This window comes from Microbulbifer variabilis (assembly GCF_052468405.1).
In genome coordinates, this window is sequence record NZ_CP174343.1 from 579216 (window position 1) to 636175 (window position 56960).

General features: G+C 47.3%; 58 protein-coding genes (2 of these 58 cut by a window edge). 14 read left to right on the forward strand and 44 right to left on the reverse strand.

All coding sequences use genetic code 11. The features are described 5' to 3' along the window. Positions 1-25: the final stretch of a chaperonin GroEL gene (gene groL / locus ACJJJB_RS02890; RefSeq protein WP_020412316.1), read on the forward strand. It extends 1616 nt beyond the left edge of the window; 25 of the gene's 1641 nt are visible here — the last part of the coding sequence; its start codon lies beyond the left edge, outside the window; its stop codon occupies positions 23-25. A gap of 146 nt (positions 26-171) precedes the next feature. Here groL and ACJJJB_RS02895 read toward each other — a convergent pair whose 3' ends face one another. Next, a complete protein-coding gene (locus tag ACJJJB_RS02895) occupies positions 172-951 on the reverse strand; it encodes a DUF4886 domain-containing protein (RefSeq protein ID WP_445365707.1) in 780 nt (259 codons plus the stop codon). A gap of 331 nt (positions 952-1282) precedes the next feature. On the opposite strand from ACJJJB_RS02895, the gene ACJJJB_RS02900 reads away from it, so the two are divergent. Next, positions 1283-4009 (forward strand): LamG domain-containing protein, encoded by a 2727-nt coding sequence (locus tag ACJJJB_RS02900; RefSeq protein ID WP_445365708.1) that lies wholly within the window; start codon positions 1283-1285, stop codon positions 4007-4009. 122 nt (positions 4010-4131) lie between these two features. Here ACJJJB_RS02900 and ACJJJB_RS02905 read toward each other — a convergent pair whose 3' ends face one another. Continuing rightward, a complete protein-coding gene (locus ACJJJB_RS02905) occupies positions 4132-5922 on the reverse strand; it encodes a sensor histidine kinase (protein WP_445365709.1) in 1791 nt (596 codons plus the stop codon). Continuing rightward, complete coding sequence (locus tag ACJJJB_RS02910; protein WP_444945500.1) at positions 5900-6577, reverse strand: winged helix-turn-helix domain-containing protein; 678 nt, start codon at positions 6575-6577, stop codon at positions 5900-5902. Before ACJJJB_RS02910 ends, ACJJJB_RS02905 begins: the two co-directional genes overlap by 23 nt. Before the next feature lie 876 nt (positions 6578-7453). Between ACJJJB_RS02910 and ACJJJB_RS02915 the strand changes: the two genes are divergently transcribed. Next, positions 7454-8227 carry an SDR family NAD(P)-dependent oxidoreductase gene (locus ACJJJB_RS02915; protein ID WP_444945499.1) on the forward strand — a complete coding sequence of 258 codons (774 nt, stop codon included), beginning with the start codon at positions 7454-7456 and terminating at the stop codon, positions 8225-8227. Positions 8228-8245: 18 nt separating this feature from the next. Beyond that, positions 8246-9244, forward strand: a complete 999-nt coding sequence (locus ACJJJB_RS02920; protein WP_020412322.1) for an AraC family transcriptional regulator — start codon at positions 8246-8248, stop codon at positions 9242-9244. Positions 9245-9834: 590 nt separating this feature from the next. Here ACJJJB_RS02920 and ACJJJB_RS02925 read toward each other — a convergent pair. From ACJJJB_RS02925 to ACJJJB_RS02935, 3 genes are all read right to left on the reverse strand, one after another. Further along, on the reverse strand, positions 9835-11280 hold the full coding sequence (locus ACJJJB_RS02925; protein WP_020412324.1) for a coniferyl aldehyde dehydrogenase: 1446 nt from the start codon (positions 11278-11280) through the stop codon (positions 9835-9837). Between the two features lie 222 nt (positions 11281-11502). Beyond that, on the reverse strand, positions 11503-11769 hold the full coding sequence (locus ACJJJB_RS02930; RefSeq protein ID WP_444902039.1) for a PepSY domain-containing protein: 267 nt from the start codon (positions 11767-11769) through the stop codon (positions 11503-11505). 103 nt (positions 11770-11872) lie between these two features. After that, positions 11873-12304: a hypothetical protein gene (locus ACJJJB_RS02935; RefSeq protein WP_444945498.1), complete on the reverse strand. Its 432-nt coding sequence runs from the start codon at positions 12302-12304 to the stop codon at positions 11873-11875. A 142-nt stretch (positions 12305-12446) separates the two neighbouring features. Here ACJJJB_RS02935 and ACJJJB_RS02940 point away from each other — a divergent pair, with 142 nt between their 5' ends. Both ACJJJB_RS02940 and ACJJJB_RS02945 read left to right on the forward strand, forming a co-directional pair. Then, positions 12447-13478, forward strand: coding sequence for a Fe(3+) ABC transporter substrate-binding protein (locus tag ACJJJB_RS02940; protein WP_353376781.1), 1032 nt, complete (start codon positions 12447-12449; stop codon positions 13476-13478). Between the two features lie 121 nt (positions 13479-13599). Continuing rightward, on the forward strand, positions 13600-15285 hold the full coding sequence (locus ACJJJB_RS02945) for an ABC transporter permease (protein WP_444945497.1): 1686 nt from the start codon (positions 13600-13602) through the stop codon (positions 15283-15285). Positions 15286-15291: 6 nt separating this feature from the next. Here the strand turns inward: ACJJJB_RS02945 and ACJJJB_RS02950 are convergent, their stop codons facing one another. Then, on the reverse strand, positions 15292-16398 hold the full coding sequence (locus ACJJJB_RS02950) for an ABC transporter ATP-binding protein (RefSeq protein WP_444945496.1): 1107 nt from the start codon (positions 16396-16398) through the stop codon (positions 15292-15294). Between the two features lie 583 nt (positions 16399-16981). Continuing rightward, a complete protein-coding gene (locus ACJJJB_RS02955; RefSeq protein WP_445365710.1) occupies positions 16982-17662 on the reverse strand; it encodes a DUF6629 family protein in 681 nt (226 codons plus the stop codon). A gap of 406 nt (positions 17663-18068) precedes the next feature. Between ACJJJB_RS02955 and ACJJJB_RS02960 the strand changes: the two genes are divergently transcribed. Continuing rightward, positions 18069-18230, forward strand: a complete 162-nt coding sequence (locus tag ACJJJB_RS02960; protein ID WP_444945494.1) for a hypothetical protein — start codon at positions 18069-18071, stop codon at positions 18228-18230. A 440-nt stretch (positions 18231-18670) separates the two neighbouring features. On the opposite strand, the gene ACJJJB_RS02965 is transcribed toward ACJJJB_RS02960, so the two are convergent. The 11 genes from ACJJJB_RS02965 to ACJJJB_RS03015 form a co-directional block, all read right to left on the reverse strand. Continuing rightward, the gene (locus ACJJJB_RS02965; RefSeq protein ID WP_353376776.1) at positions 18671-19174 is read right to left on the reverse strand and encodes a GNAT family N-acetyltransferase; all 504 of its coding nucleotides are present in this window, start codon (positions 19172-19174) and stop codon (positions 18671-18673) included. A gap of 95 nt (positions 19175-19269) precedes the next feature. Then, the gene (locus ACJJJB_RS02970; protein WP_020412332.1) at positions 19270-19869 is read right to left on the reverse strand and encodes a hypothetical protein; all 600 of its coding nucleotides are present in this window, start codon (positions 19867-19869) and stop codon (positions 19270-19272) included. 715 nt (positions 19870-20584) lie between these two features. After that, complete coding sequence (locus ACJJJB_RS02975) at positions 20585-20983, reverse strand: hypothetical protein (protein ID WP_444945493.1); 399 nt, start codon at positions 20981-20983, stop codon at positions 20585-20587. 361 nt (positions 20984-21344) lie between these two features. Further along, positions 21345-21755 carry a hypothetical protein gene (locus ACJJJB_RS02980; RefSeq protein ID WP_444945492.1) on the reverse strand — a complete coding sequence of 137 codons (411 nt, stop codon included), beginning with the start codon at positions 21753-21755 and terminating at the stop codon, positions 21345-21347. Positions 21756-21803: 48 nt separating this feature from the next. Next, a complete protein-coding gene (locus ACJJJB_RS02985; protein WP_157533385.1) occupies positions 21804-22136 on the reverse strand; it encodes a hypothetical protein in 333 nt (110 codons plus the stop codon). Positions 22137-22203: 67 nt separating this feature from the next. Further along, the gene (locus ACJJJB_RS02990) at positions 22204-22746 is read right to left on the reverse strand and encodes a hypothetical protein (protein WP_353376771.1); all 543 of its coding nucleotides are present in this window, start codon (positions 22744-22746) and stop codon (positions 22204-22206) included. Between the two features lie 74 nt (positions 22747-22820). Then, a complete protein-coding gene (locus ACJJJB_RS02995; RefSeq protein ID WP_444945491.1) occupies positions 22821-23333 on the reverse strand; it encodes an HAD family hydrolase in 513 nt (170 codons plus the stop codon). Between the two features lie 112 nt (positions 23334-23445). Beyond that, on the reverse strand, positions 23446-23841 hold the full coding sequence (locus tag ACJJJB_RS03000; protein WP_444945490.1) for a hypothetical protein: 396 nt from the start codon (positions 23839-23841) through the stop codon (positions 23446-23448). Between the two features lie 38 nt (positions 23842-23879). After that, positions 23880-24218 carry a hypothetical protein gene (locus tag ACJJJB_RS03005; RefSeq protein WP_444945489.1) on the reverse strand — a complete coding sequence of 113 codons (339 nt, stop codon included), beginning with the start codon at positions 24216-24218 and terminating at the stop codon, positions 23880-23882. 98 nt (positions 24219-24316) lie between these two features. Next, complete coding sequence (locus ACJJJB_RS03010) at positions 24317-24586, reverse strand: hypothetical protein (RefSeq protein WP_445365711.1); 270 nt, start codon at positions 24584-24586, stop codon at positions 24317-24319. Positions 24587-24628: 42 nt separating this feature from the next. Then, positions 24629-24955, reverse strand: coding sequence for a hypothetical protein (locus tag ACJJJB_RS03015; RefSeq protein ID WP_445365712.1), 327 nt, complete (start codon positions 24953-24955; stop codon positions 24629-24631). A gap of 41 nt (positions 24956-24996) precedes the next feature. On the opposite strand from ACJJJB_RS03015, the gene ACJJJB_RS03020 reads away from it, so the two are divergent. Next, complete coding sequence (locus ACJJJB_RS03020) at positions 24997-25122, forward strand: hypothetical protein (RefSeq protein ID WP_445365713.1); 126 nt, start codon at positions 24997-24999, stop codon at positions 25120-25122. A gap of 287 nt (positions 25123-25409) precedes the next feature. Here ACJJJB_RS03020 and ACJJJB_RS03025 read toward each other — a convergent pair whose 3' ends face one another. The 5 genes from ACJJJB_RS03025 to ACJJJB_RS03045 form a co-directional block, all read right to left on the reverse strand. Then, positions 25410-25751, reverse strand: coding sequence for a hypothetical protein (locus ACJJJB_RS03025; RefSeq protein ID WP_445365714.1), 342 nt, complete (start codon positions 25749-25751; stop codon positions 25410-25412). A 598-nt stretch (positions 25752-26349) separates the two neighbouring features. Continuing rightward, positions 26350-26757 (reverse strand): DUF4279 domain-containing protein, encoded by a 408-nt coding sequence (locus ACJJJB_RS03030; protein WP_282951340.1) that lies wholly within the window; start codon positions 26755-26757, stop codon positions 26350-26352. A 50-nt stretch (positions 26758-26807) separates the two neighbouring features. Then, positions 26808-27707 carry an IS3 family transposase gene (locus ACJJJB_RS03035; protein WP_445366262.1) on the reverse strand — a complete coding sequence of 300 codons (900 nt, stop codon included), beginning with the start codon at positions 27705-27707 and terminating at the stop codon, positions 26808-26810. Beyond that, a complete protein-coding gene (locus ACJJJB_RS03040; RefSeq protein ID WP_282951339.1) occupies positions 27662-27970 on the reverse strand; it encodes a transposase in 309 nt (102 codons plus the stop codon). Before ACJJJB_RS03040 ends, ACJJJB_RS03035 begins: the two co-directional genes overlap by 46 nt. Positions 27971-28515: 545 nt before the next feature. Beyond that, positions 28516-29082, reverse strand: coding sequence for a hypothetical protein (locus ACJJJB_RS03045; RefSeq protein WP_282951338.1), 567 nt, complete (start codon positions 29080-29082; stop codon positions 28516-28518). A gap of 1164 nt (positions 29083-30246) precedes the next feature. Here ACJJJB_RS03045 and nagK point away from each other — a divergent pair. From nagK to ACJJJB_RS03065, 4 genes are read left to right on the forward strand one after another with little or no spacing between them, the layout of a single operon-like run. Then, positions 30247-31191: an N-acetylglucosamine kinase gene (gene nagK / locus ACJJJB_RS03050; protein WP_445365715.1), complete on the forward strand. Its 945-nt coding sequence runs from the start codon at positions 30247-30249 to the stop codon at positions 31189-31191. Positions 31192-31249: 58 nt separating this feature from the next. Further along, entirely contained in the window at positions 31250-32248 is a 999-nt protein-coding gene (gene nagB-II / locus ACJJJB_RS03055) for a glucosamine-6-phosphate deaminase NagB-II (RefSeq protein ID WP_445365716.1), read from the forward strand. Between the two features lie 2 nt (positions 32249-32250). Further along, positions 32251-33408: an N-acetylglucosamine-6-phosphate deacetylase gene (nagA, locus tag ACJJJB_RS03060; protein WP_445365717.1), complete on the forward strand. Its 1158-nt coding sequence runs from the start codon at positions 32251-32253 to the stop codon at positions 33406-33408. Positions 33409-33459: 51 nt separating this feature from the next. Beyond that, positions 33460-34785: a sugar MFS transporter gene (locus ACJJJB_RS03065; RefSeq protein WP_282951334.1), complete on the forward strand. Its 1326-nt coding sequence runs from the start codon at positions 33460-33462 to the stop codon at positions 34783-34785. Positions 34786-34901: 116 nt separating this feature from the next. Here the strand turns inward: ACJJJB_RS03065 and ACJJJB_RS03070 are convergent, their stop codons facing one another. Next, positions 34902-35951 carry a LacI family DNA-binding transcriptional regulator gene (locus ACJJJB_RS03070; protein ID WP_445365718.1) on the reverse strand — a complete coding sequence of 350 codons (1050 nt, stop codon included), beginning with the start codon at positions 35949-35951 and terminating at the stop codon, positions 34902-34904. A 420-nt stretch (positions 35952-36371) separates the two neighbouring features. On the opposite strand from ACJJJB_RS03070, the gene ACJJJB_RS03075 reads away from it, so the two are divergent. After that, a complete protein-coding gene (locus ACJJJB_RS03075) occupies positions 36372-38993 on the forward strand; it encodes a TonB-dependent receptor (protein WP_445365719.1) in 2622 nt (873 codons plus the stop codon). A 167-nt stretch (positions 38994-39160) separates the two neighbouring features. Here ACJJJB_RS03075 and nagX read toward each other — a convergent pair whose 3' ends face one another. Together nagX and ACJJJB_RS03085 are read right to left on the reverse strand one after the other, a co-directional pair. Further along, positions 39161-40282, reverse strand: coding sequence for a transmembrane glucosamine N-acetyltransferase NagX (nagX, locus tag ACJJJB_RS03080; RefSeq protein WP_282951333.1), 1122 nt, complete (start codon positions 40280-40282; stop codon positions 39161-39163). 223 nt (positions 40283-40505) lie between these two features. Next, entirely contained in the window at positions 40506-43868 is a 3363-nt protein-coding gene (locus tag ACJJJB_RS03085; RefSeq protein ID WP_445365720.1) for a chitinase C-terminal domain-containing protein, read from the reverse strand. Positions 43869-44361: 493 nt separating this feature from the next. Here ACJJJB_RS03085 and ACJJJB_RS03090 point away from each other — a divergent pair, with 493 nt between their 5' ends. After that, positions 44362-47091 carry a family 20 glycosylhydrolase gene (locus ACJJJB_RS03090; RefSeq protein ID WP_444945478.1) on the forward strand — a complete coding sequence of 910 codons (2730 nt, stop codon included), beginning with the start codon at positions 44362-44364 and terminating at the stop codon, positions 47089-47091. Positions 47092-47530: 439 nt separating this feature from the next. Here ACJJJB_RS03090 and ACJJJB_RS03095 read toward each other — a convergent pair whose 3' ends face one another. The 17 genes from ACJJJB_RS03095 to ACJJJB_RS03175 all read right to left on the reverse strand — a co-directional run. Then, on the reverse strand, positions 47531-47905 hold the full coding sequence (locus tag ACJJJB_RS03095; protein ID WP_445365721.1) for a nuclear transport factor 2 family protein: 375 nt from the start codon (positions 47903-47905) through the stop codon (positions 47531-47533). Between the two features lie 85 nt (positions 47906-47990). Continuing rightward, positions 47991-48365 carry a DUF6334 family protein gene (locus ACJJJB_RS03100; protein ID WP_353374891.1) on the reverse strand — a complete coding sequence of 125 codons (375 nt, stop codon included), beginning with the start codon at positions 48363-48365 and terminating at the stop codon, positions 47991-47993. A 117-nt stretch (positions 48366-48482) separates the two neighbouring features. Continuing rightward, positions 48483-48818, reverse strand: coding sequence for a hypothetical protein (locus ACJJJB_RS03105; RefSeq protein ID WP_445365722.1), 336 nt, complete (start codon positions 48816-48818; stop codon positions 48483-48485). 160 nt (positions 48819-48978) lie between these two features. After that, positions 48979-49293, reverse strand: coding sequence for a hypothetical protein (locus tag ACJJJB_RS03110; RefSeq protein ID WP_353374893.1), 315 nt, complete (start codon positions 49291-49293; stop codon positions 48979-48981). Positions 49294-49975: 682 nt separating this feature from the next. Then, complete coding sequence (locus ACJJJB_RS03115) at positions 49976-50533, reverse strand: hypothetical protein (RefSeq protein ID WP_444945474.1); 558 nt, start codon at positions 50531-50533, stop codon at positions 49976-49978. 125 nt (positions 50534-50658) lie between these two features. Beyond that, entirely contained in the window at positions 50659-51135 is a 477-nt protein-coding gene (locus ACJJJB_RS03120) for a protein-tyrosine phosphatase family protein (protein ID WP_445365723.1), read from the reverse strand. 137 nt (positions 51136-51272) lie between these two features. Beyond that, entirely contained in the window at positions 51273-51878 is a 606-nt protein-coding gene (locus ACJJJB_RS03125; protein WP_444945472.1) for a DUF1287 domain-containing protein, read from the reverse strand. Positions 51879-52616: 738 nt separating this feature from the next. Beyond that, positions 52617-52868 carry a hypothetical protein gene (locus ACJJJB_RS03130; RefSeq protein WP_445365724.1) on the reverse strand — a complete coding sequence of 84 codons (252 nt, stop codon included), beginning with the start codon at positions 52866-52868 and terminating at the stop codon, positions 52617-52619. Positions 52869-52886: 18 nt separating this feature from the next. After that, positions 52887-53210 (reverse strand): hypothetical protein, encoded by a 324-nt coding sequence (locus ACJJJB_RS03135; RefSeq protein WP_445365725.1) that lies wholly within the window; start codon positions 53208-53210, stop codon positions 52887-52889. A gap of 72 nt (positions 53211-53282) precedes the next feature. Further along, entirely contained in the window at positions 53283-53786 is a 504-nt protein-coding gene (locus tag ACJJJB_RS03140; RefSeq protein ID WP_444945470.1) for a hypothetical protein, read from the reverse strand. Between the two features lie 77 nt (positions 53787-53863). Further along, positions 53864-54301, reverse strand: coding sequence for a hypothetical protein (locus ACJJJB_RS03145; RefSeq protein ID WP_444945469.1), 438 nt, complete (start codon positions 54299-54301; stop codon positions 53864-53866). Positions 54302-54326: 25 nt separating this feature from the next. Beyond that, positions 54327-54662 carry a DUF6881 domain-containing protein gene (locus tag ACJJJB_RS03150; protein ID WP_444945468.1) on the reverse strand — a complete coding sequence of 112 codons (336 nt, stop codon included), beginning with the start codon at positions 54660-54662 and terminating at the stop codon, positions 54327-54329. A gap of 76 nt (positions 54663-54738) precedes the next feature. After that, positions 54739-55074, reverse strand: a complete 336-nt coding sequence (locus tag ACJJJB_RS03155; protein ID WP_444945467.1) for a low molecular weight protein tyrosine phosphatase family protein — start codon at positions 55072-55074, stop codon at positions 54739-54741. Positions 55075-55230: 156 nt separating this feature from the next. Next, positions 55231-55641: a hypothetical protein gene (locus ACJJJB_RS03160; RefSeq protein ID WP_020412369.1), complete on the reverse strand. Its 411-nt coding sequence runs from the start codon at positions 55639-55641 to the stop codon at positions 55231-55233. Positions 55642-55758: 117 nt separating this feature from the next. Further along, on the reverse strand, positions 55759-56094 hold the full coding sequence (locus tag ACJJJB_RS03165) for a hypothetical protein (protein ID WP_444945466.1): 336 nt from the start codon (positions 56092-56094) through the stop codon (positions 55759-55761). A 90-nt stretch (positions 56095-56184) separates the two neighbouring features. After that, positions 56185-56481, reverse strand: coding sequence for a hypothetical protein (locus ACJJJB_RS03170; RefSeq protein WP_444945465.1), 297 nt, complete (start codon positions 56479-56481; stop codon positions 56185-56187). A gap of 106 nt (positions 56482-56587) precedes the next feature. After that, positions 56588-56960 carry the 3' portion of a hypothetical protein gene (locus tag ACJJJB_RS03175; protein ID WP_020412371.1) on the reverse strand. The gene runs 59 nt beyond the window's last position, so only the last 373 of its 432 coding nucleotides appear in the window; its start codon lies beyond the right edge, outside the window; its stop codon occupies positions 56588-56590.

The following is a 56960-nucleotide window of genomic DNA, read 5'->3' on the forward strand; positions in this document are numbered from 1 at the left end:
GGGCGGCATGGGCGGCATGATGTAAGCCGGCCTTAAAGCCTACCCCAAAAAGCCCCGCAATTGCGGGGCTTTTTTATTTTAGGTACATGGAATGATAGGTTAATACTGGTGCTGCGACGCAGCAAACAATCTGATTAATGGGGATACAACAGACCCAGATCCAGGAATAGCCTATGGATCTAAATTAAGTTTCTTAGTTTGTTGTGCTAGTAATTCGGCTGTTTCCTTAGATATGCCATTGATTGGTGGAGCATTTAATTGAGGTTGTTTCAGTAGATAGGAAACAAAGACCGCGGCAGATAGATATACACCATTCTGATTGGGGTGGCTTCCATCATGAGCGTATAGGTCAATGACTTTATCTGAGGAGCTAATTGTTTCCCAAGCGAGGCCGACTGGTATTACTTTTGAAGATGTTGTCTGGGCTATATTCTGATAACCCTCAAACAAGCGGGCTTGCATTTTACTGCGAGTATCATTGGAATAATTTTGAGTGTCCCCATGCTTACGGCCCCAGGTTAGAAAGAGGAGAGGAGTGGCACCGGCCAATCTAATTTCTTTGGTGAGTTTTTTTGCGTAGGGGTAAATCTCTTTATGCCTCTGTTCTTCGGAGAATGAGGGAAGCTGGCTTTGCTCCTGAAGCACCACATAATCCCATGCCCTCTCATGAATAGCTTCTAGTGTATCCGCAGACTCAGAGTGTTTTTGTAAGGTCCACCCTCCCGGAGTTATGGATCTATATATAATTTGTGCTCCATTGCTTTTAGCAATTGCCTGGATTATCGGAGGAAGAGGGCGTGTGTAGCTATTACCGATAAAAAGCACAGATAGAATTTCCTGAGTTTTCTGCTCAGTCTGCTTCTTTGGCCCTACTAGTAAGTAAGCTCCTACCAATAATAGAAAGATAAGAAAAAATATTTGGATTTTTAGATGGCTTTTAAATTCTTTCATTGTGTTGGATTTCCAAGTGGGGCTATTACCACTTAGGATAGGTCTATTTTGTAATTTGTTCTGTGCAGCGTGTTTAAGGATCTACATTCTTATGAGGTTGAATAGGTTATTGAGGGAATAAATTGTTATCTTGAAATTAGTCATCTGATTATTTTTCGTTACTTTATGAGCTGTGAGAATAATTATGAATATGAACGATCTAGATTCGCTAAATATAAGTCTTATTTTAATTTGGGGGGAGAAACATTACATATATTTAATGTTCAGTCCAGCAGAGGGTTAGTATGTCCTTTTAGACTTCCCTTTCAGTAAATGGGAGGAAAGAGCAGATATGTTGCTATCAAAAGGTAATCTTGTACTAGCTGCCTGTCTTGCAGTACTAGGCTGCAAGGATTCGGGGGACTCTGGAGGGAGGCAGGTGTTAGAACCCAGGGGTTCGCAAGTAGACTTAAGCCAAACGTCGGCTGGTTTTTTTGCGCACTATACCCGTGTCAACTCAGTAGATATTCCGGAAAAGATCACAGGACCTTATGCTGACATTATTGTGAACCTTGAAGGGAAAGGTAAGCTTGTTTTTGCTCGTGATCATAGTTATCGGCCTGTTTGGCACTTTGGAAAAAATTCTAATCCTGTAGCGCATTTGGCTGATATTTCGAGTGATGCCAATACTCGCTTTGATAAATCAAATGACTTTTCTTATGTTCGTATCTTAGAGCAGTCAGATGAAAAGGTTGTTATTCATTGGCGTTACTTCCCGAAAGCTAATGCGAAAATGGGGCGAGATCCCGAAGGGGTAGTCCATGAGATATATACGATTACTCGAGATGGCAATGTAACCAGGTTATACCGGCCAGGCACTGATACCATCACAGGCTGGGATGTGCGTCGAGGGGCTATTATTCAGACTATGCGTCTCACGGAAAATGGCATAGCCGATGTACAAAATAAGTCTGGAGAGCTACAGGCAGGTGTGTCTCAGGGTAATGGGAATACGATAGTTAATTATACTCCCCCTGCCTTACCAGTGGCGCATTGGAAGTTTGATGAGGGGGAGGGCACGAGTACTGTTGAGAGCTTGAAATCAGCGACTGGATATATTGACAGCCACGGGGGTGATTGGGTCGCTGGTGTGTCTGGTTCGGCCCTTTTTTTTGACGGTTATAGATCAGCAGTGGTGGTCGCGCAGGATGAGGCACCCATATTTAAGGAGGCTCTTTCTATTGAAGCCTGGATTAATCTAGCCGCTTATCCATGGAATAATGCTCCTATCATTCACCAGTCAGATAATATGGGAAATGAGGGGTATTATTTTGGAGTAAGTTCTGACGGTAAGCTGCTTTTTACGGTAAATGGAAAAACTTTAACTTCTGATAGTGTAATCCCAGTTAATCAGTGGATTCATGTTGGTGTTTCTGCAGAAAAGAGTTTGTCGCTCTATATCAATGGTGTTTTAGATAAAAGCCAATCTTATGATGTCAATCTTTCAATTCCAGATATGCCAATGATTGTTGGAATGAATAATTCACCTTTAACAGCAACAGATGGGGTTCGGGAGAGTGAATTAAATGAATTCAATCATTTCTCCAGTATATTCGGTATTGAGGGGGCAATAGACGAGATTGCCATTTATAAGCACTCTCTGACTTCTAAGGATTTTGATGATAGCTACAACGGTTTTTTATTGGCACAAAAGAAAGCTCCAGATCCTGGTTTTACGAAGCGGCAATTGCCAGACCTTGAAAAATACCCCCAGAAGTTTGGTGGGATTTATACAAAGTTAGACTTTCATGATGCTTGGGATAACCTATGGAGGGTTACGGACAACGAAGATATTGTAGTCCGATTCGATAATAAGCCGATCAGTTATGTATATTGGCGAGGAACATCACATGGCATGAACTTGGTGACAGATAATCGGTGGATGTCTGATCAAAGTGTGGAACTGGTGATTCCCGATCCGGATGATCCTGAAACCCCAGCTTCAGTCAACCCAATTGTTTCTTTGGCTGAACACATGTCTGATAAGGCCGCTCTACGCACCCATGTTCGTATGATTGAAAATACTCCTGCACGGGTTAAAGTTCACTGGCGTTATGCTGCCGCAGATGTATTTGATTTACTCGTTTTGGATACTGCTTATATTGATGAGGTGCATACAATTTATCCCGATGGGGTGGCAATCCGGGATGTTTTTTACCATCCTGCAGCTGATGAAGGTGGAGTAGAATTTTATCAGGACTTCCAATGGTTACTAGGACCGGGTCAAAAAGCTGAGGACTTCCTGAATTATAATGCAGTTTCGATTGCGGGGCTTACGGGTGACTCCTCTGATATCATTTATCCTATATCCTTAGACAGGCCTAGTGATGGAGTGGACCCCAGTCCTTTGCCCGGTAATATTGCGGTGCTCAATAGCCAAACTAACTGGAAGGTCTTTGGAGTAAGTCAGGCAGGTGGTTTTTTCCCCTCTGCTAATGAGGAGAGTTCAAAGCATATAGATTTCCTGGGAGGTATTTTTCCGTTTGCAGGCCCTTGGAATCATTGGCCAATAGCTCAAATTCCTTCCGATGGTCGATTCTCCGTTGCCAATGATAGAGTTTCTCACTTTGCGGTTGGTAATCTAGAGGCCTTTGAATATGGTTCTGGATCTATGATGTATGGCTTTACCCAGGGAACACCGGTTGATTTACAGGGCTTGGCAAGTTCATGGATATCTCCACCTGTAATAGATGCGGTTCAAGGTGTTAAGGGCAATGTAATTAATTTTATCACTGATGAAAGAGCCTATAGCCTGACGGCAGATGGGGTATCAGGAGATATTTCTTTACTGGTGAAGGCTAATGATAGTAGTCCTTTGGTAAATCCATCACTAATTATTCGTGAATGGGGAACAAGCAAAACTCCGAGAGTAAAATTCAATGGCAAAGTACTATCCGATGTAAAATTGGGTATTATCAGAGATACAGATGGATCCCAGACTTTGATTGTGTGGTTACCTGTGACGGCAATCACGGATTCATCCATTGAAATTGTTCGTAATTCTGTTGGTGAGAGTTAATCTTCTTATTGGTTGTTGCATTTTAAGAATAAGCAGAATAGCCGTACCATAGTATGGCTATTCTGCTTTGTAAGTGGAAATTATCTGTATAGAATTTTTAACTTCCTTGTACGGATAAATATTCAATATAATTCACTGAATTTACTTTCCTGAGAATTTAATGAATGGGCGGGATGTGGATCTGTGACTGAAGGGATATCTATCTGTATCTTTAATCCATTGCAGTTAGCTAGGTGAATCTTAGCTTTGTGCAAATTACAAACAGCCAAAACAAGACTTAATCCAAGTCCATTACCTTTTGTATGCCTATGCGATTCCAACCGGTAAAATCGCTCAAAGACCTTTTTATGATCATCTTCTGGAATTCCCGGACCGCTATCGTGTAGCTGCAATTGAAGATACTCCCTACCCTGTTGAGGATGAGCTGAAAGCCTAATATCCAGTTTGCCACTTCCTGGTGCGTACTTAATTATATTGTCAAATAGGTTTGCAATAGACTGAGACCATTGGTTTTTATCTCCAAAGATCATATGTTGGTCATCAATCAAAGTAACGGATGGAAGTATTCCCTGATCATGAAAAATCGGTTCATAGACTTCTACCAGGGTTTTAAGAAGGTTATGAAGCGAAAAGTGCCGAAATGCTGACCTTTGTGCTCCTTGCTCAATTTGCGAGATTCTGAGTAACGCATTAAAGCACTCGATGATCCTGTCGTTTTCATTAATAATGGCTTCGATAGTATCTTTATCTGGTTTTTCTATATGCAATAATAGTTCTAGCTGGCCTCGTAGCCGAGAAAGTGGGGACTTCAAGTCATGGGCAATATTGTCGGAAACTTGTTTTATTCCCATCATCAATTGTTGGATTTTGTCCAGCATTGTATTGATATGTATAGATAACTGATCATAGTCTCCGCCATTACTATTATATGGGATCCGTTTGTCCAGATCTCCAGACATAATTTGGCGGCATACTTTGTTAATCTCGCTTATTCTTCTGACTGCTTGCCTAGATACAAGATATCCACAAATTAGGCTAATAATTGCAGTGATCAGAAGTCCGTAAAAAATAACAGAGTTAAGACTTTTCAATAGGTGATATTCTTGGGTGAAATCCTTCCCCAGTATTAGTTCTCCCCCGTCACTTAGTAGAGAAGTTTTTGCTAGGCATATGTGCTGTTCATCTTCTTGACCAAATGTAGAGTCTGGATTGTAGGTTGCCGTGTAGGTAGACTTATAGTTCGTGCTTTGCGGGGAAATTTCTTCGATATTACTAAGTATAATATTTCCCTTTGCGTCTTGAAGTTTTACACAGAGATCCTCTGTATCTAGAAAATACTCTGTCTCAATGTAATATTTTGCGAGTAGTGTTGCATCTATGTGGCGTTTCTTATGATATTGGGGCCAATGGCTAAATCGCTCATCAGTAATGTTGTCTACATAATCGTGAAAATCTTCAGGGAATTCACTATTAAGTAGGTGCCAGATTAGGTTGGCGGGAATTTTTTCTAGTGGGGGATTGATATTTTCTCCCAGTGCGAATAATCGCCCTTGAATAGCAAGTTCCTCCTGATTGCTTAAGCTGCTTTTATTTAAAAGATTTTTGAAGTAGTGTGTGTAGTCGCTAGTAAATTTTGATGGTGAAGTGTGGTTGTTAATAAAATTTCTAGGTTTTACATTTTTGAAGTTTGGAAATATATCAGGGTGAAAAAACTCTAGATCATTGATTTCCGCAATAGATTCTTTTGTTATATTTTTAATTTTATGAAATGTTGGATTTGCCAACGATTGTTTTGTGATTAAATAGATGCTTGCCAATGAAATACTGGAGCTAAGGCAGACGCAGCTGAATGTGATAATTGCCAGTTTGAAACTGGAGCTTTTATGTAGTTTAATTTTTTTCGCGAAGGACATAGCCGGCCCCCCTTACTGTGTGAATAAGAGGACTGTCCTGAGATTGGTCAACTTTCTTTCTCAATCTGCTTACGTGCACTTCTACTACATTAGTTTTCGGGTCAAAATGAAGATCCCAGACTTGCTCCAAAAGCATTGTTTTTGTAACAATTTGACCTTCATGTCTCATAAGATATTCCAGGAGTTTGAATTCCTGGGTTAATAGTTCAATACTACGGCCTCTGCGTTGTGCCTTCCTTGTTAAGAGATTGAGCTCAAGGTCTGAAACAATAAGGGATTCGCAGGTGTTGGATTGAGGTTGGCGCCTACCAATGACTTCGACTCTGGCTAAAAGTTCTGCAAAAGAAAAAGGTTTGGAAAGGTAGTCATCACATCCACTACGTAAACCCTCTACGCGATGGTCGACGTCTCCGAGGTTACTTAGCATTAAAACTGGTGTACTGATTTCCATTCCCCGCAGGGATTTTAATAGTTTTAACCCATCCATACCAGGAAGCATTCGGTCAAGGATTATTACATCAAAATTTTCGATGCTGGCTTGAATTAACCCTGTTTTTCCATTATGGCATAGCTCTACACCATGCCCTTCCTGACTAAGGCCCTTGTGAAGGTAATGACTTAATTTGATGTCGTCTTCTATTATAAAGATTCGCATATATCTTTAGCTGGTAAATAGTTTTGGTTGCCGGTTATTTGTTGATCGAGTTTTTTTTAAGGTTTTCTGATTTGCCTCAGACTAAGCCATGTACATATGGTGAATATAAAAACGTAACTAAATATTGCTAGGCACTTTCAGCCTTTTAGATATGAAAAGACTTAATTAAAAGTGACAAATGCTATTTTTACACCATTCTGAAGAACTGGAAGTAGTGAAGTCTTTCTAGTTTTTTGTTTGTGGAGAACACTAACAAAAAAAGAGTTGTTAGGCTAAAACTGCGTCTTAAGTTGTGTGTTAAGTGTGCTTCATACCCCTTGTAATATCAATGCTATGTGGATCAGTTATTGATAGAATACCCTTTTGGTTAAGCTCACCTTGGTGTAAACAGTGCATTAAAAATGACCTGTAATCTATCGGGAAATTTAGAGGCTGTTAAAAAGCTTTGGTTCACGGAGTTACAGCAAATGACTCAATTGAGGTAGTAGTTCTTGCTCTCCAGAGTAGACAGACGTGAGACCAGGAAGTCAAAGCATCGAAAACTCATGAATAACGATAGCTTGACTGCACTGAATTTTAATATGAATGAAGTGTACGAGGGTAATGATCACAGCTATTGATAGGTACTTGAGAAAATTATCCCGTTTATACCGAGAGTAGCGCCTTCTGAATTCCTGGGGTTGCAGTTTCAAGGTCCGCAGAACGGGAAACGAGATCTTGAGCTGGTTTCGACGTTTCTGCGAAACTCTTAGAGTAGGGTGAAGGTATGCCTTTGGACGATGGCATGTTTGGATAGTCAACCGGCACAATCGGATTCTTAGTTGGCGTCTTTAGCTTATATACTGATTCCAAGATTAACGCTTGGGAGACAGTTAAATGGAAACGGCACTTATTACAGGAGCCTCAGGTGGTATTGGCCTTGAGTTGGCCAGGATACATGCGGCTAAGGGCGGCAACCTGGTTCTGGTCGCTCGGTCTGAGGGGAAGCTTTCAGCACTCAAACAGCAGCTGGAGAAGGATTTTGGTATCCAGGCAATGGTTATTACTGAAGATCTTTCCGACCCTTTGTCCGCACAGAGAATTTTTGAGCGAACCCAAAGCGAGGGTGTGGAGGTTGGTACCCTTATCAATAATGCGGGATTTGGTGGTCACGGTCTCTTCTATCAGCGAGATCTGGAAGCTGAGCAGGGTATGATGCAGGTGAATATGGTTTCCCTAACCAATCTCACCCACCTGTATGTCAAAGGCATGGTTGCCCGCAATAGTGGGCATATCCTTAATGTTTCATCCACGGCATCTTTTATACCCGGTCCTTTACAGGCGGTTTACTACGCAACTAAAGCCTATGTGACTTCCTTTAGCCAAGCCTTGGCGGAAGAATTGAAGGGCACAGGTGTAACAGTAACCGCTTTGTGTCCGGGCGCTGTTGCGACTGGGTTTGTAGCGGCTGGTGATCTTCAGGGAGTAGATATCTGGAAGAACGCCCGTTCAGCAGAATCCGTTGCAAAATGTGGTTACGGGGCTATGGAACGTGGGGATTTGGTTGCTTTTAATGAGAAGCGGCTTAAAGTATTTCTGAATTGGATAATGCCATTACTGCCCCGTAAAATGGTGTTGAAATTTTCCCGCCAGACGATGGAAAAATCTTGATTGCGAGTAGACCCGGTAATGACCAAGCGCGCAGCTAAATTTCTGGTATCCCCCAGCTGGAAGCTGATGTTACACGATATGAATATCGACTCAGCCATGGCTCTGGCTTATGCCGGGTTACCTGCAGATCTATTGCAGCGAGAGTCTGTGACACTTACTCCAATAGAGTACTTCCGCTTTTGGTGTGGTATAGATCAGGCCTCAAAGGATAGGCCGCTACCGCTCTTGTTGGCGGAGCATCTTACAGCTGAATCGTTTGATCCCCCTGTGTTTGCGAGTTTGTGTAGTGCAAACCTAAATCAAGCCCTATTGCGGATACAGCAGTATAAACCCTTGATTGGTCCCATGGATTTGCACCTGGATATTACCGAAGAATACACAAAGCTCAATTTAGAGTGCTATGGAAGTGACGGTAATATTCCTACTGCTTTGGGGCTAAGCGAATTAATTTTCTATATCCGCCTGGCCCGGTTGGGAACCCGGGAGAAAATTCGGCCATTGGAATTGGCGTTACCACAGTTACCAGAAGATCAAACGCCTTATAGAGAGTTTTTCGGTTGCTCAATTAAGCAATCAGATCGGGTAAGAATTTGTTTCTCGGCGCAAGATGCGCAAAAGCCATTCCTGACCGCCAATATGCCTATGTGGGATTTTTTTGAGGGCAAATTAAGTCAGCAGTTAAAAGACTTGGATCGCGAAGCAACAATGGGAGACCGGGTAGGCTCTGTATTGATAGAACTCTTACCAGCGGGTGAGAGTTCTATCGAATCTGTCTCTGAGCGTTTATCTATCAGTAAAAGAACTTTACAGCGAAAACTTGGGGAGGAGAACCAAACCTTTCAGACAGTGTTACAGGAAGTCAGGTCAAATTTGGCCGATCACTATCTTGCCAGGTCCAGCCTACATTTGGGAGAGATCTCCTTTATGCTTGGGTTTAAGGAGCCCAATTCATTTATTCGAGCCTACCGAGGTTGGAAAGGAATAACACCATTACAATATCGGGATTCGATTGATTAGGCGACTAAAGTTATTTCTGGTAATAAAATTTAGTCGATTTTCTTTCGATTGTAGGTCTTACCGATGCACAATTCGAGAATATCAAAAATAAAAGATCTACTGGATTTGTTATCTGGCTGGACGATCAGCAAAAATTATTCCGTTATCTGGATTTACTTCCAGAGCTCTTAGTTCTCCTTGATACACGGCTTGTATTTTCCAGCGACCACCAACAAACCGCATACTGGTTATAGGTTTGAATCCCAGACTGTAGAGTTTTGCCCTAATAGTTGATGGATCAAGTGCGATTACCGAAGGGGTCGCCCCGTAAAGGTCGGGGCTATCATAGATAGGTGCTGGTTTATTAGGGTCTATCCCCGGGGGGATTGGATTGGTCAAGTTGCTCACGAGCACAACGGTTGTAATAAAACTCACATGAGGCTCCACACTACATAAAAGCCATATACTTAGTGTGGACAGGGGATGATCGTAGCGCCAGTGCTTAGGGGAGTATTTTTGGGTTTCCTTGCCAAAAAAATACCCCGGCAATGAGTTTTGCCGGGGCAATAAAATCAATTAGCGGTTAAAAATTTTACAAATGTATCTTGCGGTTAACGGGTCATCTTCAACATTACGTTCAAGATTTTGTTTGTGACATTCCCGTAGGGAGGGCGCATAAGTTTTAGTAGGTCAACAGGGCCCTGCTGAAATATTGGGCGTAACTTTGAAAAAGTGAGAAACCCTTCATAGCCGTGATAGTGCCCCATTCCACTCTCACCTATACCACCAAATGGAATATCGTGTTGTCCAACATGTAATACACAGTTATTAATCGATACACCGCCGGACATAATCCGCTCAATATAGCGGTTTTGCAGATTTTTATCGTAGGTATATGGGTATATTGCCAATGGTCTTGGGCGGGCATTGATATAGTCGATGACTTCCTCGGGCCTTGAGTAGGTCATAATTGGCAGGAGCGGGCCAAAAATTTCCCTTTGCATCGCCAGCATATCACCGTTCATATTAACCAGAATATGTGGTGGGAACTTGCGTAAGCTGTCATCCCGCTTGAGTTGCCCACCACTGAGGTCATATACCTTAGCTCCTTTGTCGACTGCATCGTCCAGGGTTTTCCACAGGCGCTGGTAGGCGTTGCTATCAATAATGGAGGTGTAGTCAGAGCTGTGCCAATCTGGAAAGCGCTTCTTAATTAGCTGTGTCGCATGCGCAATAAAATTGTCCAGCTGGTTTTCTGGAAGGAAGAGGTAATCTACATTTACGCAGATCTGTCCGGCATTTACTAATTTCCAGTGGATCAGGCGTTCTGCCGCTTTTTCAATCGGGAAATCAGGGGCGATGATAGCCGGCGATTTTCCTCCCAACTCTAATGTGACTGGAGTTAGGTTTTCTGCAGCGGAGCGCATTACAGCGCGGCCTGTAGTACTTGAGCCAGTAAAAATTAAGTGATCAAATTTCAGGCTGGAGAATAGTGGGCCTATTTCGCCATAGTCGGCGATAAAAGAAAGCTTCTCCTGGGGAAAATACTTGGGGCTGATCTCTATTAACAGCTCGGCCAGCCGGCATGAGTTTGTGGACATCTTGACCATTGCCTGATTGCCTGCGGCAAAGACATTGGTCAATGGGGAAATGCTCAGGTTAATGGGAAAGTTCCAGGGCACTATCACTCCAACTACACCAATAGGCTGGGGCACCACAGTATTTTTTGAGAGCGGGTAGGCCTTGAGGTCAATATGGCGCCGTCGAGGTTTCATCCACCTTTTGAGATTTTTTATCGCATCCTTGATACCTGCAAGTGCCGGGTAAATCTCCAGGAGCAGGGTTTCTTCCCTCGAGCGGTTCCCATAGTCTGAACATATGGCTTCTATGATCGCCTCCTGTTGTTCCCTCAACATTCGCGCCAGGGTTTTCAGGTCCTGTACTCGCTGCTGATAACTGGGGACTGGGTTGGCGTGATAGGCTCGACGCTGGCTATCCAGCTGACTCTGGAGTAGCGCCTTGTCTGCATCCTGCCGGGTAAGGGTCTGGATGGTCATTTTATTATCCTATGGCGTTTATCTTCGACCAGATTAACCGAATAATCGTTTGGGAGATTGACCAATCGCGTCAGCAGATTGACTAAATAGTAATTAAAGCGCACGTTCCAACTTTGAGGGCGGAAGTGCTAGGGGGCTGGCCCCGTCACAATAAATGTGTGCGGGGCGTTAAGTAGGATCCTCGTAATTCGAGGGTCAGCACTTCTTTGTAAAGGCGACCGCTTAATTGTTGTCAGGTTTGTCAGACAAAACTTCTGCAGAATTAGGATCTACTTCCAAGTCGTGTTTCTGGTCTCCTTTATAGGCCTCAATTTTCCAGCGCCCATTGTCCAAGTCTACTTCGACAATGGGAGTAAAGCCTTGTTGTTCGAGTTTTGTCAGAACAGTGGATAGAGCCATAGCACCAGGAGGGGGTTTCTCATCGGCAAGAGCGGGATGGAGAGCGACCGCAGCGATACTCGCTAGTAATAGCTGGTAGGTGGTCTTCATGGTTGTACTACCTCGCTTGTAGTTGATTGACCGCTATTAGCGGAATAAATTGACCCCGCTCCTCTCCCCAGAGGAACGGCGGTAGAAGCGGTTTTCTGGCTCTTTATGGGCCCTGGCTACCTCCTTGAGTAAGGCGCTTTTGGATCTGCTCACACCACTCGGGACTTCCTGGTTCTATTCCGGGAAAGCTGCCACCTGTCAATATGGTTACTGCAGTAAACCATTCTTTACTGCCAACTGGAGGCAGGCCGGATGGGTATAGTTTTGCTATATCGGCACTTTGTCTGGAGATGATTTGTTGCTGCGCCCAAGCAAACCACTCTGGGGTGCAATCCCTTGCGTTCATACTGTGTTCTGTTGGTGGTGCTGGAGTGTTCCCTATAGGCGTGGGCGGTGCGACTGGCTCTTTCATGGCTTCTCTGGCAGTCCCGTCAGGGGCAGGGGTGTCGGGCTCGGGAGATCTGTGGCTATCGGACTGACGCTCACAGCCGTGAATGACAAGCATCAAGACGAGTAGGGGAGCAAAGCGGACCATGAAAACTCAAAAGGGTGACTGATTTGCTCCTAAGCATAGGAGGGATTTTGCGACTTTGCCGGTTACAGAGGTTCCAGGTTGACATTAACATTCATCCAAATGAGAATGCTTCTCAAGTTATCCCGAGGGTGATAGGACTCCCATGTTTACCAGATCTCTATTTCAAAAAGCGATTGCAACTATTGGTTTGATTGGTGCCATTGGTGCCAATGCCGCTGAGCAAGTCAATATTTACTCTTACCGCCAGCCCTTTCTGATTGAGCCGATACTGGAAGAATTCACCGAGAAAACCGGTATTGAGACCAAAGTGGTCTACGCGAGCAAAGGCTTGAACGAGCGACTGCAAAGGGAAGGGCGCAACAGCCCCGCCGATCTGGTGCTCACCTCCAATACCAGTAGCCTGATGGACCTGCTTAACAAGCAGTTGACCCAACCAGTAAACAGTGAAGTCCTGAAAGACAATATCCCGGCACAATTCCGCGATGAGGCCGGCAACTGGTTCGGTCTGACCACCCGGGCGCGTTTGATTTACGCTTCCAAAGACCGTGTTAAGCCCGGTGAAATTACTCGCTATGAAGAGCTGGTAGACCCTAAATGGAAGGGGCGAATCTGTACTCGCAGCGGCAAGCACCCCTATACCCTGTCCCTGATCGCCTCCATGATCGCCCATCACGGTGAAGCAGAAACCAAGCAGTGGCTGCAAGGCGTGAAAGCGAACCTGGCACGTAAGCCCCAAGGCAATGACCGGGCTCAGGTAAAAGCGATCAGCGAGGGTGTCTGCGACCTTTCCCTGGGTAATAGCTACTACTTCGGCAAAATGATTACCAATAAGGAGCAGCCGGAGCAGGTGGATTGGGCCAAGTCAGTCAACCTGGTCTTCCCTAACCAGAAGGATCGCGGCACCCATATGTTTATTTCCGGTGCGGCGCTGACCAAGCATGCCCCCAACCGTGAAAATGCCGTTAAGCTGCTGGAATTCCTCAGTGGCGCCGATGCTCAATACACTTACGCTGAGAAAAACTTTGAGTTCCCGGTGCGCCCCGGCACTGCCCGGTCTGGGTTGATTAAGGAATATATGGGTGAATTCAAGGAAGACGATCTGAGCCTCACGGAAATCGGTTCCTACGTTCCGGCGGCTTCCCGTATGGTTGATGAAGTGCGCTTTGACTTTTAGAATGGTCAACTAATGGGAATTGCTGCCTGGCATATTGGCAGCACTATCTCAGCCTTATTCGAACGGCCCTGTCGAGAGACCAGGGCCGTTCTTTTATAATGAGCTTTTGATTCCTTAATCCATGCTAAACCGAGCGAATTTATCAGCTTCCCGCTGGCTGCTACTGATAGCTACTATTTCCCTACTAGTGGCCCTGCCAGTGTTATCCATCTTTTGGTTGGCATTTTTCCCTGAAGAGAATATCTGGCCGCACCTGTTAGACACGGTGCTGCTCCACTATGTGTCCTCCACATTGATTCTGGCTGGTGGTGTCGGTTTGGTAACGCTGATGGCAGGCGTGGGCAGTGCCTGGCTGGTGAGCATGTGCCAGTTCCCCGGACGCCGTTTGTTCGAATGGGGGCTGTTACTGCCGTTTGCTGTTCCCGCCTATGTGATTGCCTACGTCTATACGGATTTGCTGGAGTATGCGGGCCCTGTGCAAAAGTCCTTGCGCGTCTGGTTTGGCTGGCAGACGGCCAGGGATTACTGGTTCCCCGAAATCCGCAGTATGGGTGGGGCGATTGCCATGCTGTCACTGGTGCTCTTCCCCTATGTGTATATGCTCGCACGCGCGGCATTTATTGAGCAGTGCGGCAGTATACGTGCGGCGAGCCGGTCATTGGGCTGTACGCCCTGGCAGAGCTTTCTGAGAGTATCCCTGCCAATGGCACGCCCGGCAATTGCAGTGGGTTTATCACTGGTGTTGATGGAAACCCTGAATGACTTCGGCACTGTCGACTTCTTTGCCGTGCGCACCTTGAGTGTCGGGATTTACGATACCTGGCTGAGCCACGGAAATTTAGGGGGCGCAGCACAAATTGCCTGTAGCACTCTGATTTTTGTTGTTCTGTTAATTACGCTGGAGCGAATGGGGCGGGCGAGACAGAAGCACTTTGTACAGTCACCAAATTCCCAACGTGAACGCTATGTATTGCGCGGTTGGCGAGCCGGCGTAGCCCTGTTGTTCTGCGGGTTACTGCTGGTGGCGGGTTTTATTATTCCCCTGCTGGTTTTGGGAGGGTACGCACTTAGTAACTTCTCCAGCTATTGGAGCGAAGATTTTATACAGATCGCCAGCAATAGCTTGTTACTGTCTATCGCAGCCGCATTGGTCTCTGTATTGCTGGGCTTGCTGTTGGCTTACGGTAAGCGGTTGCAACCCAAAGGGCCCGTGAAGCTTTTAGTCGGCTTTTCCAAGCTGGGTTATGCAATGCCAGGGGCGGTATTGGCGATTGGTGTCCTGATTCCACTGGCTGCATTTGATAATGCCGTCGACGCTTTTTTACGTGAGCACTTCGATATCTCCATAGGGCTACTGTTAAGCGGTAGTATTTTTGCCATTATTTTTGCCTACACGGTGCGCTTCCTGGCCGTATCCACGGGGGCCATAGAATCCAGTCTGGAGAAGGTAACCCCATCAATGGATAGGGCTGCCCGCTCTTTGGGGCGTAATAGCTGGCAAACCCTGTGGGCCGTGCATTTACCTTTGGTGCGTACAGGCCTTCTCACAGGCGGCTTGGTGGTCTTTGTGGATTGTATGAAAGAACTGCCGGCGACTTTGCTACTGCGCCCCTTCGGCTTTGACACCCTGGCGACCTATGTTTATCAATTTGCTTCCGATGAGATGTTGGAACGCTCGGCCATGGGGGCTTTATTGATTGTCCTGGTGGGATTAATTCCGGTGATTATGCTGAGTCGTTCCATTGGTTGGCGTAGAGGTGAGGAGCGCACAGCCCTGGCGAGCTCTGAAACGCCCGCCTTGTCCTGATAGCTTCTATTGGGCTTGGTCAAACACCAGTGCAGAGGAGAGGTGCAGGGGAAGTTTATCGCCCGGTGCCGCTTGAATATCTGCCTTCAAAGCGGCCTCGATAGTATCCCCTGCGGCCAGCTGGAAGCGATAGCTTACCTGGTTACCGAGAAAATTCTTTTCCAAAACCTGAGCCATCACAGCACCGGGATGTTCGCCTGCGGCAATATCCTCACTGCGCACAAACAGCTCGAGCTGATCTCCACTTTCGTACGCAGCTGTCGGCACCTTTACTTCCCCCAGAGGGGTGCTGATCAGGTCATTGCCCACAACAGTACCGGAAATGATATTTCCTTCACTGACGATTCTCGCAACCGCCAAATTCCTCGGCTTCTGATAAGTATCCTGTGGGCTGTCCCACTGCTGTAATTGACCTTGGCTGAGTACTCCCAGCTTGTCTCCAGCAATAAAGGCCTCGTGGCGGTCGTGGGTAACAATAATCGCGGGGATTTTTTCCTCACGTAGTATATGGCGGACTTCGGCGGCGAGACTTCGGCGCAACTCGGTATCCAGATTGGAGAAGGGTTCATCCAGAAGCAACAACTTGGGGCGTGGTGCCAGCGCTCGAGCCAGAGCGACACGCTGCTGCTGTCCGCCGGATAGTTGGTGCGGGTACTGTTGCCCGAAGCCTTCGAGGCGCACTAACCGTAGTAACGACTGAGTACGGGATTGTCGCTTGTTTTTTGGCATCGACTGGATACCGAAGGCAATATTCTGCTCAACGGTAAGATGTGGGAAGAGGGCGTAGTCCTGAAATACCACCCCTATTTTCCGCTGCTCTGCTGGAACCTGCATCTCAGGGGAGGAAATCACCTCCTTTGAGAGCTGGATTCTCCCTTCAGTAACCGGCTGAAAACCTGCAATGGCGTGCAGCAGCGTCGTTTTGCCACAGCCGCTGGGGCCCAATAAACAGGCAATTTCCCCTGCCTGCAAAGCAAACGAGACTGATTCGATAACCACCTGCTCGCCGTAGCAGCACTGCAGGTTTTCTATAGAGAGTATGGGGTGCACAGGTTTTCCGGTAGTTTGGCTTTTAAACACTTCGGGCAGCTTTCGAGTGTAGTTGCTGATCATACTTACCACTAAACCAACCAGTCTAGTGTGAAGCATGCTTTTAGCTGTACAGCGGACGCTTCTTTTGATCGGAGTAGAGTTGGGTGTTTTTTAAGCAGGCAGGTTGTTTAAACACTCAACATAAACCTCATACGCTAATATATCCATTCTCAAGGATATTGAGATTTCGCCTACTCCATAATCATAGTGATCAGCTGAATAGTATCGACATCTAATTGTAAAATAAGCTGGTCCAATTCAGATTATACCATCAGCCTAGGTATTTAGTCGTGTATTGGGCTACAAGTGATTTCGAGCGGAGATAATAATACATCACTTACATTGAATTTTTCAGGGAGGGATATCTTCACTGGACGCTCATCAATACTGAGGTCGATGTGATGATTGGAATTCGCTTTTGAAGTGAGGAAAACTGGAGTAAAACTTTTTGAAGAGGCTAATCAAAGCTCCGTATACACCTGAGTTTTCCTCTGGTCTATGCCACACTTCCGTTTTAGGCCGAAACCTAACTATACAAGGTATCTACTAAACGTGGGTAAGTTCTACCTTTAGCGCTGTGGCCAAATTAACTTTGCCACTATAGTCATGAAGCTTGTTTTTTAATCTTTGCTTTATGATCATTTATTAATAGAAAGTAAATCCATAAGGTCGATATTGCAGCAAAGAAACACCAGGTTGATACCCATGTTTCACGCTGAGTAAAGTAGACGATAACACCGAGTAGCATGACAAGTGCCCAAAACTTTCTAAAAAATCGATTGCTCGATAATAGAAATAAGAAACCAAGTGAAGAATAAATAATATGTCCTGCTGTAATGGAGAATAAGCTGTCATCGGACATGATATAACATAGGCTATGCCCACATACACTCGTTTTTATTAAGTGTCTTGGCCCTGTTTCTAATAAGACAGGTATCCAAAGGTATAAGCCAAAAATAAAACCTATCATAATTAATATAATAAAAAAAATCCTTTTCCATCTTTTTGTTTCAAGGCTAAAGGCTACGATTGGTATCCAGGCAAGCCAAAAAAGTAGAGCAAAAAATAAAAAGAAAATAGAAGATGCTGTTGTCAGTGAGGTTAAGTTTCCGTTGTGTCCAATCCATACCACGCCTTCACTCACTTGTTGTAGCGCAAAAAGAATAGGGGTAATCGCGAGCAATAAATAGGTTTTATCATTTTTTATAGCGTGTCTTATACACAAAGTCCCGCCGACAAGAAGCAGCGCTGCTGATCCGAATGATGCTGTGGCTGAAAAACACATAAGGATATTCTCTATATGTAGAATAATGTATTTTAAGCCAGGGTCTTATGACTTAATGTACAACATAACAATAGCCTTAACCTGGAAAATCAGTATAACTTCGCTAATTTGTACTAAACTTTGGAGTTGATCTGTGAAGACTATATCAAGTTCAGTGCTTTCAATTCTTCCAGTGAGTGAATCTGAAAACATCAACAAAGATGCATCAAAATTGCCCACGGAAATCGATACTTATACAGACAAAGTCTATGTCGCATGAGGGCAACAAGCCAATGCGATGCCGCTCGGTCAGTAGTCGTTCTTTATTCAGTTATAAACGCTGGCCACCGTTTTGACCCTTGAATTGAGGATCGCCCGTTGCATATTAAGGTAATAATGCTCCCACTAAATTAAATGTATTTGGGGTATGTCGGTACTATCTGGTCAAACACGTTACGCGCGTTTAGCTTGGATCGCCACTGATCCCGCGACAACGGAGCTATTGAGTATGACTAATGTGGTTAGCGATGGCTCAGTCCGTCGCGTCTTGCTCAAACTGGCAGAAAAGCTCGATAAAGATTTGTTGTAGCAACATTTACTTGAGGGTTATCGTCTCCTATCAACGACAACTTGGATTTTAGACGTGGATACCACGGTTAAACCTACCCGCGGTAAACAAGAACCGGCAGTCAAAGTTGATAACCCCATAAACCTGGGCGTCCTTGTCACACTTATAGGATCGTGAATTTACGGCTCATTTTGGATGTTGTGGTAAAGGCGGACACTCACTGCCATTCGAGTCACAGTTTTCCCGGATTACTGGTCATACTCGAACGACTAGAGCGTTCAAAATGGCCTCGTTTTGTACTTTGGTAACCCCAAGTAACTTAGTTGCATGCCACGGAAATAGCCGACAACAATAAAATTAGAAAAGTCATCTTGATATTTAGGTTATTTATAGATGACTTTCAACACTCTAATAAGGTGAAAAAAGAGGCGTAGCGTATAGAGATCGGATTAATTGGTTTTTTAGGCTGGTTTAGGTAATGCGTAGATATCTCTACTCAAACCGTCATTAAACTGTACCCGCCTAGTTTTTTTTCCACCTAGCCTTTCTACTAGGGCACGTGCAGCAATATTCTCATCATCCATATAGGTTTCTACTATATTCCATTTGAACTCATTATAAGCGTGCAACAAAGCTGCATTAGATGCTTCTGTAGCTATACCTTTTCCTCGCCCTTCAGGTGTTACCCACCAAGTAAGTTCTCTAGGCCAGTCTTTACCCTGCCAAAAACCACACGTTCCAATATAGCTATTATCTGATTTTAATTGGATGGCCCAAACACCAAAGCCAAGTAAATGCCATGATCCTAGATCGGCTTTCAATCTAGACCAAACTTGTTCTTTTTTAATAGGCCCGCCATACATTTTTGATGCTTCTTTATCTGTATAAAATTCCTCATATACTTCAAAGCACTCTTCGCTTGGCGGAACTAATCTGAGCCTTTCGGTCTCTATTATTGGTATCATACTTTTCCCTTCAGTTTAACGCCTTTAGCAGCGGGCCGAAAAGGCGCCAGGATTTTTGATCCGTTGCCTAAACTTGTTAGAGTAAATATCGCACATTAGTTTTCGCGCACAAAGTTAATCAGACAGAGCGCTAAAAGCAAGGTTGCAATAACGCCCGATCCTCCAGCAATAGCAGAGGGCAAAAAGGCATCTCGTCCAAACGCAATCAAAATTGCATTAGCGAATATGGCAACAGCGCCAACTAATGCAGTCACACCTCCCAATGCCTTGCTATTCCCATGCATTTTGGCTATTCCAAAAATGAGTGCAGCAAAGCCTAACAAGAGCTTTGCTGCGTAATAGATCATGAAGGACAAGGCTACAACTGCTCCCGCCGTAGTTCCAAGCACGTCAAGTTGACTAGCGGCTTCGCGAAATGGTCCGAACATGGTAAGACCAATGCTAACCTGGACTACATTCAGTACTGCGCTGAACGCAATGGCGGACCATCCAACTTGATAGTTACTAGCTTGCACCATTGCGGCTCCGGCAAATGCTGAGAGAATAGTGAAGAGTAAGGCTTCGAGCCCCCAGAGAATTTGCCGCGGGGCGTTAATCTCAGCAATGTAGAGAGCAGTATAAACTGTCTGCGTAAGCGCCAGTACCAACAGCAGATATGATGTGATTTGGACAGTTTGTTTATTAGTAAAATTCATAATTACATGCCTCGTATTTTCTATGCCCGACTTTTGCTTTTAGGTGTAACTATCGTTCCAATACAATCCGTCTAAAGTTATTAGCTGGTGGCCGATTAGTCCAATTCATCAGGTTCCGTCTCACGCCGCCATCACCCACCGGAAGTAACTGGCGCTTTTTGTGCTCAGCAAAAAAGGTGACAGTTACCTGAGGTCCGTTGTCTGCCCTTGTTTGGTTGTTCTTGCCCGATTCTGATGTTGAAAATCCTTTTCTCTAATGGGTAAATTGAGATCCACCTTCGGCAGCTACCGAAGGCTTTGTTTACCACAGTTCGTTGCAGAGCCGGTTCATAAAGACCGATAGCAAGTAGGAACGTGACAGGCACTCACTAGGCATAATTCGAACTTTGAGCCCGAATAGCATTGACGATGATGCTTCTCACCATCTAGATTTCTGCTAGAGACGGTACTCTGAAACCCGTCTATCTATATGAGAATAGAGAGGCATGTAAATAAACATAAAAGTGCCATACAAAAAAGTAAAATTCCTTGTGAATTTTCCTCTTCCAATCCTTCTAGTTCTTTCCAAGCCCTTTTACTGCTTTTCTCGCCATTTAAACACTTATAGCTACCATGCTCTTATCAATAACGCCCACAGCAGGAGCGGCAGAAATGTAGTGTAGGCCGCCCCGCGCAGGCCCGAAGGCGAAGGGCCGGAGCAACCTGCCTGTATTTTTTAAGCATTTTTTCGCTCTGCAAGTTTTAACATACTGCATATCACCAAGGCCATTAACTCTGCAGCTAGAGTGAAAAGCAAGAGCACTATTGGTGCGACGATAACATGTATTTGTGTCGCTGATGTGTCTGAGTTTTCAGCGCGACCGTTCAAGGTGTAGTAGGTATAAGCAACCATGCTTAAGGCTACAGAAAAGATAGCTACAAGCTTGAAAGGTAGCTGGGGAAAACTGGAAAATTTAGAAACACCTTGTAAGATCAGATTGGCCAATATTGGCGCAGCTACAGCACCAAGGTTAGCTACGCAAAAGCCCCAAAAGCTGAAATAGCCTTCTTCGTACCAATTGTAAATCGATAGTAAGAAAATAAACGCTATCAGAACCCAAAGATATTTGTTCATACTTATGCTTAACGTTGCTGACACGCGCTTGTCGTGTGCTCAGCATTATTAAATTTTTTAACGTCCATAAGGCCACTCCGAGCCAATCGGCTCTGAAACATGCCAATAAAGAAGCTCGATGTACCGCAGGGGGCCATATACCCATACTGCAACTTGTCCTACCCCGGCAGCGAATGGCTGAAGTGAACCAACAAAGTCCCCTCTGCGCACACTATGCTGATATATCTTCTTACCAGTCCCTACCTCTGATTTGTAACCAGTCGCATGTACGAGAATGTCACTATGCCTGATCTCAACATATCCCAGGAGGTAAATTGCTAAAGCAACTAGGAGAGCTATTTTTTTCATGAAATTTAACGCCTCAATGTGCGGCGAGCGTTAGTGAGTCCAGCCCAAGCTTGCTTGGGCGATGCACCATTGACTTGTTATGAGTGATTCCTAGCACCAACTCGAATTGCTCATAGTTTTGTATTTGATAAAGACCTACTGATGCAGATTTAGCTAATGGCATTGACCATCCGCCACGATACAGCCAATGCCCAGAATCATTGCCACCAGATATATCTATTTTAAAGCCCTTTGACCAATCCATTCGTATCTTTTTGTCAGACGCAACCTTGGTTTGCCACAATGAGTAAAAGGCCTCAATGTCTTTTGGCTGAGTTAGCTCATTTATTTTTTTGAACTCACCATCAAAAACTGTAACGGACTTATTCTCTGCAAATGCCGCGCTACAAAATAAAGTCAGTGACAGAAATAGTATGTTCTTCATTAAATTACTCATAACGCCCGAAGGGCCGTAGCACCCTGCTTGCGTTTGTTAGGTGATTGATGCTTGCGCAGAGCTTTGCGTACCACTTTCACTTGCCGATAAATAGTGATTCCATACACCCGCTGCACCTGCAATTGCTACGCACACTAGAAAGCAGCCGATACATCTAAGGGCATTTACTCTATTTTTGTTACCTAGATCAGTAAACAAAGAAGGCATGAAGACCGCAAATGGGAGTGCCGCTCCCCATTTTCGATTTTCCCTCATGTTCTTGTTCGCTGCAAAGATATAGAAAAAACCAGCGATTCCAAATCCTAACCCAGCGACACTGGATAGCAAGAATAATACGTAGCTGACTAAGGCTATTCCTTCTGTACTCATAATCACCTAACGCCTTGCGGAGGGGCGAAGGGCGCAGCACCTTGTCCCGCTTGCGCAATTGTTATGTTTATGGCTGGCACGGTACTAGGTACTTAGCGTCAGGTTTTGGGACATTTTCTTCTTTTCCATTTATCCAGTAAGGGCTAGGGTGGACTAGGGAGAAAGATGGTAGTTCGATTTCCATTTCCGTACCACCTGAGGTTATGCTCCCCCGAACAGCCCAATATCTCCCAATTGTTCCCCACCCATGGTGAACTACTCTTGAGATGGTAATCTGAGTGCCTGACGGAACCTCAAATAGCATAGTCCTCTGTTTTTCAAATAGGAGCTTATCGAATTGTTTTTTATCAAATGCTTCACGATTTTCAAGATAAACAGTCCAGCTAGACGGAAATCCACCTTGTCCTACCGCCTGCACACTATTACATAGTTCGCTATTTTCATTAAATCCAGTTAAGTCAGCACATCGCCCTTCGTAAATGAATGCATTCTTCTTGAATTCGAAGCACTGCCCGATTAAATGCATTGCTTCAGGGGCCTCGCCCATATCCATGGAGGTGATGCAACCTGCCAGCAACGCAGGCAATAGTAAAACTAATTTTTGATGCATAAAAAATAGTTCTTAGTAAACATAACGCCCGCGTCATTTGCCGCAGCGCATCGGAGGTCAAATGCACGCGTTTATTATATTTTCGCCGCATTCTTTAGGTTGCTACCCTTTAGCGACACAATTTGATCTGCCAAAGTGAAAAGCTCTTCATCAATGGTACTGCCGTAGTATGGTTTAACTTCAATCACATTATTGTATTCAGACTTCACCAGATGTGGCTTATCATCAATGACTATAAAATTTTCGTAGCTCCAACCTAGCTCAACGATTTTTCTTGTATCTTTGACAAACGCATCATAACCGTCATTTTCAGTTATTTGAGCGCAATCTTCCCTAGTCAAAAGAAACTCTAGGTTATCTACACCACCAAAAAGTCTTTTAACGATATCCTGAGTATACAGGCCATAAGACGCTGTCCAAACCGCTAAAACGAAATGCTCGGACAATTCTGCAAGGAGTCTCTCGGCTCCGGGCCTTATATGCACCATCGCATTTGATATAGAAAAACTTGGTTTCTTACCAATCCATTCATGGCATGAGTGAATTAGTGTTTCATCCAAGTCAAGAACAACTAGTTGCCTGCTCATAGTGCCCTAATAAATATAACGCCTACGATAATGGGCCGCAGTGCCGGCGCGAAGCGCCGGAACTGAGGTCCGAGGCCACTTGCGGCCGGGCGTTGATTGTATTGTTAGGCATTTAAGAAAACCATTCCTTTGACTCTTTTGCATTTAGCAGTAGAAACACGAAAAGAAAACACACTGCCTCCCCTATACCCGTGTATATAGAATACTCCTCTAAAGGGGTATAAATACTCATACCTGCAACCAATAATGCGAGAATTAGAAATGTATTCTTCGGATTGTCACTTCTAGTTCGGATTGAGCTTGAAACCCAATATAGAATTCCGGCCCAAACCGGGATAAATAGATAGTTATATATATCGTAGGGCCCTTCTTCCGAGGCATAGGTCAGCTCTTCAATTAGAAAGATCATAAAGCTAAGCACAATAAACCCAAATGCAAAATATATTGTTTTTGGCATCACTTTCATATCTGTACTTAAATCTGATTCTGGAATTTTGTATGGGTCCATGATTTATGCCTAACGCCAAGCCTCGCTGCCTGTGATTGTTAACTTTGATCTACGCTCTTGAGCTTAACTCGCGCACCTAGCTTCCTAGCAATACCAGTGAGCACAGAGTCAAAGGGATTTTCATACTGAGTAAAACGAACCCCATGCTCAGTAAAATGAAAGCAAACTTTCCCATCGTAAGGAAATCGCTCTAAGTTCACAGAGCTTGGAACCCAGTAACCAGACCCCGGAATCTCAATTTCTAGAAACTCTTTTGTAAATGGGTTTTGCTGAATCAGTTTATCGGTGACTAGAAAGTTCGGCTCTCCACTCACAACTTCACGCCATTCATCAACCGATATCCTTCCCCCATCCCTTTCTATGATGCAATGCTTCATTGGCTACTCGTAAAGCTAACGCCTTGCTTAGGGGTGCGCACTTTTTGCGCGTCCCGTGGAGGCCCGTCTTTTGGGCCGCAACATACTACAGCAACTTGTTAAGTGTTGTAGTAGTAATTTGCCAGGACTATGCCGACAATAACTAAACAACTAAAAGCTACTTGTTTAATGCTAAAGCCCTTCTTATCACTGGCTCTGGCTGAATATTTAGCGATGGCATAAATAGATATGCCATATAAAAATAGTCCGGCTATGAGTACCAGCCAAGAATTATATATTACAGCCAAAACCGGTATTGCTATCGGCAAAAATACATAACCAATTGCCGTAGCTAGTTTTTGAAGAGCATCTCTCAGTTCTGGGTGCATAGACACTTTAGCCTGTCCGATTTCCTGCGCTTGTTAAGTTCGTTATTTTTCGCCTTCATAGCCCATATGATAAACATACTTTTCTAACGATCTCATTAGCCAGCTATCGTCGTCACAGTGTATGTGCGCTTGATAGTGCTTTCCTTTTTCTTGCAATGAATACCAGTGTTCCATGTCCTCTGCGAATATGACATCACCCGGTAATGGTTCAGGAGTCATAAAATAGGGATCTACTGTATCTAGTTTTTTCCACCATGCTTCCAATTCAAATGGTGTCATTTGAGGAAACCAGAACCAATGCTTATAGCCATACTCTTCTTCGAGTAAGACCATGAATTCTTTTTCTCTATACTTGATATCTTTCTGCATGACTCAAGAATTTAACGCCCACAGCAGGGGCGGCTTACCTTATGCGCGTCTTGCGCGAAAATGGGAGCGAAGTAACCAGCACAAAGGTGCATAGCATTGACCGTCCGGTGCAGCGCCTGGTTAAGTTTGATTGGCACGGTGCCCATTATAAGCAGCTCTATACTTAGTGAGATTTACGGCTTAAAAAGCCGCATCCAAAATATGCCTTCAAAAATTATACCTAGAACCAGGAAAATTGCGCCGCCTGCCGGAATACCAAATACATAGCATGTAATTGCAGCAAAGAAACATAGCAGTGTCAGCACCCACCTTTTTATCAACTTCAATGCGTTATCCTTTTTGATTTTTCGCAATCACTCGACCGCAAACTTAACGACCACAGCACGGGCGGCCAGAGCGCAACGTAGGCCGTCCCGCGAAGGACCGAAGGGCCGTAGCAACGTGCCTGTAATTGTTAGCTGCCTTTGCGTAATTGCTCATTATATATTTCCTGTATCTCAGCATGGCCAACTACTCTTGAGCCTTCTCGAACCTCCAGATGAGCACCAGTCTCTAGGCATTTTGGGTATGCCTCTGGCGTGATGAATTTAACAAACGCTAGAGTGCGCCTGTTAGGTTCCGCAATCCCCGCATCAATAAACCAATGAATTGTAGTCGTGAGGTAGTCGGCTTTAACCCTGTAATGAGGTCGGTATCCATTCTTTACGATGATATCTTTACCGGAAAGACATATCTGCACAAGAACATCAGGCTCCCAGTCTGGATTTTCAATTCTATCGAATTTATCAGGTATCACTTTTGTCTCTTACAACAGTTAACGTCTGGCGCAGCGGCGAAGCACACAGTGCTGAGTCCGGCAGCCAAAGGCTGCGCATTGCCGCCACTTGTTATGTGCTTCATGCCTCGTTCTTCTCTGATAATTTTTTAATCGTGTTAGCATAGTAAATTAAGAACACGCCTAAACATAGCAGTGAAACAATAAAAATATCGTCAAATACTGATTTAATGAATGATAAAGCATGGGTATCAATATGCCTTCCTAGAAACATTCCCAAACTGGCCCATATAAAATACAATAACTTGTGCGGCCACGTTTCAACCCTATCTTTTGGGACCATTTTGTATCCAAGAAGCGGGATGCTGATTATAAATGGAATCAATAGTACAGTATCGTAATAGCCTATATGCATGACCACAAATACTGAAATCAATAAAAAAGCCCCTATCAATCTAAGATTTAGATATTCCTTTAGCATATCAATATAATTCACATAACGCCGCAAACAGCGGCAGACTTGTTGTTGATTTTTTTATGCTAAAATGGCGAAGCCAAGCATAAAAAAGCGACGGCAAGGCTGTCCAAGGAACACAGCGACTGATGCTGGTTTGCTTTGTTATGCATTATCTTCGTCGTCAAAGTACATATCCCAAGAAACACTTAACCCCAATTTTACGAGCTCATTCATCATTGCCACACTTAGGCTAGGCCCACCTTGTCCAGTTGAATCCCAACGGCAAAATATATCTGTCATACAGCCTGAATCTTGAAGGAGTGAAAGGCGGCCTTCTTTACCTTTGAGTAGTGAAAGCAAAAACTCCAAATGTTCCACATTATCTGTAGAGTTCAAATCATTTTCGGTAGTTCTAGACCAAAAATTAAACTCTCTTCTGGGTTTATATTTTGAATTAAGATCTCTAGGGACCGAATCCGTCGATTTGATACCTATATGCTTTTCGATATCGTCAGGGTGCATTTCATCTGAAAATATCCTTAACGTAGCGTAGGTTTCAGTACAAGCCATTCTGATTCTCTAGATTTGCTGGTCTTGCCCACAAAAAGTAGACACTCTAACTATGCGTATTTTCGCTCATACTCTGCTGGACTTACATAGCCTAATGCAGAGTGCCTACGAACCCTATTGTAGAAAATCTCAATGTATTCAAACACCTCAGATTTTGCTTGCTCTTCGCTTTCGAATGTTCCGGCATAGACCAGCTCGACTTTTAATCTGCTAAAGAATGATTCCATTGCCGCATTATCCCAACAGTTAGCCTGGCGACTCATACTCGGCTTGCACTTGCTTTCGGACAAGAGATCCTGGTATTTCTGCGATCGATATTGCACACCCCTGTCAGAGTGAACTATTAGTCCAGGCTTTATTTGTCGTCGCTCTAGAGCCATTTTCAATGCTCGACGTGTCAATTCATCCGTCATCTGGGAGTCGAATGCCCAACCTACAATACGTCGAGAGTACAGATCCATAACTACCGCGAGGTACAACCACCGCTCCAGAACCCAGATATACGTAATGTCACTTGTCCAGCGGCAATTTGGTCGATCCACATCAAAGCAACGCTTAAGTAAGTTGGCGGAGACATTAATGCTCCCCTCTACGGGCTGACTATATCGAAAGCCTTTGCCGTTTCTCGCTTTAATATGCTCCTGATGCATAAGCTTAGCGACGTAGTTCCGTGAACATGGCTCACCTAACTCTCGAAGCTCGCAAGCGATTCTAGGCGCCCCATAACGACCTTTAAACGCAGTAAACGTCTCTCGGATTTTATCGATTGTTCGTATCTTTCTAATCGTGTGAGGAGGTGGCAACCGCCCTCGCCATCGATAATAACCCGATCTTGAGACTTCTAAACACCGACACATCAAGCTAACCGGGAATGACCCTACATGCTCTTGTATCAGTGCGTACTTTACTCTCGGTGGTTCGCAAAGTACGCAGCTGCCTTTTTTAGAAATTCAACCTCCTGACGTGCTTCATGCAGTTCCTTCTTGAGCTTGCGAACTTCAGCGCTTTCCTGTTTGGAATAGTTGACGCCGCCTAAACTATTGAACTGCTTATCAGACAGTCGATTAAATTGACGACGCCAGTTGTAGATCTGCTGTGCGCTGACGCCTAGCTCTCGTGCCACGGAGGCCGTTGTTGCTCCAGGCTTTTCCGCTCTCTTAACTGCTTCTCTACGGAACTCCTCCGTATACGCCTGAGTTCTTTTCTTACCCATGATACACCTCCGTGTTAGGACTAAACCTAACTATACAGGGTGTCTACTAAACGTGGGTAAGTCTTTTGCATAACGCCGCCGGCAGGGGCAGCTTACCTTGTGCGCGTTTTGCGCAAAAATGGGAGCAAAGCGACCTGCGCAAAAGGTGCACAGGGTAAGCTGTCCCGCGGAGGGCCGCAGGCCCGGAGCAAATTGCCCGGCTTTGTTATGTGGCCCCAAGGGAGCGTCTTAGCAGCCCTCTTGTTCCGATGGTGGAATAAACGGAATTGAGGAATGAAGCCTATTCTGTATACACCCACCATGAGAATACATAAGCTGTGTTTCCTCATCACCGAGGCCTAAATTGATAGTCACAGCAGGTTCATCTTCTATCAATTTACCGCAAAAACAACAGATACATTTAGTACCGAAAGCCTCAGATAAAGCCCTTCTCAGTTCTCTAATCCACATAGATACTCCGATAACCCGAGGACACATAACGCCCGCAACACGGGACAATTTGTAGCGACGAAGGAGCGGAAAATTGTTCCTCGTGCTTGCGTTTGTTAAGTGCACTTTTCATTTGCACAGATTTTCATGTATTGACTATCAAACTCCGGGGGATTTGTTGTGCCCCTAGTACTTAGCCATGTAGGGAAGGCCAGTACAGAATTAGTGGGGAGCTCTATTTCTAAACCTTTATTATCCCCTGAAACTATCTCGGCTCGAATAGCCCAATAGTAGCCGTTGGACCCCCAAGGATATTGAACCAACCTAGTCATTTTGAATACAGTGCCCTTGGGTATAGCCTTAATGATTGTGCGTTGCTTCTCGAATGCTAGCTTCGTGAATAGCCTTTGATCCCATGAGGCCTTTGAAGCAAGGTATTGCTGATAGTCTTTAGGTGTAGTTGAATATTCGTTCCCAGAGTTAAAAGCTTGGACAGCAGTGCACCATTCTGTCGATTGGATACCCGCATTTACATCGGCGCACCGGCCTTCATACAAGTAGCCATCTTTGACGAGCGCAAAATATGAACCAATGAAGGCTTCTGCTATTGCCTCATTAGTTTTGTCGTGGACAACGACACAACCACTAAGCAAGACAATAAAAGACACGACTAGGTATTTCACACACACCTCTTGTGCACTTAACAGTGTATTCAAAAGCAGCTGCATTATATCACCAGTCAATATACCCTAAGAATAGAAGGCTTCTCTAGCCGGAAAAAGCATATAAATCAGTATGTTAGCCAGCACTGGTGGAAAATTAATCTAGTGGATATATCGCGACTGAATTATATCCTGATATTTTGCTGCATTTGATCACAGGCGTAAATCATTCAAAAACAATAAGTTAGCGATTTTTTTACTGTGGATATGTGCGTCTGCTCTTGATCTTTGATATGGGTAGCATGAAAAGTCAATAAGGTGTATACAAAAATAACAAATTCAAGTCACTACGGTTGATATTTGCCCAAAGCTAACTGTTAAACCAGAGTGTCTGGTCGATATTTTGGTGCAGCCTATTTCAAATAGTGTTTATCGTACCAGAAGGCTTCTAACTTAGATAATGGGTGAAAATAACACTATTGCTACGAATAGAATGCCGACCAAGATCCCACAGCAATATTTTAAAAGTCTGTAAGATAATTAGGTTATTGAGAGATCTTTTCTATTGATGCGTGGGAAATATTTCAAGTAGCAATACTACTATTGTTTTTTGTGTTCTAACGTGAAAAACGCTGAAGGGTTCTAATTTAAGTGACCATTTTTATGTGTGACTGAAATTTTTCAAAGCGTAAATAGCCAAAAATATAGGTGCAGAAATAATTTTATTAGATTTGTTTAAGTGTTAAAGCTGCGTAATATCTAAACATATTTATTAGTATAACGTGTAGCAATATGGTTTTGTCGCGCCTGCTGGGGCTCAATAAGCAGGTAATTTCCCCTGGGAGCAGGGGGAACAGATTCGATCACGTGTTCTGCCTCTGCGTTGGAGAGATTGCCATAGCGGGACAGTAGCTTGACCTCCTTTTGGGAGCCGAATGTGACGGGCGTCCATCTTAGGAGGGAATAACACTTTCCTGCAGGTAAGGTGTTCCAATTGACCTTTGGGGGGCGGCGGTATGCAGACAGGAAATTTTTAAAAATTGCTGACAACGCTGTCATCAATCTTGTAGTATGGCTACAAATAGTTAGCGCAGGAGCGTTTATTGCTCTTCTGGCGTTACTTCCGGGGGACTGGGAAGCCCGGATGTAGTACATAACAATACAAATTCTTAGAGGCCGTTTCTGATGGCTGCGTTGGGAGACAGGGAAATTCTTTATATCGGTATCGATGGAGGCGGCAGTAAGTGCCGTGCTTCAATCCTCAACAGTGACAATCGGGTGTTGGGCACAGGGATATCAGGCCCCGCGAATCCACTCCACGGTTATGCGCAAACAATAGATTCGATTGTGCGCTCCGCCACGCTTGCGCTTTCTGATGCAGGCCTTCCGCCCCAAGCGCTCGGTGAACTCGTCGCCGGAGTTGGTCTTGCGGGCGTTAATATGCCAAGCCTCTACAATGAAATGGATGCCTGGGCGCACCCCTTCAAACAGATGTTCCTCACCACTGATCAGCACTCGGCCTGCCTTGGTGCGCATCGTGGTGGTGATGGGGCGGTCATTATTGCCGGTACCGGTTCTTGCGGTTACGCCTGGGTCAATGGTGAGGCTCGCCTTTTGGGCGGCCATGGGTTCCCCCATGGCGATAAGGGCAGCGGTGCCTGGATGGGGATGGAGGCGGTCAAGTACTTGTTTCTGGCCCTCGATGGTCTCGCTGAAGATTCCCGACTGAAAGATGAATTGCTGTCAGCGCTGGAAAGTGCCGATGCCCAGCAAGTGTTTGAGCGCATTGGTGGAAAATCCTCCAGTCATTATGCGCGCCTTGCAGTGCCGGTGGTGGAATATGCGGAAGCTGGTGATCCGGTTGCGCTGGCGATCGTGCGTGATGGTGCAAGTTACATCAGTGACCTTGCGGATAAATTATTTGAAATGAATGCTCCTCGGCTTTCCCTGATCGGCGGCGTTGCACCGCGTCTGAAGCAGTGGATGGCTCCGCATGTTGTGGAGCGTGTGGCGGAAGCCCTGGACCCGCCGGAGTTTGGCTGTGTTTATTTTGCTCGCCAATGTGTTGCCGAGGTGGCGAGTGGCAGTGCAGGTCCTATCGATGCCGATGAAAAAGCATTGTTCGGATAATTGAAAAGATTGGTACGGAATTGAATTTTCCCGCTGGAGCCGTTAAGGGAGACAGGTCATGGCGATGACAATTATGGAAACCGAGGCCCGTGAAGCCCCGGATTGTATTGCAGAACAGCTGCAGAGTAATGCTGCGGTAATGGCCCAGCTGGGTGAACGCCTGCGCAACAAACCGCCGCGGTTTGTCATGATCGTGGGGCGTGGGTCCTCTGATCATGCGGGCGTGTTTACCAAATATCTGATTGAAATCGAGACGGGTACGCCGACTTTCGCTGCGGCGCCCTCTGTATCCAGTGTCTATGGGCGCACGCTCAAGCTGGAAGATTCCTTAGTCATCGTCATTTCCCAGTCGGGCCGTAGTCCTGACATCCTGGCTCAGGCGAAGATGGCTAAAGAGGCCGGTGCCTATACCGTCGCTTTTGTGAATGATGAATCGGCCCCGATCAAAGATATCGTCGATTTGATGGTGCCTTTGAAAGCCGGGCCGGAAAAAGCGGTCGCAGCGACCAAAAGCTATCTGGCGACGTTATCCGCGGTGCTGCAGTTGGTAGCCAACTGGAAGCAAGACGAAGAGATGCTGAAGGCTGTTGCTGAACTGCCGCAGGCGCTACGTGATGTGGTTTCCGCGGAGACCCAACTGCGTCCGGAAGATCTCGCTGCGGTGAAAAACCTGGTTGTGTTGGGTCGTGGACCGGGTTATGGCATTACCCGCGAGCTGGCGCTGAAGCTGAAGGAAGTCTGCAATATCCATGCAGAGCCTTTTTCCAGTGCGGAGTTCTTACATGGGCCGGTAACCCTGGTTGAGCAGCAGCTGACCGTGATCAATGTGCCGATTGAAGATGAATCTTATCAGGCGCATAGCGAACAAATCGCAGATATTATCCGTCGCGGTGGCACCCTGATTAATCTGCATGTGCCTGCAAAAGGCATACATCCACGCGTTGCTCCGCTACCTCTGTTGCAGCGTTTCTATATTGATGTAGCGCATATCGCTGTCAGCCGTGGGATTAACCCGGACGAGCCGGCAGGTCTGAAAAAAGTCACCCGGACGGTCTGAGTTTGACCGCTAGAGCAGGGGGGTTGCGCGTGGTTCAGGTGTTGCTGGCAGAGCGTTTGTTTGATGGTGAGCGGGTTCTCAATGATATCCCGGTCTCAATCAATGCCGATGGCAGAGTTGCTGCGATAGGTGGTGATGTACCGGCTTCTGGCGCGGAGCGCTTGCCCGGTACCCTGGCGCCGGGCCTGATTGATGTTCAGGTCAATGGTGGTGGGGGTGCATTATTAAACAATGAACCGACGTTGGCATCGTTGCAGAAGATGGCCGGTGCGCATGCCGGTTTTGGCACCACGGGTATGTTGCCGACACTCATCACTGATGAGGTTGAAGTCATGCAGCGTGCGGCGGACGCGATTAGTACCGCCTTGCGTAAAAAAATACCCGGCATTATCGGTGTGCACTTTGAGGGGCCGCATCTCAGTACTCCGAAAAAGGGTACCCATGAAGCACGTTTTATTCGAGGTCTCAGTCAGGCAGAGCTGGATATTTACGCGCGTGACGACCTGGGTGTAAAAGTCGTGACGCTGGCGCCCGAAAATGTTGCGCTGGAGGATATCCGCAAGCTGGTGTCGCTGGGCGTGCATGTGTGTCTTGGGCACTCAAATGCCGATGGGGCGACAACCGCTGCGGCATTGGAAGCGGGGGCGAGCGGATTTACCCATCTGTATAACGCGATGTCGCCGTTCCAGTCTCGGGAACCGGGTGTGGTCGGAACGGCGTTGATCAGCGACGATGCGTGGTGTGGTCTGATTGTTGACGGCCATCATGTTTGTGCGGATGCAATTCGCCTGGCTTTGAAGGCCAAGCCCCGGGGGAAATTGATACTGGTGACAGATGCCATGTCGCTAGTCGGTAGTGAAGAGACCAGCTTTCCTTTATTTGAGCGCGTGGTGACCCGCGAGGGTGACAAGTTGACTTCGACTACCGGAGAGCTGGCAGGTTCTCACCTCGATATGATCGGTGCCGTACGAAATATTCGAGACTGGTGTGATGTGCCACTGGAGGAAGCGCTGCGAATGGCCTCCCTTTATCCGGCGACGTTCCTCAGCGTGGAAGGTGGCCGACTGGCAGTGGGTGCGCCGGCAGACATGATTTTACTGGATAGCGAGTTGCAGGTACGCAGGACCTGGATTTCGGGCAGGGAGGTTCACAGCATTTGAAGTTTTTTTCGTAATACGTTCAAACAACAATAAATATAAAAGGTGCTTCTTATGGAATCCGCCGTTAGTGTTCAAAGAGAGACGCGCAGCAGCCTGTTGCCTATGGCAATTATCGGCATGCTGTTTTTCATTTTTGGTTTTGTGACTTGGCTGAATGGCTCGCTGATGCCGTTCCTGAAAGTGCTCTGTGATCTCACAGAATTCCAGGCGCTGTTCGTTACTTTTGCGTTTTATATTGCCTACACCGTCATGGCGTTGCCTATGTCGTTTATCCTGCGTAAAACGGGATACCGCGATGGCATGGCCATTGGCCTTGCGATCATGGCAGTCGCTGCGCTGATTTTTATTCCGGCTGTGCAAACCGGTAGCTACCTGGTTTTCCTGGTGGCTCTGTTTGGCTTGGGGGCTGGCCTGACCATTCTGCAAACGGCTTCAAACCCCTACGTGGTGAAGGTGGGGCCTGCTGAAAGCGCGGCCATGCGTATCGCCATCATGGGCATTATCAGTAAAAGCGCGGGTGTGCTCGCACCTTTGGCCTTTACAGCGCTTGTGCTGTCTGGCCTGACCGATTTCAATAGTGAATCACTGGCCGAACTGTCTGCGGCTGAACGGGAAGTCCAGTTGGCGGAAGTTTCCAGCCGCCTGATCATGCCTTACATCTACATGGCGATTGCGCTGTTCGCGTTGGTTGGACTGGTGAAGTTTTCCGGCCTGCCGGAAATCGACGAAGATGACGCTGGCCAATCTGAGGGAAGCTTCCTCGATATTCTGCGTTACCCCCAGGTTGTACTCGGCTCTCTGGCGCTGTTCGCCTACGTTGGTGTCGAGGTTATTGCGGGTGACACCATCGGCCTCTATGGCGAAGGTCTTGGTTTGTCCAATTACGCCGCCCTCACGTCCTACACCATGGTGTTTATGGTGATCGGTTACACCATTGGTGTTGTAGGGATTCCACGCTTTATCAGCCAGCAGCAAGCCTTGTTCGGGTCGGCGGTGGCTGGCAGCCTGTGTGTGGTCGGTGTGCTGTTTGGTTCACAGGAAAGTACTTTACTGGCCGATATCCTGTGGGGGTGGAGTGGTATCGCTCCAGTAGTCCCTGACACCATCACTTTCGTTGCCCTGATGGGGCTGTCGCACGCACTGGTGTGGCCCGCCGTCTGGCCTCTCGCCCTGGACGGTCTTGGACGTCTGACCGCGCAGGGGTCTGCGCTGTTGATTATGGGCATTGCCGGTGGGGCCATTATCCCAACCTTTGGTTTCGGTCCTCTGTCCGAAATCGCCGGTGAAGTGCGCACGGGCTACTGGGTAGCGCTGCCGTGTTACCTGTTCATCCTTTTCTATGCCCTGAAAGGGCACAAGATACGCAGCTGGAAATAATTCCGCTGCATGTTGCATCAGTCAGTTTGATTCTCGTCGTTGTATCCCTTTGGCTCGCGTGAACCTGCCTTCCTTAAAGGAGGGCTTTTTTTGGGGGGAGGTAAAAGTTGGAAGGATCAGTTGCCCGGAGCGCTTCCGCTCGAATCACGTACGACGAGCTCGGGAATGAATTCACGTTGAATACCCGCTTCCTTGCTGGCGCTGGCGTTCTCACCGGATGTTTTACCGCGCGCTTTGCTCAGCACGAGTGCGGCAGCACACTTGGCGATTTCGTTGTTGGGCTGGTGCGCGGTTGTCAGTTTCGGCCAGGTCTGCCTGGAGAAAGGGCTATCTTCGAATCCTACGATGGAGAGCTGGGACGGGATGTCGACGTTCATTAATCGAGCGGCAAAGAGTGCACCGGCCGCCATTTCATCGTTGCTGGCGAAGATGGCACTGGGTGGGTTGTCAGTACCAAGCAATGCTTTGGCACCCTGAACGCCGGAATCAAACGAGTACTCTCCTTTGAGAATCAGGGATTCGTCCACAGGGAGGCCGGCTTCCTTCATGGCATGCCGATACCCGTCAAGACGACTGTGGGTAGAAATGTGTTCTTCTCCACCGCAGAGGAAGCCGATGCGCTTGTGGCCGAGCCCGATGAGGTGGCGGGTGATATCAAACGCGGCGGCAGAGTCGTCTACCTGAATGCAGTTGTCCTGGTCCTTTACATCCGCGGTTTTGGAAACGATGCGTACGTAGTCTGCGTTGAGACCCTGGAGTGTCTCGATCACGGCCGGTGTTTCTGAAAAAGGCGGAGTCAAAACGAGTCCGGCCACCTTTGAGTGTTCGACCAGATTTTTCAGTTCATCGTGGACCGATGCCGATTTGGAGTTACTGGGATGGATCAGCAACTCATAGCCCCTGGCCTTACAGGCATTGAGGATACCGTTTTGCATGTCGATCACATAGTAGGCGTTCGGGTTGTCGTAAATAAACGCGATGGTATATGTCCGGGAGCTGGCCAAATTGCGGGCGGCCAGGTTGGGCTGGTAATTCAGGGCCTTGACCGCATCCTCGACCTTCTTTTTGGTTGCGGGGCGCACCGAGGGCTCGTTGTTGATGACCCTGGATACGGTTTTTATGGATACTCCCGCATGCGCGGCGACGTCGTTAATGGTGGCTTTCATGGGGCCGTCTGGTCCTTGAACTGTTTCGTCGGCGCTTGTCGCTGCACCGTTGGTCTGTCCGCCATCCTAGCAGAAATGACCGGAAATTCGCCGTGAGTAGCGTAAGTAAGTGCTGGATTTGATGTGGATGAAGCTCGCGAAACGGCCCCCCGGATTTTCCGCCCTTGAGCTAACGGCTTTAAATTAAAGGGTTTTGGTATCTACGAGGTGCGGAATGTCGTTACATCAATCGCTCGGACCGAAGGTTTTTTTACTCCAAAGACGGTAGCAATTCCGGGTAATCCTGTGTATCTTCGATTATTTAGAATGACAGCGCTATCATAACCCTAAATGACAGCGCTATCATTTTGCGGTACGAGGTGAAATAAAAAAAATTACTCACAACCTTCATATAAATAATAAGCAAGGAAGGGGAAATCGATGCTAAAGCGCAATCAACTCGCTCTGTCTATCAGTGCAGCTGTACTCAGTGGTGGCCTGATGGCTCCGCTGGCGACTGCCCAGTCGGATGAAGCTATTGAGGAAGTCTCTGTAACCGGTATTCGTGGCTCTCTCCAGGATGCCTTGAGCACCAAGCGAAATGCTGGTGCAATTGTCGACGCAATTTCTGCGGAAGACGTCGGTAAGTTCCCGGACAAAAACATCGCTGAATCTCTATCCCGTATCACGGGTGTGGCGGTAAGCCGCGAGTTCGGTGAAGGGGAACGTGTCTCTATTCGTGGTGCGGGTCCAGATTACAACCGTACAACCCTGAACGGTCAATCTGTCGGTACTGCTGACTGGTTCATTCTGGATAATCCGTCTCGCAGCTTCAACTTTACCCTGTTGCCTTCCACTCTGATTTCCTCCCTCGAGGTAACCAAGAGCCCGCAGGCTTCTCAGGACGAAGGTTCCCTGGGCGGTACCGTTAACGTGCGTACTCACCGCCCGCTTGACCTCGACGCGGGTCAGGCTGCGGTTGCAGTAGAGAGCATCTACTCCGAAACTTCGGAAGAGTATGACCCGAGCATCTCTGGCCAGTACTCCTGGAAGAACGATAGCGAAACCTTTGGTGTGCTGGTATCTGCGGCCAAGCAGGACCGCACTGTTCAGCGTTCCGGTTTTGAAGTGCTGTCCTGGACCGACGAAGCCACTCCTGGCGTAATGGTTCCCGGTACCATGGGTACCCCGACTTTCTTTCAGGAGCGCGAGCGCGAAACTGTATTCCTGTCTGCTCAGCTGCGTCCGACCGACGAGCTGCAGCTGACTCTGGACGTGCTGGACACCAGCATGGACGCGGATAACATGAATGCCAACTGGCTGGTATTCGCAGGAGACAATGCGGTCGATCATGCAACTAATGGTCAGCTGAGTGGCAACAGTGTTGTGGCTTCCCAGATTTCTGGTGAGGGCCGTGGTGTTGTGAACTGGATCAACCGCGTATCTTCCTCTGAATCTCAGTCCTATACCCTGACTGCCGAATATGTAACTGATGCATTCAGCGTTGATATTGTTGCCGGTAATACTTCTGCCAAGGGCGGTACCTATCGCGAGACTTCTTGGGAGTATGGTTGGTCCGGTGGCGACTATGAGTTTGACCTGAACGCTCCATCTCTCGACTCCAATCCTGCGCCTAGTGATGCAGATGCCTATGCCGCTGGCTGGATCTGGGGCGGTGAGCGCCCGACCACTGATGAAGAAACCTACTTCCAGGTAGATCTCGAGCTGCCGATTGAGGTGGGTGCATTTACTTCTATCGAGACAGGTGTCAAGGTTCGCAGCGCCGAGCGTACCCAGCAGCGCATTGTATACAGCTGGCATGGTCCTGAGACTATGACTGGCAACGAGGATCTCGCTGGCTCATACCTTGATTATATCTTCGCAAATTGCCCAACTTTATCTTCTTGTGGTTTGAACTCTGGCGGCGTTGTGCGCTTTGATACACCCGCCGGTGGTAACTCCACCACCGCACTGGCGCAAATGCGTGACGTGATGGAGCAAATTGCGTTTGTTGGCTTGAATGGTGTCAGTGCCGATTACGCGCGCTCTCTCCAACTGGCAAATAACTGGGCAGTAGAGGAAGACATTTTTGCGGTATACGCTCAGGCGAATTTCGAGGGCGACAACTACCGCGGTAACTTCGGTCTGCGCTATGTGTCTACAGAGCAAGCCTCTTCCGGCTACGAATTCAGCAGCGATTCCTGGGGCTTCCAAACGATTGATCGCGATTGGTTGAACCCGTCTTACCTGGCCTGGGTCACGGAAGATAACGACTACAGCGAAATCCTGCCTAGCTTCAACATTGCTTATGACCTGAATGACGATATGGTGATTCGTACTGCGGTTGCCCGTGTTATGGCTCGTCAGAATTGGAACCAGATTTCTCCGTTCGAGACCTTTGGTGCTCTGAATGCACCGGACCCGCAGGGTCAGGCCGGTAACCCTCAGCTGGAGCCGTTCCTGGCGGACCAGTTAGATGTTTCCTACGAGTGGTACTACGGTGACGTGTCTGCGTTCTCCGCAACGACCTTTATTAAAAAGAACCACAGCTACCTGGCTCAGGAGATCTTTACCGAAGCGCGTTACGATGAACAGACTGCTACCTGGGTTGACGTTGACTTTAGTCGCCAGGTGAATGGTGATGGTGGCCTGGTCGCTGGTGTGGAGCTGGCTGTGCTGCACGACTTCGACAACGGCTTTGGTGTTCAGGCGAACTACACCTACACCGATACTGGTTCCGATAGTGTTGTTGGTATCTCCGATACCATGGCTAACCTGATGGGTTACTATGAAAACGATACCTTCGGTGCGCGGATGATGTACAACTATCGCTCGGAGTGGAGCAAGGGCTTCCATTGGAACGGTAACCCGCTGTCCAATGACGCGTTTGGTCAGCTGGATGCAAGCTTCTCGTACAACGTCACTGACAACGCACAGATCACTCTGGAGGCAGTGAACCTCACCAATGAGCAGGTCGTAGAGTACAGCGAATATGAGGATCGTCTCATGTCTCTGTATGAAAATGGCCGTCGCTTCGTTGTGGGAGCACGATACAATTTCTAATCGAAGTTGAACGGAAAAAGCCGGGCATTGCCCGGCTTTTTTGTCGCTGAATTATTGGAATTATGGGTGTTGATAAATATGAGTAGCAGTATTTTTATCCCATATGACCGGTACTTTGATGATGGAAGTCGCAAGCAGGGAGTGGAGCAAAGCCTGATGGAGGCTCCCTAGGGGCTGACAAACAGTTTTCGACGGTAAAGCCAGTGGAGAATAATCCACTGTACCGCCAGCACACCGATAACAATCACCAGGTTCCCGGCATCCGCAGAAGAAAATACAGAGGCAATGCCGCCAAACAGGCTCTTGCTTGTGTAGGTCCAGTTCACCAGGCTGCTGGCCATATACACCAGAATGGCATTGCAACCGATCACGGCAAACAGAGTGGTAAACCAGCGCCACTTCCATATATCCGAAATCAGGTAGAAGCAACCGAGGAACAGCAGGCTGCAACCAATGGTGACGAGGGAGAAGGATCCCGTCCATAAATCTTTATTCACCGGGTAAACCAGGTTCCAGGTCCAGCCGAGTGCGCTTAGGGTGATACCGGCGAGGAACAATCCCCTGAGCAGTTTGCCTGGCTGGTCTCGGTGCAGATGCAGCCAGCGGCCGGCAAAAACGCCGGCGAGGGCATTGGCGACGGCGGGCAGGGTAGACAGCAGCCCTTCAGGGTCGTACGGCTTGCCTTGATAAGTGATGCCCGGCAGGCAGCATTGGTCTACCGCAGCGTTAATTGATCCCGAGATACTGAAATCCCCCAGTCCGAGTTGCAGGAGCCAGTAGCCAAGCAGGATACCCGCAAAAATCAGGTACTGGGCGATGGGGCGACAGTGCCAGACAATCAGTGCGGCAAAGAACCAGGCAAAGCCAATGCGGGCGAGAACACTGGCATAGCGTATTTCGGACAGGTCGGGGGGAACACTTGCGCCCCAGCCGTGGTTATAAAGCACTCCGAGCCCCACAAGAATCAGCAGTCTTTTGATCGCTTTTTTGTAGGCGCTCTGGCGTTGTTGTGGTGGCTGGCCCCGCAAGGTTTTATTGGCCAGACCGAGGGTAACTCCGGAAAGAAAGATAAACAGTGGGAAGATCAGGTCATACAGGGTAAATCCATGCCATGTACTGTGCTGCATCTGTGCTTGTCCCCACGCAAAAGCACCGAGCCCGGTCAGGGACAGCAGCGGGGCGAACAGGGATTCGCCCCCAATAATCCAGAACATATCAAAGCCACGCAAGGCATCGACGGATGCCAGGCGCCTGTGGCTAGTGGGAGAGTAGTTGGTCTGTTGTTGCATGCTACCGCTTGATTCCGTACCAGGATTCATGAGTGCGAGGCAGTCATTGTCGCGCGTGCAGTTCGGGAAGTTGCGCTTACGAGCATGAGAAAAATTCCTTGGTCAAAAATAAAAAGGCCCCGGAGACCGGGGCAAGTACAGGAGTAATAACCTGTAACGTCTTCAGAGAGAAATTGGCAACATCCTGTTGTAACAGCGGAGGGCTTCCTGCCCCCGCTAAAACTCAGTTCACGTTGCAGACAAATTCCCAGCTGCCATCGGGGCTTCCTGGAACCGAATTTGTCCACCACTTGGCTCGGTATACGCTGCCGTCATGAATGATTTGTTGACCGCCGCTGGCGTGATCGCCAGAGGGCCACTGTGGATAGGTCACCAGTCCGCTGGTATCGATACCGGCGTCGGCGCAGCTGGTCCCTCCGCTGCCTCCGCCAGTGCCGCCGTCGCCACTACCCGCAGGCGTCGCCAGAGGCAGTTCCGGATGCTCGAATGCCAGTGCGTACGTTGTACCGTTCACGGTGGCTGTGTAGGCCTGAGGGCCTGAAACGGGCAGGTAGTAATTCATGGTCATATCCCAGGTCTCGCCATCGGCAAGATCCTGCCAGCCCGGCAGGGCGAAGCGCACGCGGTGGAATTCGTTCTCGAGTCCGCCGACATTGCCGCCACCGGAATTGGCCCCGTCCTCAATGACTTCGAGACCGGCACCGCTCTGATCGGTAATGATGTTGGATGTCGACGTCGGCATATCGAACTCAAATACAGTACCGCCGGGCAACACACCACCGGTGTTATTGGTAATGTACAGCTTGGGGTTTAGCGGGTAGTTCTGGTCGCCGAGTTTGAATCCGGAAATTTCGATACCCACATCGATCGCTTCAGAAGGGATTACGCGATCACTGCGCTGCTCGCGATAGGGCACCGCACTGGCAAATTTGTCGTAGGCGAGGGTCGTCAGGGTGGAGCCCATATAGTACTCGCCTTTGGCGGCATCCCAGTCGTAGTCACCGGCGAGTTCCCAGAACATGATGCCACCGACACCCTGGTCGATGACGTACTGTACCTTCGCGTCCATTGACTCTTCGTCTTCTGTGGAAATATACACACTCTTGGTGCTGTTCCAGAGCCACGGCGATTCAGACACGGCATCGTAGTTACGTACGTAAGTGCCGACAAACGCATCGTCCGGGTCGCCTGCTGGATCGAGCCCGTAGTCCGTGACATAGGAGCCGAGGATGCCACTTTCCAGATTCTTGGCATGCCACATAGGGTTCGAGCCCGCGCCCATTTCCACGCTGTTTTCGTCCAGGTCGTGCCACATGTTGTCGATGCCAATGGCACCGTAACCGCACTTGGCAGAGCCGCCGGTACCGGTCGGACAATCGGACTGGTTTGGCAGTGCGGCAGAGCCGCCCAGGCCGTTGTTGCCACCGCTCACGCCCTGCCAGCCTCGGGTATAGTAGGGAATACCGATATTAATTCGGCCCGGGGACATGGATCCGCGGAAGTACTTCACAGCCCAGTCGATATTCAGGTAGCCAATACCACCATACTGGGAAGTGGAGTAAACACTCGCGGCGGCCAGTTCCGGATCTTCGCCGTTGTCGAACAGTGCGGAGTTGTGGCCCACATATTCATTCCACGCGCCGTGCAGGTCGTAGGTCATGATGTTGACGTAGTCCAGATACTGGGTGATCTGCATGGTTTCCATGCCGCGCAGCAGGTATCCGGAGGACGGCGAGGCGATGGTCAGCATGTAGTGGGTGCCATCTTGCTCACCCGCGATGTCCAGCTTTTCACGCAATACACGCATCAGCTCCACATAAGATTTCATGAGAGAACCGCGCAGCGGATTGGCGATGCCAAAGTCCAGCGGGTTGCCGGCATCGTTCATTGAGGTGGGATATTCGTAATCGATATCGACGCCGTCAAAGCCATACTGGCGGATAAAGTCCACGGCGGAGTTGGCGAACGTTTCAATGCCGGCATGGTTGATGCTGCCATCGGCATTGGTGGTCATGGTATAGAAACCACCATTGGCAACACGGTCACCAGATTCGTTGAAGTAACCACCGGTTTCTGCCCAGCCACCGACGGAAATGAGGGTGCGCACTTCAGGATGCTGCTTCTTGAATTTGCTCAGCAGGTTGAAGTGGCCCTGATAGCTGAAGTCCGCATCCATCTCTGCGCCACTGACGCCGGGCCAAGTCATGCCGGTGGCAGGGTTGGCGGGATCGGCGGTGTTGCCAACGGATACTTCGTTGCTGTCATTGATATGGGCGAAAGCGTAATTAATGTGGGTGATTTTGTCCCAGGGGATATCGTTCACCAGGTAGGTGGGCTGTCCATTGGCACCGTTTCTCCAACTGGTGAAGTAACCAATGATCCGGCGCGGATGATCGGCCCCCATGATCTCCCGGCCTTCTGCGGTATAAATATCGCAGTAGTCCGGTGCCGCCCCGGGGCTGGTAAACAAGCCATCGGGACGACAGGGGAAGTCACCCGCTACGGGTTCACCGTTTACGGTGATTGAAACCGGCGCGGAGTCAGTGGACTGGTTAGCGGTATCGAATGCTCTCGCGAAAACGGAGGCGCTGCCGGGAGTGGCGACCCAATCGATACTAAACGGCGCACTGGAATCTTCGCCCACTTTCTGCCCGGCGACAAAGAACTCCACTTTGGAAATCGCACCTTCTGTATCGCTGGCTGTGGCCGCGATGCTGACACTGGTGCCTTCATCAAACACGCTACCGTCGACAGGATTATTCAGGGTTACGGTTGGCGGGATATCGGGTGTGGTGACGTTGATATTGGCTGAGGCTGATTGAGTGCTTTGGCCATCGTTGTCGGTGGCCGTTGCGTACAGGACATGGCTGCCTTCGGTCGCTGTCCACTCGATCGCGTAGGGTGCGCTGGTGTCACTCCCCAGGCTGTTACCGTCGACGAAAAACTCTACCGAAGTGATGTTGCCATCTGGGTCACTGGCGCTGGCTGTGAGGGATACAGTCGCACCGGTATCCAATTGCGTACCGTCTATCGGGTTGTCGAGCGAGACGACCGGGGCTTGTGAGCCGCTCGCGCTCACGGTGATGGTGACGTCCGTGGTGAACGCGTCCTGCCCTGCGTCGTCCACTATGCGTGCGCGCAACACCGGGTTGCCGGCAACGGCGGTCCAGCTGGCCTGCCAGGGCGCGCTGGTATCTGTACTGATAGCGCTACCATCGACGAAAAATTCCACACTGACGACCTGGCTATCATCGCTCGCGTCCACGGTAATGATAACGCTGTCATTTTCACTAAATGTCATACCGTTGGTGGGGGCGGTGATGGAGCCGGCTGGAGGCTGGTCAACAGCACCCTCACAGGCGCCTTGCAGCGTCCATTCCTGATACTGGCCGGAGAACTGCTCCGGGTTCTGGTTCTGTGTCCACCAGTTGGCCCGATAAGCGTTGCTGTTGTACTGGACTTCTGCACCGCCGTTATAGGCGGTTGCGGCATCCCAGTCCGGGAGGCCTGTGCAGTCCACGGCATGCGCCTGGCCTGCGGCAAAGATCGCCACGGCAAGACTGCCGAGCGCGAGAAAGTGTTTCATTGGGTTCACCTTGAGTAAGTTATTTTTGTTGTTGGTCATCGGCAGTTAGGTGACGCGATTGCCAAAATGACATCGCTGTCAAAATATCATCGCTTATAGGGAATCGCAATGCAGAAAGGGACGAATTACTACGGGGTAAAGACAATTAAAATGAAAGTTCCGCCACTGGAGTTGATATGAGACCCGTATCACGATCAAAGCGGAACATTAAGAGAATATGACTGAGGCAAGACATTACGTCTTGTCCCCGGGGAGATACGGTGTGATCAACCTGAATCAAGGGGAGAAAACGAGTGGTACTGGTAGGTTGCTTTTCTGCCTTAAGCAGGGGCTTTACCGGTGGTGATCATTACGGTTCACCGACCAGCTCGCCAGCCGGTAAGGGAGGCGCAGGAATAACAAAGTTAAATGGAAGTGTTGTTGACAGCGTTGTCTTTTTCGTTATTGTGGACCTTGCAATCACTGGTGCCATAACAAATAGAAAAGGACTCCCATGCTTTGCGCCATCCCCTCCCTGAATAAGACCAAGCTAAGAATTTCAGTCTTTTCCCTGGCCTTGGGACTGACGGTCGTCCTGACGGGTTGCGGTGGGCACGACAATCCGGAACGGGGTTCGGCCCGGCAGATTGCCGAAGATTTCTCGGTGCAGTTGGAAGTGCTCACCAACTACCAGGCGACCGGCGACGAACTTGCAGAGCGTTGCAAGCGCGAAGGCGGCAGCGGGGCAATTTGCTCGACCTACCGGATATCGCTGACCAACGCCGGCGAGGCCGCTTTGGCACCGGGTGCTTCGGAATGGAGTCTCTACTTCCACAGTGTGCGCCGTACCCTGGCGCTGATGAACCGTGACGATTTGCGCCTGGAGCATGTCAAGGGAGATCTGCACCGTTTGGTACCTCTGGCCCATTTCCCGGGGCTGGCACAAGGGGAGACGCTGCAGCTGGATTTTCTCGCCGAGTACTGGTTCCAGTTCGAATCTGACTTTATGCCGCGTCTGTTTACCGTCGATGCGAACGGACAGGCACAGGTTATCCGATCCACCGACTCCAATAGCATTGCCGAACTGGTTCTGCCGATTGAGAAAAACCACTCCGATAATTGGAAGCGGGCATCCACGGATGCCAATGTCCTGGCAACCGCAGCCAGTCGGTTTGAGGAATTCTCCCGGCGTGGTGTTCAGGAAGGTGATCAGTGGCAGTCCCGTATTATCCCCAAGCCCCTGAAGCTCGAAAGTCGTGGTATTGCCGTTGATATCAGTGCGGGTCTTTCTGTGGATGGGGGGGCGTTATCGACCGCGACCCTCAACGTTATAAAACAGCGTCTGGATGCCTTTGGCCTCGTTGGTGAAGGCGCCGGAGCCTATCCCGTATCAGTGGTGATCGATACAAAGCTGTCTGCGAATACTGCAGAATCTTACCAACTTGAGGTGGGAGAGACAGGCGCTTTGGTAACCGCCGCGGACCAGTCGGGCGCCTTCTATGGACTTCAGTCATTACTTGGCCTGATCAATGTACGCGCCGGCACGCTGATGACAGCCCGGGTTGAGGATGCGCCGCGTTTCCCCCATCGCGGGCTCTTTCTCGATGTAGGCCGTAACTTCCATACCAAACCGCTGGTGCTCAAGCTGCTCGACCAGATGGCGGCTTATAAACTCAACCGTTTCCACGTCCACCTGTCTGAGGACGAAGGCTGGCGCCTGGAAGTGCCCGGTCTGCCAGAACTCACTGAGATTGGTTCTCGCCGCTGTTTCGACCTGGAGGAGAACCAGTGTCTGTTACCTCAGTTGGGCTCTGGCCCTAATACGGATAACAATGGCAGCGGCCATTTCAGTGTCGAGGACTACATCGAGATTGTTCGCTATGCCGGTGAGCGCCATATCGAGGTGATCCCCGAGTTCGATATGCCCGCCCATGCCCGGGCTGCGGTTGTGTCGATGGAGGCGCGTTATCGCCGTCTGGTGGAATCAGATCCGGAAGCGGCTGCGCGCTACCGACTGATTGATGCAGAAGACAACAGCCGTTTCCTATCGGTCCAGTTCTACGACGACAGCTACGTTAACCCCTGCACCGACTCCACTTACCAGTTTGTGGGCAAGGTGATGTCTGAGGTGCAGGCGATGCACGAGCGCGCAGGCTATCCGCTGCAAAGCTGGCATTTCGGTGGCGATGAGGCCGTCAATATTTTCGCCGGTGACAGCTTTGAAGATGCGCCAGGGCAGGACCCCGCCAAAGGAGATGTTGGCGCTGGTGCTCGCAAGCAGCCGTGGTCGGGCTCCCCTCAGTGCCAGAAGCTGGTTGCCAGTGGCGCGGTTGCGGACATCTCGGAGCTGGGTAGCTACTACGCGCGCCGTGTTGCCTCTCTGGTCCATGATACCGGGATTCCCACGCTCGGCGCATGGAATGACGGTGTTAAAGCTGTAAAAGATGCCGGCGAGGAACTCGCGACAGAAAACAACTATGTCAACTCCTGGGCCCCGCTGTTCTGGGGTGGTGGTGATGAAAGCTCGCATTTCGCCGCCGTCGGATTTGACGTGGTGCAGTCTCACTCCGACTTTCTGTACTTCGATATGCCTTACGAGGTCGATCCGAAGGAGCTTGGTTACTATTGGGCGTCACGCCATACCGACACACGTAAGACCTTCAGTTACGCCCCCCTGGTCACGGCCCAACTGGCAGAAGTATCTACTGATCGCGATGGCAATGCCTGGTCGGCGAAAGCGGCAGATGAAAGCTTTGCCAACAGCGTACGCGGTATACAAGGTAATCTGTGGAGCGAAGTGGTGCGCACCGATGCGCAGGTGGAATATATGATATTCCCGCGGCTGCTGGCCCTGGCCGAGCGGGCGTGGCACCAGGCGTCCTGGGAGTTGGATGCGGTCCCAGGGCAGGAGTTTTCTGCTGAGAGTGGTCTCGTTGATGTTGCCGCTTTGGAGGCGGACTGGAGAGGATTTGCTGCCGCGGTGGGGCACAAAGAGCTATTCAAGCTGGATCTTACCGGGGTAGGGTATCGCATCCCGGTGCCAGGGGCGTTGAATGACGAAGGGCACCTAAAAGTTGCCCAGGCCTTCCCGGGGTTGGCCACCGAGTATTATGACGGTGAATCCTGGCGCCCCGTCACAGACGAGACACCAGCAAAGAAAGTAGATGCTATCCGAGCACGTAGTGCCGATGGCCGCCGCGCCAGTCGCGCTGTATCTTTCAGTGTTGTGGAAGAGACACTGTAATCTTCCAACTCTTGGGCCTCGGCACGGGGCCCTTCCTTCTTACGCTGTTTGAGTTGCTTTTCCAATTTCCGAATTTTTGCAAGTGCATTCCTTGGCTCAAGACTGTTCTGATGCAGATTATTTTTGTAGGTCCGACCGGTTTACTCTTTTTCACTTTCGACTTTTCATCCTACTTACCGTCATTAAACTCCTTGCGCCAGCGATAGATCAGGACCGGATGTATATCTAATGCCTCGGAAATATAGGTGACTTGGATATAATTATGATTTGCCAACCTAACGAGTACCTATTTGAACTCAGATGTGTATTGGAAATAGTTTCTTCTTTAAGTTTGTCCCATAAGGACCCCCTTTAGTGGATACTAAATTTACTGTCCACTAAAGCGATGTAAGTTCAAAGCATGGCGGGATTGCGGGCCGGGTCGTGTTGCAGCCTTTTGTTAGGTAACGGTACATGAGTGAGCCGCTTTAACCTGAAGGCTATTATCCTGACTGGCCCATATACGCGTAAACCTGAAATCTCCGTTAGTTGGATTGCCATCATATGTTCCACATATTTGTACTCGAGCGGTAACTACAGCAGTATTGCCCAGTACTTTTATACTATTTTCTGAAATATTGATTGACTCTATATCAAGCCTTCCTGATTCATGTGCCGATAAATCGTCTCTTTTGGTAAGCAATTGGCCGAGGTGGTTTGTAAAAACTAAATCATCAGCAAGAAGCGCGGATAATGCATTTAAATCAGAATCCAACATCGCATTCCGTAGCTTTGTTTCTGCTTCTTGTACTGCTTTACCAAGCTCCGTATTCATGTGTAAAACTCCAGTTTTTTCCTATCGCCGTGCTCTGCGGTTATTTGGGAGCGCCAGCGAGTAAATTTTCTGCAGCAGCACCTTGTTATAACTCACTTACTAAGTATTGCTTAATCGATGACGCCATGACAACTAACTCAACAGAGACCCCGCTAGAAAACTCAAACTTTAGAGCATCAGAATAGCCTTGATTATTCCTCATTTCCCAAGCCCAAGTTAGCTTATTCCCTATGCATTTGTGAAACACTGTAGGGGAAGTCCTTTCAGCCAATAAAGAGCCTTCCTCGAAACTCTTTAGACAGATTTCATCCGTGTCATCGATTACACAGAATACACAACTCGAGTGCTCAAACCTCAGCAATATCTGCGTTATTTCGCCAGGCAGTTCTTGGGGCCCATATGATGAAACCTCTTCAAGTATTCCGGCCGACTCGACTAACTCTGAAAGTTTCACATCCACCCTCGAGAGTTATAACGCCACCAACATGGGTCGAAATGGAACAGAGAATCTGCGGAGTGTAGGTCCAGCCAGCTTTGCTGGCGAGCGCGCTTGGCTTTGTTAAGTTTTTGGTTAGCTCTATATAACATCAGGGTTGTTACCTATTTGCATACACACTGTAGGGAATTTTTTAGCTTTGAACTCAAATACTGCGAGACCGCCCTCTGCCAACCAAGGCTCAACTACCTGATTTTCTGGAACCTTACTAACTGTATACTCCAGGCCGTACTTACCAAGGGCTTTGAGTGCCGGTTGCCACAACCCCTCACAATTTTCTGAATCAATGGGGAATTCGCTATTGTACTCTGAGTTAAAAAGTCGCTCGCGCCATGTAGGATCTTGACTAAGATCAATAATCGCTAACTCCAACCAGCGCCTATGGATTTTCTTCAGTACTCTAGGCTTTCTCTTCATGTGAAACTTAATGCCTTTTGCATGTGGCCGAATATGAAGTCCGGATTTTGTGCGAGTATGTAGTCGCATAAAGTTCAAGCGGAGTTTTTGGGTCCATGCTACTAAACTTGTTAAATCCTGTTCATAATATACGATGATTTATGGATATCAATACGCTTCACTACAGAAGCCAATCCGACAGCACTAAGACAATCCGAGTCACTTGTAGAAACACTAACTTTTTTCCAGCCATATAAGCTGCAAGAGCAATTGAAAGCAATGATTTTCCGCCTTCAGTTTTTGAATCAAAAGCTAAAACTCCAGTGCCCGTTGAACATGAATTGATTGCAGAATCCCTCCGACCAGTAGAGGACCATAATATTGTTGTCCCAGTATCTGTAGTGGCGATACGATCTAAGCTAGCATTTTGATAATTACTCGCTAAAGATTGTTGTGGAATTGTTAACAACAATGTAAAGAGCGAAATATGTTTCATAAGCATTTCATGATTATTACGACTAAAGATTTGACGTCTCAATAACCCGCAGCTGGAGCGCAGTGAAGCGGAATGTAAGTTGTCGGGTGTCGAAGGCGCGTAGTTAATTGATTTTTTAAATATAACCACACTGCACTAATGATAAGTGGAGCCATTATTACCGCTTGGATTTATTGGATTTACCTTGCTCAGCTTTAGCTTCAGGTGTATCAGTCACTCCTTTATTCATTGTTTCTCCCTCCGTATAACTCCGTAATCGACTGCGTAAAAAGTGCGTAAAGTTGGCTGCCTGCTGCGTTTCCTTGATATACTGGTTTTCTTGCGTCAAGTTAATCACTGACAATACCAATTGAAAAGACGAAAAATAATATTGCTAGAGAGCCAACAAGAATCCATTGCCCATACACAGTAAACAGAATCATACCAAGAAACAAGAAAATAGTTATTAAAGTTGATCCGAGATCATTAAGAACCTTCTTTCGTTTCAGTCTTTTGATCTTGGATTTTAATTCCTTTTCCTGCAACAGCTCTACGTTATTTTTCAAATATTACTCTCTCTAAATGTATAACGCCGCGCTCAGCCGCCGCAAACTTTGGACGCTTTATACGCAAAAATAGGGGTGAGGCGACCGCGTATAGAGTGCATAAAGTTGGACGTCAGTCTGCAGCGATTTGTCACGCTTTACTTTACCAAGCTAGCCTTCCCCGCTTCTACGCTCCATAGGCCGGTAGAAGTACTTACATAAATTGGCTTTCCATGATGAAGGCTCAAAAACACATGAAATTCAGTTGGCACGTTCGAAATAAAGTGTGTAGAGAAGGGGATGCTATCCCCCTCAGCATGAACCAATAAGCATGTTTTTGTGGATGGGGACACATCCACAATATCATTTGTACCTAGTTTGAATCTGAATTTCAAGTGACGACCAAATTGAACACCGGAATCATTCTCTGGGCTTAACACAAAATATATATTTTCAGTTTCAAACCTATCATCTATTACAGATACAGCCTTGTACTTTCCGTCACACACAAGATCTATAGACATATCTAAAAGATCTTGCTCTCTACTCGTGTAGGGCAAGCTTCCATCTTCCGAACGGATAGCATCATATAGCTTTTTGCCTAAGTATTCTGAGTGCGCAATCTGAAACGCTGCATCTATGTCATTTTTTACGGACGTAGTTTTGCATCCAGAAATAGTCAGAATAGCGAAAATTATCGATATTATTTTTTTCATTGTTATTTTCCCTGATTGAAGTAAAACGCTATGGGTATTGGGCGGACCGCGCGAAGCGTGGATCGTCTGGTGGAAGCCATGTTGTGGCTGGAACGAACATCATCCACTTGTTGCTTAGCGACACTTTAAACCAATCCTAACCACTCTGTTTGTCCCTCTGTATCGGGTACTTGAACACCTCTGGCCTGAGATATGAGTGATAGCGCTTCTTGTGAAGTGAGGCCCGATCTTACCAGTACCGCACCGGCAATAATGCCAGTGCGACCGATGCCTGCTCGACAATGAATTACGACATGTTTACCTAATGAAATCTCATGTAGAAGTTGATCAGCTAGTTCTATCGCATCTTTTGTAACTGGAAGACCTCGATCGGGTATAGGAAAAGAAACATACTCTATCGAATTCTTTTGGCAAAGTTCTTCTTCTGATTCCAATCCAACTTCGCGCTGCTCGAATAATTCTAGAAGGCTCACAATTTTATCAATGCCTAGACGAGCAAGTCCTTGGAATTCGTCTTCGATCCATTCGCCAGAAATAGGCTTTGCCATGACTGACAAAGCACCATTTCCAATATCTTTTACTTTATATGTGGTGGGTAGCATAATTTCCTTGAGGTACGTAACGCCCGCGGCAGTGGCGGATTACCTTATATGTTTATTGCGCGAAAATGGGAGTGGAGGGACCAGCATAAAGCGTGCATAAGGTAAGCTGTCCCGCGGAGGCCCGAAGGGCTGTAGATTTATTGCCTGTACCTATTATATTTCTCAGGGACATACTGGTAGTGTCCGGTTATTTTGAACTCAAATAGCATATCCTCAAGCTCAGGGCCGCGCCCAATATTGTGGACAATCATAGGATTTCCAGATTCAGAATGAATAGTATCGGTGACTATACCTATATGAGGTAAGTTACCTGGCAACATCCAAGTTACTATATTTCCTGGTTTGTAGTCATTTGCCGAGTTTGAAACTGTAAGCTCTTTGCCATTTCTTTTAAAGAATGCCTGTAAATTAGGAACCCTGCGATGATCGATATTCTTATCTGGCTTGTTTAGGCCCCAAATTCTATTCGACGGATAAGAGCTAAAATGAGAGCGCATATCTTCATGGACCAAAACCTGAAGGTCCACTCCTAATCTTCTGTAGGATCGAATAACTACATCAGTGCATACGCCTATATTCTCTGGAACGTCCCCTCCAGGGTATGGGATTGAAATATAGCGACCATCATATGTGACCGTTTTCTTTATTCTTTCATGGGCGGCTTCAACAAAATCTGTTTCAAATGTGGCGCCGCTTGCGGAGCAAGAGACGAAAAACAAAGTTATCAGAATTTTTCTTTGCATCTTAGCTTCCTAGAAATATAACGTTGCCAACAGGGGCAGCCAGAGCGTTTGCGTGCGAAGCGCGCCGCGTAGGCTGTCCAGCCCAGCCCTGAAGGGGATGGGCAAGCCAGTTTGGTTTTGTTAAATAGCTGGCCTACAAACATGTCCCCACTTGTTCTATTGTAGATTTAGTAACTACCCCTTTAGAGTCCGCCTTGAATGTGATGATATAGTGCCATTTACTACAGACAATACTATCAGTCTTACCAGAGTCAACAATCGTTAATGTATTTTCAGAAGAGTTAAAAATAGGCTCAAACACTTTGTATTTTACCATTAGATAACCAATTTCCAGCCTACGTGACTTGATAGATTCTATTTCTGCCTTCCAGTACTCAACTCTTCTTGGTCTTTCATTACCTAACTCACAAGAGCTAAGAAAAACAACCATTATCAGGGCGCATAAATATTTCATAGGCTATTTAGTGTCTGCCGAACAAGCGAGCAACTTGTTGCGAGTCCAAAGCGCGAAGCGCGTATTTGCACCGGCGCTTGTTAGTTGTTTTTTTTAAGCCGAAATATATCATCCAGAACAGACTCCCCATGGACAGTAGGTGCTAATTCATACTGCCAATTGCGATCTCTTGAATATGAGTTTGACCAATTCCAAGGATCATTAATGAATTCTACCAAGTCAGGCCCATCCAAAGTCCTCGTATTTTCTGGTGAATACGGAACCTTCGAGTCCGGCTTTAGCTGTTACAGGGCCAGCAAGCCTTTCGAATTTAGAGAAATTAAAAGTTCAATAGCCAGCTCAAATTTAGCTACTAGGCTCATTTCAAGATTATCAGAATGAATCTCAGAGATAAACTCAGGAAGCGACTTTCCAAAATCGGTTAACTCTACTAACAACCATTTTTCTTGATCTGACAAATTGATAGCTTTTTCTCCTTGGGCAACTAACGCTTTTAGCACCTGCACCTGCACCTGCACCTGCACCTGCACCTGCACCGTAGGCGCTTAAACTTGTTAAGTTATTGTGCATGCTAAGTCCTTTGCCACTGCTAACCTCACTTGATTACTTTTACTTAGCCTGTGCATGTAGGATTTTAATTCGCTTTTCTCCACTATTGGCGGTTTGGAGTTGTCGTACTTGGCGATCTCTACATCAACTAGGTAAGAGCCACTTATTAACACTGTGTATAAATCTTCGAGCTGCTCTGGTATCCAGTGAAGAACATACGCTGTTTTAGTGTTATGGCCTTTGGCAGTCAATACCTTCCGAAGTTTTGAGTCAGGCTCTTGGATTGTGTCGTTGGATCGTATCAACTCTTTGCGAAAGTCACTTTCCATTTTACTTCCAATTAGCGTCATCTACTCGATGCCTCGTGAAACATAACGCCCGCAGCATACTGCCTGCGTTTGTTAAAGGGACTTGGCACACCATTGTGTTACAGCCACTTTAGCGTCAACCTCAGGTTCATTAACCTTTTCTCCAGAGCTAGCAGCGCACTCATTGCTACCACACGTATAGCCAACAGCACGATCTACTTCCCCATATTCTTGAATTAGGCCAACAACTGAGTTGTTACGAAGATAAAAACGATTCTTATACGTTCCAGTTGGTACCGCGATAGGAACTGGCACTACCCCTATAAATGCTCTAGCACCCGCCCATGAGGTTCCATCTTTATAAATGAGTACTTTGCATTGCTCAAATTGATCTACAGAATCAGGACTACCCCAATGCTCAACAATTTCAACCTCTGAATAAGGCGAAGCTCTCTTTTCGAAAGCGAATTGATTTCTCTCTTTCCCTAAGCTGAATTCTGTTCTCGCCCATTCGTTTTTCCCATAAGTACCAACAGCCAAACCAACACAGCCAGATACTATGCTTAGAGAAACTATTACGAAAATAGATTTGATCATTGATTTACCTTTAACGCCTTTGGCTGCAGTGTAAGAAGTGTATCTGGGCCGCAAAGCGGCCGCACAGCCCAATTTTGTTAAGCTTTGGACCATATTGGATTCTTGATTCGTCCATAACTAAAGAGAGCAAAATATCCTGGAAGTGACATAATATAACCAATAGCCATAGAGATGTGAAATTCACTTTCAGACATACCCATTCTTAAATCAACCTCGGATATAAACATGTAAATAATCCCATAAAGAAAATATAGAACTAAAAACACCATCCAGAACTTTGGAAAGAGTATTTGTTTAAGAAAGCAGTAACCGAACAATCCGACAGTTGCAATAACTAAGCTAAAAAGACTTAGGTATTCAGGAATACCTGAATTCTCCGCTACAATATAAGAATAAGAACCAAGAAACGACAAAACCGTAATTAAGAAGAAGTATATCTTCCACCAAATCGACCTTTGCAATTCGCTGCTCTCATCTAAATCTACGCTCGGCGGAGTATACGGGTTTTCTAACATTAGTTTTTCCTTTAGATAAATTAGCTTAACGCTTTTTAATAGGCGCGCCGCTTTTTGGCGTTACCTGCTTGAACTTGTTAGAGCTACTTGGCACATACTCATGCCAAAGCAACTCGAATTGTTTTTTTGATATTGTTTTTCCCCGAAACCCATCTTGGGAGTTTATTTCTTCTAAAGGCAGTACGACTTCAGTGCCTAACCTCGTATGGAGGCTTTCTGTTGATCCGAAAGCAAAGCCAACCGAACCATCATGAAAGAACTCCAACTTCCTTGTTTTGTAGTCATTTATGTCAATTTCAGACACAATCCTTGTAAGTCCATCATTGAAATAATGCTTCCATTCTAAGTCTATATATCTCATAGGATCTTAACGCCTGCAGCACAGGCGGATCGTCAGCGACATCCAGCCACCTTGCTGGCGATTGTGCCTGCGTTTGTTATGCATTTTTCTGAAGACGAACATGGACAGAGACTTTATCTTCCAAAATACGGACAAGCACTGGGTCCATCCGGTCATAGTTATCAGGTATTACTAGGCAAACTAGCTTCTTACCCTCTAGTAAATCCTTAAACTTTTTCATTACCTTATTGCGGTGAGACTTCTCCATAACGAAGATTATGTCAGCCCACTCAATAAGATCGCCGCTAATAGTTGTTTCTGCATCTTTATTTGTGCCGCAACCAATAGCATTGATGCCATCATACTGAGAAAAGACTTCTTCTCCAGTTGGGCTTCTCAATCTATTCTCGCTGCAAACGAATAGCAAATTCATTGAACCTTACCCATTGGTGAATAACGCCGCCGGTAGGGGCAGCTTACCTTGTGCACATTTTGCGCAGGTCGCTGTGCTCCCATTTTTGCGCAAAATGTGCACAAGGTAAGCTGTCCCGCGGAGGGCCGCAGGCCCAGAGCAAATTGCCCGGCTTTGTTAAGGGCGCTCACTGGCTAATAGCTCCAGTAGCTTCGCATTGTATGCCTGAGCAAAGTATTTATTGTATTCATGGCTGCCTATGTCTAGCGCAAAATTTTTATAGTGGAGCCCGGTGCCACAAATAAGGAAAGTATTGGGCGCAAAATCCTGTAGGCTACCCTTGAGAGCCGACTCCGAAATCCCTGGGACTTTGTACCCTTCGCCGGGAATGTAAACTTCAACAAATTGCTTGTGATCCTGACGATAGTCACTAAGGGCCTCTTCAAAACCACGGTTAGCAGACGCTATAGGATCATTCGCTATTGCGATCAATTCGTTACTTTTCGATATTTCGACCCAAACCCACGAAACTAGTCCAGCTAATAGAGTCACACCTAAGAAAAATACGTTTTTTATGGTGTTGTTCATTCTGCCCCTTAACGCTTTGCTCAGCCGCCGCCGGAATGGAGTCGCTTTTTGCTAGCGTAGCGTACAACACAAAGCGAGCGGAGTGTAGATGGTCGGATGTAGTAACTTGTTAAAAGCTTATCGGGACCAGTAACCCAAAATATGGTATTTTCCTGACTCTTCAGGTTTTAAGCGAATGCCGAGAGTTCTAAAGCCAGGGCAGATAATCAGAGCACGATTGCTAGCGCTACCATCGCCTATTGGTTGTTTGGCATCACCTTCTAGAATGTTGAGGGCGCATGATGAGGCAATACTTCGCCGCTCATTGAATTCTGCCTGTGTGCTGTTGCCGACGTGAACGAAGCTATCTGTGCTCCCAAACTCTAATAGAGATCTGACGGTTGTTGAAAGTGCCTGATCTGATGAGGCACTAGAAGATAGAGTAAACAAAATAAATGCTGCGATAGTTTTCATAACTTTTGACGCCTCAATAACCCGCAGCTGGAATGCAGCGAAGTGGAATGTAAGCTGTCGGGCGCCGAAGGCGCGTAGTTAATTGGTTTGTTAAATGTAAGGCCACACTGCACCTATGATAAGTAGAACTATTGTTGCCACTTGGATTTTATTGGCTTTACTGTGCTCAGCATTGGCTTCAGGTGTATCAGTCACTCCTTCTTGATGATCGAACCCTCCTTCATCAAGATCTTCGTTGAAGATGATGAGGCCATTAATCAAAACAGCGATCATTACCAGTAACATTGCTGTTAGCCAGTAAAATCCCGTGAAGTACTGGATGCCCAAACCAATTAGAAGACAAAAAGTAATCATTACTGTTGCGGACTTTAGGTCAATACCATTCATCTTCGAGTACATCTAACGCCCGCGTAATCGGCTGGACACGCGAAGCGTGACCAGTCCGGTGGAAGCCCGCGGAGCTGGAATGAAGTTCACGCGCTTATTATGCGCTTTACGTGTCATACTCACCACTATCCCATGGCTCAAAAAATGCCATGTAGTTACCAGGCAGTAACTCTACTGACCAAATATCATCTTCGTCCTCAGGCTCTATAGCAATTAACCCGAATTTAGTTCCATTCAACTCTACAGAAAAAGGCTTAACTTCAATTCTCTCTAAACTTATATTTCCGAGGCTTTCTAATTTAGATGAATACTTTGCCTTTGCTTCATCTACTGAGAACGAACTTCTGGGGCCTAAAGGCTCAATATCTGAATCTACTAAATTACCCAAAGCATCAAATTTGAATAACGCAATATATTCAGCGATACCAGGCTCAAAAGGAGTTGTGAGGAAGAACTGTAACCCGTCTTTGGTAGTTCCG

Excerpts from the sequence above, each read along its gene's own strand:
- ACJJJB_RS02895 (WP_445365707.1), bottom strand. The coding sequence starts at position 951 with ATGAAAGAATTTAAAAGCCATCTAAAAATCCAAATATTTTTTCTTATC.
- ACJJJB_RS02900 (WP_445365708.1), top strand. The coding sequence starts at position 1,283 with ATGTTGCTATCAAAAGGTAATCTTGTACTAGCTGCCTGTCTTGCAGTA.
- ACJJJB_RS02905 (WP_445365709.1), bottom strand. The coding sequence starts at position 5,922 with ATGTCCTTCGCGAAAAAAATTAAACTACATAAAAGCTCCAGTTTCAAA.
- ACJJJB_RS02910 (WP_444945500.1), bottom strand. The coding sequence starts at position 6,577 with ATGCGAATCTTTATAATAGAAGACGACATCAAATTAAGTCATTACCTT.
- ACJJJB_RS02915 (WP_444945499.1), top strand. The coding sequence starts at position 7,454 with ATGGAAACGGCACTTATTACAGGAGCCTCAGGTGGTATTGGCCTTGAG.
- ACJJJB_RS02920 (WP_020412322.1), top strand. The coding sequence starts at position 8,246 with ATGACCAAGCGCGCAGCTAAATTTCTGGTATCCCCCAGCTGGAAGCTG.
- ACJJJB_RS02925 (WP_020412324.1), bottom strand. The coding sequence starts at position 11,280 with ATGACCATCCAGACCCTTACCCGGCAGGATGCAGACAAGGCGCTACTC.
- ACJJJB_RS02930 (WP_444902039.1), bottom strand. The coding sequence starts at position 11,769 with ATGAAGACCACCTACCAGCTATTACTAGCGAGTATCGCTGCGGTCGCT.
- ACJJJB_RS02935 (WP_444945498.1), bottom strand. The coding sequence starts at position 12,304 with ATGGTCCGCTTTGCTCCCCTACTCGTCTTGATGCTTGTCATTCACGGC.
- ACJJJB_RS02940 (WP_353376781.1), top strand. The coding sequence starts at position 12,447 with ATGTTTACCAGATCTCTATTTCAAAAAGCGATTGCAACTATTGGTTTG.
- ACJJJB_RS02945 (WP_444945497.1), top strand. The coding sequence starts at position 13,600 with ATGCTAAACCGAGCGAATTTATCAGCTTCCCGCTGGCTGCTACTGATA.
- ACJJJB_RS02950 (WP_444945496.1), bottom strand. The coding sequence starts at position 16,398 with ATGATCAGCAACTACACTCGAAAGCTGCCCGAAGTGTTTAAAAGCCAA.
- ACJJJB_RS02955 (WP_445365710.1), bottom strand. The coding sequence starts at position 17,662 with ATGTGTTTTTCAGCCACAGCATCATTCGGATCAGCAGCGCTGCTTCTT.
- ACJJJB_RS02960 (WP_444945494.1), top strand. The coding sequence starts at position 18,069 with ATGTCGGTACTATCTGGTCAAACACGTTACGCGCGTTTAGCTTGGATC.
- ACJJJB_RS02965 (WP_353376776.1), bottom strand. The coding sequence starts at position 19,174 with ATGATACCAATAATAGAGACCGAAAGGCTCAGATTAGTTCCGCCAAGC.
- ACJJJB_RS02970 (WP_020412332.1), bottom strand. The coding sequence starts at position 19,869 with ATGAATTTTACTAATAAACAAACTGTCCAAATCACATCATATCTGCTG.
- ACJJJB_RS02975 (WP_444945493.1), bottom strand. The coding sequence starts at position 20,983 with ATGAACAAATATCTTTGGGTTCTGATAGCGTTTATTTTCTTACTATCG.
- ACJJJB_RS02980 (WP_444945492.1), bottom strand. The coding sequence starts at position 21,755 with ATGAAGAACATACTATTTCTGTCACTGACTTTATTTTGTAGCGCGGCA.
- ACJJJB_RS02985 (WP_157533385.1), bottom strand. The coding sequence starts at position 22,136 with ATGAGTACAGAAGGAATAGCCTTAGTCAGCTACGTATTATTCTTGCTA.
- ACJJJB_RS02990 (WP_353376771.1), bottom strand. The coding sequence starts at position 22,746 with ATGCATCAAAAATTAGTTTTACTATTGCCTGCGTTGCTGGCAGGTTGC.
- ACJJJB_RS02995 (WP_444945491.1), bottom strand. The coding sequence starts at position 23,333 with ATGAGCAGGCAACTAGTTGTTCTTGACTTGGATGAAACACTAATTCAC.
- ACJJJB_RS03000 (WP_444945490.1), bottom strand. The coding sequence starts at position 23,841 with ATGGACCCATACAAAATTCCAGAATCAGATTTAAGTACAGATATGAAA.
- ACJJJB_RS03005 (WP_444945489.1), bottom strand. The coding sequence starts at position 24,218 with ATGAAGCATTGCATCATAGAAAGGGATGGGGGAAGGATATCGGTTGAT.
- ACJJJB_RS03010 (WP_445365711.1), bottom strand. The coding sequence starts at position 24,586 with ATGCACCCAGAACTGAGAGATGCTCTTCAAAAACTAGCTACGGCAATT.
- ACJJJB_RS03015 (WP_445365712.1), bottom strand. The coding sequence starts at position 24,955 with ATGCAGAAAGATATCAAGTATAGAGAAAAAGAATTCATGGTCTTACTC.
- ACJJJB_RS03020 (WP_445365713.1), top strand. The coding sequence starts at position 24,997 with ATGCGCGTCTTGCGCGAAAATGGGAGCGAAGTAACCAGCACAAAGGTG.
- ACJJJB_RS03030 (WP_282951340.1), bottom strand. The coding sequence starts at position 26,757 with ATGGCTTGTACTGAAACCTACGCTACGTTAAGGATATTTTCAGATGAA.
- ACJJJB_RS03040 (WP_282951339.1), bottom strand. The coding sequence starts at position 27,970 with ATGGGTAAGAAAAGAACTCAGGCGTATACGGAGGAGTTCCGTAGAGAA.
- nagK (WP_445365715.1), top strand. The coding sequence starts at position 30,247 with ATGGCTGCGTTGGGAGACAGGGAAATTCTTTATATCGGTATCGATGGA.
- nagB-II (WP_445365716.1), top strand. The coding sequence starts at position 31,250 with ATGGCGATGACAATTATGGAAACCGAGGCCCGTGAAGCCCCGGATTGT.
- ACJJJB_RS03065 (WP_282951334.1), top strand. The coding sequence starts at position 33,460 with ATGGAATCCGCCGTTAGTGTTCAAAGAGAGACGCGCAGCAGCCTGTTG.
- ACJJJB_RS03070 (WP_445365718.1), bottom strand. The coding sequence starts at position 35,951 with ATGAAAGCCACCATTAACGACGTCGCCGCGCATGCGGGAGTATCCATA.
- ACJJJB_RS03075 (WP_445365719.1), top strand. The coding sequence starts at position 36,372 with ATGCTAAAGCGCAATCAACTCGCTCTGTCTATCAGTGCAGCTGTACTC.
- nagX (WP_282951333.1), bottom strand. The coding sequence starts at position 40,282 with ATGCAACAACAGACCAACTACTCTCCCACTAGCCACAGGCGCCTGGCA.
- ACJJJB_RS03085 (WP_445365720.1), bottom strand. The coding sequence starts at position 43,868 with ATGAAACACTTTCTCGCGCTCGGCAGTCTTGCCGTGGCGATCTTTGCC.
- ACJJJB_RS03090 (WP_444945478.1), top strand. The coding sequence starts at position 44,362 with ATGCTTTGCGCCATCCCCTCCCTGAATAAGACCAAGCTAAGAATTTCA.
- ACJJJB_RS03095 (WP_445365721.1), bottom strand. The coding sequence starts at position 47,905 with ATGAATACGGAGCTTGGTAAAGCAGTACAAGAAGCAGAAACAAAGCTA.
- ACJJJB_RS03105 (WP_445365722.1), bottom strand. The coding sequence starts at position 48,818 with ATGAAGAGAAAGCCTAGAGTACTGAAGAAAATCCATAGGCGCTGGTTG.
- ACJJJB_RS03110 (WP_353374893.1), bottom strand. The coding sequence starts at position 49,293 with ATGAAACATATTTCGCTCTTTACATTGTTGTTAACAATTCCACAACAA.
- ACJJJB_RS03115 (WP_444945474.1), bottom strand. The coding sequence starts at position 50,533 with ATGAAAAAAATAATATCGATAATTTTCGCTATTCTGACTATTTCTGGA.
- ACJJJB_RS03120 (WP_445365723.1), bottom strand. The coding sequence starts at position 51,135 with ATGCTACCCACCACATATAAAGTAAAAGATATTGGAAATGGTGCTTTG.
- ACJJJB_RS03125 (WP_444945472.1), bottom strand. The coding sequence starts at position 51,878 with ATGCAAAGAAAAATTCTGATAACTTTGTTTTTCGTCTCTTGCTCCGCA.
- ACJJJB_RS03135 (WP_445365725.1), bottom strand. The coding sequence starts at position 53,210 with ATGGAAAGTGACTTTCGCAAAGAGTTGATACGATCCAACGACACAATC.
- ACJJJB_RS03140 (WP_444945470.1), bottom strand. The coding sequence starts at position 53,786 with ATGATCAAATCTATTTTCGTAATAGTTTCTCTAAGCATAGTATCTGGC.
- ACJJJB_RS03145 (WP_444945469.1), bottom strand. The coding sequence starts at position 54,301 with ATGTTAGAAAACCCGTATACTCCGCCGAGCGTAGATTTAGATGAGAGC.
- ACJJJB_RS03150 (WP_444945468.1), bottom strand. The coding sequence starts at position 54,662 with ATGAGATATATAGACTTAGAATGGAAGCATTATTTCAATGATGGACTT.
- ACJJJB_RS03155 (WP_444945467.1), bottom strand. The coding sequence starts at position 55,074 with ATGAATTTGCTATTCGTTTGCAGCGAGAATAGATTGAGAAGCCCAACT.
- ACJJJB_RS03160 (WP_020412369.1), bottom strand. The coding sequence starts at position 55,641 with ATGAACAACACCATAAAAAACGTATTTTTCTTAGGTGTGACTCTATTA.
- ACJJJB_RS03165 (WP_444945466.1), bottom strand. The coding sequence starts at position 56,094 with ATGAAAACTATCGCAGCATTTATTTTGTTTACTCTATCTTCTAGTGCC.
- ACJJJB_RS03170 (WP_444945465.1), bottom strand. The coding sequence starts at position 56,481 with ATGAATGGTATTGACCTAAAGTCCGCAACAGTAATGATTACTTTTTGT.